The sequence below is a fragment of the Stenotrophomonas geniculata genome (genome assembly GCF_034508895.1).
Classification (GTDB): domain Bacteria; phylum Pseudomonadota; class Gammaproteobacteria; order Xanthomonadales; family Xanthomonadaceae; genus Stenotrophomonas; species Stenotrophomonas geniculata.
Genome location: NZ_CP140571.1, coordinates 389826 through 445763, shown reverse-complemented (window position 1 = coordinate 445763; position 55938 = coordinate 389826). Strand labels below are relative to the sequence as shown.

Genomic DNA, 55938 nt, shown 5'->3' with positions numbered 1-55938 from the left:
GGCGGTGATCGGCCAGGACTCGGCGCCCGGGGCGTTGGTCATCACCAGGTAGAAGTCCTTGGCGCTGGCCCAGTCGGCGCTGGCAGCAGCGGCGGCGAACGAGGCGTCGCTCGGCTGCACGAACTTGCCGGCGGCGTTCTTCATCGCGGTGTACGACAGCTTGTTCTGCAGCGCGTAGGACAGTTCGACGTAGCCGATGCCGCCCTTGATCTGCTTCACGTAGGCAGCAACGCCTTCATTGCCCTTGCCGCCGATGCCGGCCGGCCACTGGACCGAGGTGCCTTCACCGACCGAGGTCTTCCATTCCGGGCTGACCTTGGACAGGTAGTTGACGAAGTTGAAGGTGGTGCCCGAACCATCCGAGCGGTGCACGACGGTGATCTTGGCACTCGGCAGGGTCACGCCTGGGTTCAGTGCGGCGATGGCCGGGTCGTTCCAGGTCTTGATCTTGCCCAGGAAGATGTTGGCCAGCACGGTGCCGTCCAGCTTCAGTGCGCCCGGCGCGATGCCGGCCACGTTGACCACCGGCACCACGCCGCCGATCACCGACGGGAACTGTGCCAGGCCCGAAGCCGCCAGCTCTTCCGGCTTCAGCGGGGCGTCGGAGGAGCCGAAATCAACGGTCTTGGCCTTGATCTGCGCAATGCCGCCGCCGGAACCGATCGACTGGTAGTTGACCTTGTTGCTGGTGGCAGCGTTGTAGTCGGCCGACCACTTCGACATCACCGGGTAGATGAACGAGGCGCCCGCGCCGGTGATTTCAGCGGCGTTGGCGGCGAACACGGACGACGCTGCGAAGACGGCAACGGCAACGCGCGACTTGAAGGCGTGGATCACGGGGTGGCTCCTGGGTTGATTGGGATGCGGGGTTACCCGCCCGGCGCACATTCCATAACGGTTCGATGACAGCGCAGGGACCGTTGTATGACGCAACCGTTACAGCGCTGCCCGGCGCCCGTACAGCAGGGGCGTGAAGGTTCTGAGTGTTGCGGACAACGTGATGACCAATGCGCTGGAGACGGACGTGGCCCGGTTGCGATCACGTTCCATATGTCGCTGATGACCTGCCCGGTGTAGTCGTCAATGCCGTCCCTGCCTGGCGTTCCGCAGTGACGCCGCGTCATCCGCACGAAACCAGCAATGCCGGTGAAGGTCGCGCAGCGACCGGCCCGCGCATGGATGCTGATACGTCACGCCATATGCCGCAAGGAATCCACAAGCATGTGGCCACAAATGAGTCGTACGCATGACCGCACGAAGAAATCTGTGGTTGGTGCTCAATCTGTCATTCGGCTGTCATGGTTTTAACGGAACGTTCGCAAAACGCTTGACCGGCCTGCCGGCGTGGCGTTCTGCCCAAGCCATTCCAACCCTCTGGAGAAATCCAAAATGCGTTCCCATTTGCTCGCCGCCGCGGTCGTTGCAAGCCTCGGTCTGGTTTCCGCCGACGCCTTCGCAGCCCCCGCCAGCTCGGGCGTATCCCAGGCACAGTTGCAGCAGCTGCAGGCACAGATTGCTGCGCTGCAGGCCCAGGTCCAGCAGTTGCAGAACGATTCGCAGGCGCTGCAGGCGCAGTCCGACGCGCAGTCCGAAGTGAACATCACCCAGGCGCAGGCCCTGGAAGGTGCGCAGAAGACCCAGACCAGCGTCGACAAGCTGGCCAAGCTGGTCAATGACAACAAGATCGGCGGTCGCATGTTCTTCGACCTGACCAACATCGACAAGACCAGCAACGGCAAGGACACCGCCGCCAGCGGCACCGGTCTGGACGTCAAGCGCTTCTACCTGACCGTCGATCACAAGTTCAACGACATCTGGTCCGCCAACCTGACCACCGACTTCCAGTACAGCTCGGCCATCGGTAACACCGAACTGTTCGTCAAGAAGGCCTACGTACAGGGCAGCTTCGACCCGGCCTTCAACCTGCGCGTCGGTGCCGCCGACATGCCGTGGATCCCGTACGTCGAGAAGTTCTACGGCATGCGCTATGTCGAGAACACCCTGACCGACCGCCTGAAGTACGGCAACTCGTCCGACTGGGGCCTGCACGGCTTCGGCAACCTGGGCAACAACTTCAACTACGCCGTCTCGGTGGTGTCCGGCGCCGGTTACAAGAACCCGACCCGCAGCAAGGGCATGGACGTGGAAGGCCGCGCGGCCTATACCCCGAACGAGAACTTCGTGGTTGCCGTCGGTGGCTACAGCGGCAAGCTGGGCAAGGAAACCGACATCCAGAGCGCTGAGAACACCTACACCCGCGCCAATGCGATGGTGGCCTACGCCAGCAGCGACTTCCGCGTCGGTGGCGAGTACTTCCAGGCCAAGAACCTCAACAACGTGATGACCGTTGCCACCGACAAGACCAGCGGCTGGTCGGTGTGGGGCAGCGTGCGCGTCACCGACGGCGGCATCAACGTGTTCGGTCGTTACGATGACACCGACGTCAGCAAGACCCTGGACCCGACCCTGAGCGACAAGTACTGGAACGTCGGCGTCGAGTTCCCGGTCATGAAGAACCTCAAGCTGTCGACCGTGTACAAGTACACGCACCTGGCCAACGCCAGCGACAAGAAGAACGACAAGACCAAGGAATTCGGCGTCTGGGGCGACCTGTCGTTCTGATGTCCTGACGCACCCTTGTCTACAAGCAAAGACGGCGGGCCCTGTGCCCGCCGTCTTTGTTTTGTCACACCACGAACGCGGTCACGCCTCGGCCGTGGTCTTTTCCTTGAACCGGCACAGGTCGGCGATCACGCAGCCCGGGCAATCCGGCTTGCGCGCCTTGCACACATAACGCCCGTGCAGGATCAGCCAGTGATGCGCGTCGAGCAGGAACTCGGCCGGAATCACCTTCACCAGTTTGTCTTCCACTTCACGCACGTTCTTGCCTGGCGCCAGGCCGGTGCGGTTGGATACGCGGAAGATATGCGTGTCCACCGCCATCACCGGCTCGCCGAATGCAGTGTTGAGCACCACGTTGGCGGTCTTGCGTCCAACGCCTGGCAGCGCTTCCAGTTCATCGCGATCGCGCGGCACTTCACCGCCGTGCTTCTCCAGCAGGATCGCACAGGTGGCGATCACGTTCTTCGCCTTGGCGTTGAACAGGCCGATGGTGGCGATGTACTGCTTCAGCCCGTCCTCGCCGAGTGCGAGGATCTTCGCCGGCGTGTTGGCGACCGGGAACAGACGGCGCGTGGCCTTGTTGACGCCGACGTCGGTGGCCTGCGCCGACAGCGCGACCGCCACCAGCAGCTCGAACGGCGAGCTGTACTCCAGTTCGGTCTTCGGGTGTGGATTGAGTTCGCGCAGGCGGGTGAACATTTCCACCACGTCGGCGCGCGGCATCGTGCCGCCACGCCGCGCCGGGGCGCGTGCGGTCTTCTTCAGGGTGGCCATTACTGCTCCTTGCCGCTGGCGCGGGCCTTGGCCCGGGCGAGGATGGCGGCGGCTGCGGCGGGCAGGGCGGGTTTCACGTCCGGCGCCGGGGCCGGCGTACGGCGCGCATCGCGCTCGGCTTCGCGCCGTGCCAGCCGCACCGCACGCGCACGGTAGCGTTCGCGTGCGGCCCAGGCCGTATGCAATTGCTGCTGCGCCTGCTGCAGGCGTCGCGGAAGGTCCGGGTGACCGGGCAGCAGCTGTTCGTCGCCGGCGCGGGCGACGTAGTCCATCAGGCCTGCCTGCAGGGCACCATCGAGATCGTCTGCCTGGACCCGGGCGAACAGCTGCGCGGGGTTGGGTCGGGATGCCATGGCGTCAGCGGTTCTGGAAGGCCGGCGGACGGCGCTGCAGGAACGCGCTGGTGCCTTCGCGCATGTCCTCGGTGGCGAACAGCAGGCCGAACTGCGCGCTTTCGTACTCCAGCCCTGCCTCCAGGCTGCATTCGCCACCCACGTGCACGGCATCCAGCAGGCCACGCAGGGCCAGCGGCGCCGAGCGCGCCAACTGGCGGGCGACATCCTGCACACGGTTGTCCAGCGCGTCGGCAGGCACCACCTCGTTGACGATGCCCAGTTCCAGCGCACGCGCGGCGTTGATCGGTGCACCCAGCAGGCACAGCTCCAGGGTGGCGGCGCGGCCGCACAGGCGCAGCAGGCGCTGGCTGCCGCCGAAGCCGGGAATCAGGCCGAGGTTGATCTCCGGCTGCCCGACCTTGGCCGTATCGGCAGCGATGCGCAGGTGGCAGGCCATGGCCAGCTCCAGCCCGCCGCCCAGGGCGAAGCCGTTCACGCGAGCGATCACCGGCTTGGGCATGCGCTCGATCTGGCGCATCAGGGCCTGGCCGAGCAGGGAGAAATCACGTCCCTGAACCGCACTGAGTGTGTTCATCTCGGCGATGTCGGCTCCGGCCACGAACGCCTTCGGACCGGCACCGGTCAGCACCACCACGCGCACGTCCGGGTCGGCAGCGGCGGCGCTGAATGCCTCGGCCAGCGCCTGCAGGGTCGCGGCATTCAAGGCGTTGAGCTTGTCCGGGCGCTGGACGGTCACGGTGCGGATGGCGCCGTCGTCGGCGACAGCGATCAGGGCATCGGCCACGGGAAAACTCCTGAAACGTTAAAAAAAAGTGAGATTGAACTCCGCCAACGCAGACGGGTCTTAGCCTGCATCGTGAGTAGCGGTTACACGTTGTGCCCGTTATCCTAACCCGTCGCCTCAGGGCGGCGCAGAACGTCCCTGAGTTACCACCCCTGGAGAACTGTTTGATGAAGTTGCGTTCTATCGCGGTCGCCGTCGCGGCCCTGGCCCTGACGGGCAATGCCTTCGCCCAGGACGTCTCGTCCGAAAAGGGCAAGCTGAGCTACTACTTCGGTTACGACTACGGCAACAACCTGGCGGAGCTGACCGGTCGTGGTGAGCAGCTGGACATCAACTCGGTGGTGAAGGGTCTGCAGGACGCCTACGCCAAGAAGCAGCCGGCGATCACCGCCGACCAGCTGAAGCCGGCCGTTGAAGCGTTCCAGAAGCGCGAGCAGGGCCGTGCCCAGGCTGCCAAGGCCGAGTACGAAAAGGCTGCTGCCGAAAACAAGACCAAGAGCGATCAGTTCATCGCGGCGAACAAGGCCAAGGCCGGCGTGCAGTCCCTGCCGAGCGGCGTCCAGTACCGCGTGATCGAAGCCGGCAAGGGCGCCAAGCCGACCCAGGCCAGCACCGTGCAGCTGGAAGTGGCCGGTCCGTTCCCGTACGGCCAGCGCCCGACCGAAGCCCGCCCGGCCCAGCAGATTCCGTCGATCAAGGTCAGCGAAGTCGAAATGAAGGCCATGCGCGAGACCCTGCTGCAGATGCCGGCAGGCTCGAAGTGGGAAGTCACCCTGCCGCCGGACCAGGCCTACGGTGCCGACCCGCGCACCCCGTTCCCGCCGAACGTGGCTGTGCAGTTCGAGATCAAGCTGGTCAGCGTCAAGTAAATCGAAGCCGTAAACGAAACGCGCCGGTGATTCCACCGGCGCGTTTTTGTTTGCGCGGAGTGCGACGGTGCCACGCACCGCATCTGCACCCCGCGCAAATTCAGCCCGATCGCGCTACTGTTGCCGGGTGCAAACAATGGAAGAAACGGCGCGTGTTGTCGCAAGTCCCTGCATCGGAGTGTGCACGCTGGATCCGGACCGGCAATGCACCGGCTGCGGGCGGCACATCGATGAAATCGCACGGTGGTCGTCGATGAGCAACGAGGAGCGCAGCCGCATCCTGCATCGCGTGCAACCCCTGCGTGAACAGCTGCAGCAATCACTGCGCGGCTCGCTGGCCGATCACGAACGCTTGATGCGCGCGCTGCATCCACTGGCCGAGCCGCCGGCCGGCGACGGCTGGAACCGCAGCGAACTGAGTGACCTGCTGCCGCCGGGGCCACCTGTGGAAGCCGCCGTACTGGCCGGCATCGTGCCGCGCGCAAATGGCGCACAGGTCATCCTTACCCGTCGCACCGAAACCCTGCGCCAGCATGGTGGCCAGGTCGGCTTCCCCGGCGGGCGCACCGAACCCGATGACCGCGACGCACTGGCGGCCGCGCTGCGCGAGAGCCAGGAAGAAATCGCACTGGCGCCCGGCCAGGTGCAGGCGCTGGGCTATCTCGATCCCTTTGTGACGATCACCGGCTACCGGGTCACGCCGGTGGTGGCCGTCGTCGATCCGGACTTCGTACCGGTGCCGCAGCCCAGCGAAGTGGCCGAGGTGTTCGAGGTGCCGCTGGATTACCTGATGGCCGCAGACAACCTGCGCCAGGTCGAAATCAATCACCGCGGCCGCATCCGCCACGTCCTTGAGTACGGCTGGCCCGGCCAGCGTATCTGGGGCGCGACCGCCGCCATTCTCTACAACCTGCGTCGCCGCCTGGAGCAAGTGCAATGAAGCCGATCGATCCGCCGTGGACCACGCTTGTCGATGTCGCCAGCCTGGCGGCAGCATTGGGTGAGGGCGTACGTGTCGTCGATGCACGTGCCACCGCCAGCACCGCCGTACGCGTGGTCGATGCGCGGTCCTCGCTGGCCGACCCGCAGGCGGGTAGCGGCCAGTATCTGGCGGGGCATGTTCCGGGCGCGGTGTATGCCGACCTCAATCGGGACCTGTCGGATCTGACCCGCAGCGGCCACGGCCGTCATCCACTGCCGGACAGCGATGCCTTCGCCGCGAAGCTCGGCCAGTGGGGTATTGGTCCCGACACCCAGGTGGTGGTCTACGACGGCAGCGACGGCAGCATGGCCGCCTCGCGCCTGTGGTGGCTGCTGCGCCTGATCGGGCACCGCAAGGTGGCAGTGCTCGATGGTGGTATCACCGCCTGGCAGGCCGCAGGGCACCCCTTGGCGACGGGGCAGGATGAGGTGACCGCGCTGCCGGCTTACCCGGGCCGTTTCGACACCACCCAGATTGCCAATGCCGACGAAATCAGCGCACGCCTGAAGCACGCGCCGGGCTGGCTGGTCGACGCACGCGCGGGCGAACGCTTCCGTGGCGAAGCCGAGCCGCTGGACCCGGTCGCCGGCCATGTGCCCGGCGCGGTCAACCGTCCGTTTGCGTTGAACGTTGCCGACGGCCGCCTGCGCGACGCACAGGAACTGCGCGCCGAACTGCAGGGCGTAATCGGCAACCGCGACCCGCAGCAGGTGGTGCTGATGTGCGGCTCCGGCGTGACCGCCTGCCACCTGTTGCTGGCGATGGAAAGCGCGGGCCTGAGCGGCGCACGCATCTATGCCGATTCCTGGAGCGGGTGGGTCAGCGACAGCAGCCGCCCGGTGGCAACCGGCGCCTGAGCGATCCGAGCAAAAAGCAGTCGAGCGCGGAGCCTCTCCAGAGCCGAGCGGCCGGCTCCACGCGCATGGCGATGCGTTCAAATCATCGGCGCCCGCAGGTCATGGAGCGCGGCTCGACTCTACAAAGGCACCCTCCGATCGATCCGACTCCGTGCCGACCAACGGTCGGCACCCACCAACAGCAGCAGAAATCTGTCGAAGGCGGGGTGGGTCCGGTTGCGGGGGTGTCCGCGGCATGGATGCCGCGGCCAAGCCCCCAGGGACGGGTTTACGGCGTCCCCCGCAACCGGACCCACCCCGCCATCCCAGGGATCCTGCTGTTGCCCTTGCTTCGGCCGTTGCCTCTGCGGGTGCAGGGCGCAGCCCTGCCGCTTACCCAACAGGCTGCAGCGGCACCTTCGCCAGCACCCGCGCCCACGGGAACAACGGTCCCGGATCACGCTTGCGCGCCACCGTCAGCGTCGGATCATCGCTGGCCGGCACCTGCTCCAGATCCAGCTGATCGTGCCCGGCAATCCGCCGCAGCGACGGATAGCGCGCCACCAGCGCCAGCAGCAGCGCCTCCAGCGCCGCCAGCTGTGCCTCGGTGTAGGCCTCGTCCATCGCCTGATGGCGGCTGTCGAGCCAGTCCGGGTAGCGCCCGGTGTTGACCAGCTCGATGCCCAGCGTATGCGCGTTCATGCCGCGCACGTGGTGGGCCACCCGTTCCGGTGCGACGTACTGCACCACGCTGCCATCGCGGTCGATGTAGAAGTGGCCGCTGTTGCCGGCGCCGCTGTCATACAGCACGCGCTCGCCGTACTCGCGGGCCATCGCCAGATCGGGCAGCTCGGTGCAGTGGATCACCACCATCTCCAGCGTGGCCGGGTCGCGCAGCGGCAGGCGGTCTTGATAGGGCAGGGGCTGCAACTGCAGGCCGGGAAGGAGCGGGTTGGGCATCCAGCGATGCTAGCATTGCGGCATGAACCTGCCTCCTCTTTCGCCGCCGACCCGCTCCCACGGAGCGCGTGCATGAGCCGCGGCCACTGCATCCTGTCCCACGGTTTCGAGAGCGGCCCGGAAGCGACCAAGGTCACCGCGCTGGCCGACGTGGCGCAACGCCTGGGCTGGACCCATGAACGCCCGGACTACACCGACCTGGACGCGATGAGCGAGGTCAGCCGGGTGGGTGACGTGCGCACCCGGCTGCAGCGCCTGGTGGAACGCGCCGCCATCGCCGCCCAGCAGGGCCCGGTGGTGCTGGCCGGCTCCAGCCTGGGCGCCTACATCTCCGCCATCGCCTCGCTGCAGGTGCCTGTGGCCGGCCTGTTCCTGATGGTGCCGCCGACCACCATGGGCCCGATGCCGGCGCTGGATGCCGCGGCGGTGCCGACCACGGTGGTGCAGGCCTGGCATGACGACGTGGTACCGGCCGCCGGGGTGATTGCCTGGGCGCAGGCGCGTTCGGCGCAGCTGCTGCTGGTCGACGACGGTCACCGCCTGGAGCACCACGTGGAGGCCTCCGCGCAGGCCTTCGAGCGCTTGCTGCGGCAACTGTGAAGCCCGGGCGCACGGTGCGCCCGCCCGCTTTGACTACAATGGCAGCCCCGCCGCCCCTGGCGCGGGCCTGCCGGCCGTGCCTACGGCCCTCCTTTCCGACTGGCCCGGCCCCTGTGCCGCGCCCGACCACCTGCGAACCGATTCCGTGAAATTCTTCGTCTCCTGCGCCAAGGGCCTGGAATACCTGCTTGCCGATGAACTGTCGGCCCTGGGCCTTGCCAAGGCCACTGCCACCATTGCCGGCGTCAACGCCGAGGGCGAACTGGAGCAGGCGCTGCGGATCGTGATGTGGTCGCGCCTGGCCAGCCGCGTGCTGTGGCCGATCGACGAGTTCGAGTGCCCGGACGAGCAGACCCTGTATGACGGCGTGCGTGCGCTGCCGTGGCATGAGCACATCAAGCCGGAGATGACCCTGGCGGTGGACGCACATGTGTCCGGCGACAAGATCACCCACGCCCGCTTTGCCGCCCAGCGGATCAAGGACGCCATCGTCGACCGCATGCGCGATGAGGGGCTGGAACGCCCCTCGGTCAACACCGACCTGCCGGACGTGCGCGTCAACCTGTCACTGCGCAAGGGCCGCGCCTCGCTGTCGATCGACCTCGGCGGCGGCCCGCTGCATCGCCGTGGCTGGCGCGGTGCCGCCCACGAGGCACCGCTGAAGGAAAACCTGGCTGCCGCGCTGCTGCTGCGCGCGCAGTGGCCGCGCCTGCACGCCGCCGGTGGTGGCCTGCTGGACCCGATGTGCGGCAGCGGCACGCTGCTGATCGAGGGCGCGCTGATGGCCGCTGACGTCGCTCCCGGCCTGATGCGCCATGGCAGCCTGCCGCCGAGCCGCTGGCTGGGCTTCGACAAGGCCGCCTGGAAGACCATCCAGAGCGAAGCGCGTGACCGTGAGGCCGCAGGCCTGGCCGCGCTGAAGCCGGTCATCCATGGCAGCGACATCGACCCGACCGCGATCCAGGCGGCACGCGAGAACGCGGAAGTGGCGGGTGTCGCCCACGCGATCCGCTTCACCCGCGCCGACGTCGCCGACCTGGCCGCGCCGGAGCAGGAGATCGGCGCGGTGGTCTGCAACCCGCCGTACGACGAGCGCCTGGCCGCCGATCCGGCGCTGTACCGCGCACTGGGCAACGCCCTGCAGAAGGCCGTGCCGCAGTGGCGTGCCAGCCTGCTGTGCGGCAACGACGAGCTGGCCTTCGCCACCGGTCTGCGTGCGGGCAAGAAGTACCAGATGTTCAACGGTGCGCTGGAATGCGCGCTGATCGTCTGCGACCCGATCGCGGTGCCGGGCCGCGATCCGGCACAGCCACGCGAGCTGAGCGAAGGTGCGCAGATGGTGGCCAACCGCCTGCGCAAGAACCTGAAGAAGTTCAAGAGCTGGCGTGCCCGCGAGGACATCACCTGCTTCCGCGCCTATGACGCCGACCTGCCGGAGTACGCCGCCGCCATCGACGTCTACGAGGAAGACGGCGGCAAGCGCCGTACCTTCCTGCACGTGCAGGAATACGCCGCACCGGCCGCCATTCCGGAGAACGACGTGCGCCGTCGCCGCAACGAACTGCTGGCCGCTGCGCGTGAAGTGTTCGGCGTGCCGCCGGAGCAGGTCTCGATGAAGTCGCGCGAGCGCGGCAAGGGTGGCAGCAAGTACGGCCGCTTCGAGCAGCGAGACGAGTTCATCGTGGTGCGCGAGAACAACGCGCTGCTGCAGGTGAACCTGTTCGACTACCTCGATACCGGCCTGTTCCTCGACCACCGCCCGCTGCGCCGGATGATGGCCGAGCAGGTGCGCGGCAAGCGTTTCCTCAACCTGTTCTGCTACACCGGCGTGGCCAGCGTGCAGGCCGCGGTGGCCGGTGCCGCCAGCACCACCAGCGTCGACCTGTCGGCCACCTACCTGCAGTGGTGCTACGACAACCTGGCGCTGAACGGGCAGGGCGGCAACCAGCACCTGCTGGTGCAGGCCGATGCCATGGCCTGGCTGGAAGGCGACCGGGGCCAGTACGACGTGATCTTCTGCGACCCGCCGACCTTCTCCAACTCCGCGCGTGCCGATGACTTCGATGTGCAGCGCGAGCAGTTGAAGCTGCTGCGCGCAGCCGTGGCGCGGCTGGCACCGGGCGGCGTGCTGTATTTCTCGAACAACTTCCGCCGCTTCAAGCTGGAAGAGAACGCCATCGCCGAATTCGCCCAGTGCCGCGAGATCACCGCGCGCACCATCGGTCCGGATTTCGAGCGCAACGCGCGCATCCACCGCGCGTGGGAACTGAAGCGGTTGGGGTAAGTCCGCCAGTGCCGGCCGATGGCCGGCACCACCCATCTGGCCAGTAGATCCACGCCATGCGTGGATGGCGGTTACAGCAACCCCACCACCAGCCCGACCACCGGCAACGCGATCGCCAGCGGCGCGATCCATTTCGGTCGGTACGGGTAAAGCCCGAACGACAGCGCCACACCGCCCAGGGTCATCGTGCCCAGCCACAGCACCGGGCCCATCGCCCAGCCATGGTCGACCACGCACAACGCGAACGCCACCGTCAGCAGGGCCCAGCCCAGCACCCGCCACTGCGTGCGCCGTGCCGGGGGAGCTGCAGCCTTGCCGTGCAGGTCGTGCTGGTGCTTTTCCATCGCCAGCGACAGGGCGGTGAACGCAGAGAACGACAACGTCAGAGCCAGCAGCATCATGCGCTGGCCTCCGCTTCGGCCGCTTCGACGGATGCCTTCGGCGCTGCTGCGGCAGCCGCGCGCTTCTTCTTCTCGGCCGCACTCAGCGGTGGCGTCCAGCGCTGCATGCGCCAGCCGCACATCGCCAGCATCGCGCCGAAGGCAATCATCGACAGATCAACGCCGGCCAGCACCCAGTCACCGTTGCGCAGGGTGACGCCCAGGTGGGCATGCGTGGTCAGCGCGTTGACCACCGGCACCAGCGCGAACGCGGCGGCGCCCAGGTACAGCTGCCACGCCCACATCATCCGCTTCGGCCAGATGAAAGCGGCCAGCAGCGCGCCGCCCCAAGCGTAGAAGAACACGTTGGCTTCCGCACTCGAGCGCTCGGCGATGGCCAGCGGCAGCAGGCGGTTGCCCCAGAAGTAGGCGGCAAAGGCGATCGGCAGCCCGGCCACGGTGCCGATGTTCAGCGCATCGACCAGGCGCAGGCCGAAGCCGATGCGTCCACTCTTGGCATGCTTGGGACGTTCCTTCACCGCCCACAGCACCACGCCGCTGGCGACCATCAGGCAGCCGACCAGGCCGGACAGGAAGAACAGTGCACGCAGGCCCCAGTCGGCAAAGCGTGCCAGATGCAGGCCGTACAGCACGCCGCGGGTGGCGGTGGCGCCACCGGAGGGCGGTGTTTCTTCCAGCAATGCACCGCTGACCATGTCGTAGCGCACGGCCGGGGTGTCGGTGGACAGGCGCTTGCCATCACGCTGGCGGATGTCGATCACCGCATTGGCCGCGCCCGGGTTGGACACGGTGAAGCCGGCCACTTCCACGCCGTGCCAATGCGCACGCGCGCTGTCCAGCAGTTGCGCGATCGGCAGCGGTGTTGCGCGGCCTTCGGCCGGCGCGGTCACCTCCGGCATGCCGCCGAAGGCTTCGCTGAAGAACTTGTCCTCGTCCTGCGGGTAGGCGACTTTCACGCCCCACGGCAGGTACATGATCATCAGAGTGACGATGCCGGTGTAGGTGATCATCGCGTGGTAGGGCAGGGCCATCACCGCGCTGACGTTGTGGAAATCGAGCCAGGAGCGCAGGCCCTTGTCCTTGCGGAAGGTGAAGAAGTCCTTGAAGATTTTCTTGTGGGTGATGACGCCGGTGATGATCGCCACCAGCATGAACATCGCGCAGAAGCCGACCAGATAGCGTGCCCACAGCACCGGGATGTAGTGCAGGTCGAAGTGCAGGCGGTAGAAGAAATCACCGCCGCGGGTCTCACGGGCCTTCAGTGCCTGGCCGGTGTTGGGGTCGAGCGTGGCATCGCCGAAGCCGCCTCGACGGCCACGGCTGGGGTCGGCCAGTTCCGGGGGCAGTCGCCAGAACATCTGCATGGCCGGGTTGCGCGGCTGCGGCAGGGTGACGAACCAGTTCTCGGCCTGCGCGGCGTTGGCCTGCAGGTAGTCCACCGCGCGCTGCGCGGCGACGTCGATGCTGACGTTGCTGGACGGCAGCTCCGGGCGCATCCAGCGGCTGATTTCTTCGCGGTAGTAGCTGGCCGTGCCGGCCATGAAAATCAGCAGCAGCAACCAGCCGACCAGCAGGCCGGTCCAGGTGTGCAGCCAGGCCATCGACTGGCGGAATCCGTTCTTCATGCCCAGGCCCCCAGCATGCGCGCGATGGCAGTCATCAGCAGGGCGGGAGCGAGAATGCCGACCCACGCACGCAGCGCGCTGCGGGTGGCGAACGCCCACAACGCCGCGCAGGCGGCGACCAGAATGGCCAGCAGCATGCCGGTCAGCACGGTCTGCCCGCGTGCGCCGGGCAGCGCCACCGCGCAGAACACGCTGGTGGCCGAAGCCAGCGCATAGCCGCCGAAGATCGCAGCCAACGAGCGTGACAGCACGTCCCAGCGCGGGTTGGAGAAGAAGGTGCGGGGGCTGGCGGGTGCGGGCGAGCGGTCCACGGCGTTCCTGCAGGTAGGGGAGGGGATGGAACGCGTCCGCGGCCCCCTTGCGCCCTGCGCATGTCGCCCAGCGTGTCCCATCGACGAAGCACCGCCCGCGCAGACGGGCAGCCCAGAGGTCGGGGATGTACACGGGCGATGGGCGCGTCTTCCGCGCCTGTTTGGCTAAGCGTACAACCGATCAGTAAATGATAGGCATTCGCATTTTATGAATCAAGCATGATGAGCGTGAGGAGGGGCGACGCCTAGAACCTGAACACCACGGTTGCCGCATGCAGCAGCAGGCCGATCAGGCCGCCGACCAGGGTGCCGTTGAAGCGGATGAACTGCAGGTCGCGACCCACACTCAGTTCCAGCTGCTCGACCAGGTGTCGCTCGTCCCAGCCCTTCACGGTCTGCGCGATATGCGTGGTCACGCCCTCGCGGAGGCGGCCGGTCAGGCGCTGCGCACCTTCCAGCAGGTGCTGGTTGAGGGCCTCGCGCAGGGCCGGGTCAGCCTGCAGGCTGGCGCCCAGCGACGCGAGGCTGCGCTGCAGGTGGCCGACCAGCGCCGAATCCTCGCGCTGCAGATCGGCGCGCAGGCTGGCATGGATGCGTGCCCACAGGCCCTGTACGTAGTCCTGCAGGGCGGGGTGGTCGATCATGTCCTGCTTGAGCTGCTCGATGCGCTCGGCCAGGGCCGGGTCCTCGCGCAGGCGCTGCACGTAGTTCTGCAGCCAGCTCTCGTAGTCCTGGCGCAGCGGATGCTGCGGCTCGGCCAGCACCTGCTGCAGTTCTTCCAGCACCGCCCGCGCCAGGCGCTCGGCCAGGCTGTCGCCGATCTCGTCGATCGGCTTGACCCAGTTCACCGTGCTCGACAGGGTGGGCCACTCGCGCTGGATGTAACGCACGATCAGCTGCGAAGCACGCTCCTTCACTTCCGGTTGCTCCAGCCAGCGCCCCAGGCGCTGCAGGCCCTCGTCCAGCACGCGCTGGTGGCGCCCATCGGCGGTCAGCAGGGCCAGCAGCTCACCGGCGGTGGCGGCGGCATTCCACTGCCGCAGCTGCTGCACCACAAAGGCGTGCAGCTGGCGGCGTACGGCGGTTTCGTCGAAGAAATCCAGCGCCTGCAGGGCCCAGCCGCGGGCCATGTCGGCCAGCATCCGCGAGCGCGCCGGGTCGGCCAGCCAGCTGCCGAGGCGGCTGGCTGGATCGAACACCTGCAGCTTGGCCAGCAGCACACCTGGCTCCAGGAACTGGTCGCGCACGAACAGCGCCAGGCTGTCGCCGATGCGCTCCTTGCTGCGCGGGATGATCGCGGTGTGCGGAATCGGCAGGCCCATCGGCCGCCGGAACAGCGCGACCACAGCGAACCAGTCGGCCAGCGCGCCCACGGCCGCTGCTTCGCAGAAGGCCGAGACCCAGGCCCAGATGCCGCGCTCGCCCTGCCAGTGGCTGATTGCGAAACCGGCCAGCATCAACAGCAACAGGCCCAGCGCGAGGGCTTTCAGGCGCCGCAGCTGAGCGCGGCGCGGATCGTGGGCAGGCGTCATGCGGAAAGTCTAACCGCAGCTTGGTGACGCCTGTCTGTAGAGCCGAGCCCATGCTCGTCTGCCTTGCGCGTGGAAAGGAGCAGCCGAGCATGGGCTCGGCTCTACAGAAGCGCGTCGAGAGCGCTTAGAGCGCTTCCAGCTGCTTGCGCAGCGCCGCCAGCTGCGCGCGCAGGGTGTCGTTCTCGCGGGTCAGCGCGACCACGCGACGGCGCAGGGCCGGTGCATCCTCGCCCAGCTGTTCCAGTGCCGACAGAACTTCGGCATCGCGGCTGGCCACCTCGTCCTCGCTGGGTTCTTCGAAATCCATCTCGGCTGGTTCAGGCTTCGGTGCGCGCGGCTTGCGCTTGGACTCGCGCACGCGCTTGGCGGCCTGCTTCAGCTCGTCCTTGCCACCGGCGGCGGCAGCGCGCTGCTCGTCTTCCGGCAGGTCGGCCACGGCCGCAGCGGCGCTGATCGAGATCACGCCGGCCTTCACCGCTTCCACCACCTCGGCCGCGGCCTGGGCGTGGATGCGCTCGATCATGCCGACCTGGCTTGTGCTCAGCTTGGCCTCGCGGGCCAGCTCGGCGCGGCTGATCTTCGGCGCCGGTTCCCACGGCGGGCTGTCCTCGCCCGCGTCTACGACGACGTCGGCGGTGCCGTCGCTCTCGCGCTGCAGCTGGGCCTGCTCGACCTGCTTGCGGGCGGCCAGGATGTCGCGCTTGCGCAGCGCCAGCACACCGCGCTGGAAATCGGACACGCTGCGGCGGCCCAGGTGCTGCTCGATCATCCACAGGTGCACGTCTTCCATGCTCTGGAAACGGGTGTTCTGCACGGTGTTGAAGGGCAGGCCGTGCTTCTGGCAGATGCCGAAACGGTTGTGGCCATCGACCAGCACATCACCCCACAGCACCAGCGCATCGCGGCAGCCTTCGGCCAGGATGCTGCGCTCCAGCGCGTCATGTTCGTCCGCGGTCAGCGGGTCGATGTAGGCCTTGAGTTCTTCTTTGACGACGATATCCATGGGCACGGCAGCGAGCAGGAGCGGAACCGCCCATTGTACCCGCTCGCCACCGCTGGCCCGGGCTCAGGCGGTGGCCCGGATCATCTCGCCCAGGGTGCCGGTGATCTGGTCGATCTGTGCCTTGTCCACGATCAGTGGCGGCGACAGCGCGATGATGTCGCCGGTGCAGCGCACCAGCAACCGGCCGTCGTGGAAGCAGCGCCGGAACACCTCGTAGCCACGGCTGCCGGGAGCATCGCGGCGCGGTGCCAGCTCGACCGCGCCGACCAGCCCGAAGTTGCGGATGTCGATCACGTTGGGCAGGCCCTGCAGCGCATGCAGCCGTTCCTGCCAGTACTCGCCCAGCTCGATGGCACGTTCGAACAGGCGCTCCTCGGCATAGACGTCCAGCGTCGCCAGCGCTGCGGCGCAGGCCAGCGGGTGGCCGGAATGGGTATAGCCATGGAACAGCTCGATGGCCTGCGGCGGGGCCTGCATCAGCGTGGTATGCACGGCGTCGCTGGCCAGCACGCCGCCCAGTGGCACCGCGCCGTTGCTGACCGCCTTGGCAAAGGTCAGCAGGTCCGGGGTGACCCCGAAGCGCTCCGCGGCGAACGGCATGCCGACCCGGCCGAAACCGGTGATGACCTCATCGAACACCAGCAGGATGCCGTGGTGGTCGCACAGCTCGCGCAGGCGCTGCAGGTAGCCGGGCGCAGGCAGGATGACCCCGGCGGAGCCGGCGATGGGCTCGACGAAGACGGCGGCAATCGTCGAGGCGTCGTGCAGCGTGATCAGTCTTTCCAGGTCGTCGGCCAGTTCCGCGCCCTGGCGCGGCAGGCCCTTGCTGAACGCATTGCGCGGCAGGTCCAGGGTGTGGCGCAGGTAGTCCACGCCACCCAGTTGCAGGCCGAACGCCCTGCGGTTGTTGGGCAGCCCGCCAAGTGCCATGCCGCCGAAACCGACGCCGTGATAGGCCTTCTCGCGGCTGATGAAGCGGGTGCGCTGGCCCTCGCCACGCTGGCGGTGGTAGGCCAGCACGATCTTCATCGCGGTATCCACCGCCTCGGAGCCGGAGCTGGTGAAGAACACATGGTTGAGCGGGCCCGGAGCCAGTGCGGCCAGTCGCTGCGCCAGCGCGAAGGCCGGCGGCGAGCCCATCTGGAAGGCCGGCGAGTAGTCGAGCGTGCGTGCCTGCTCGGCGATGGCATCGACAATGCGTGGGCGGGCATGGCCGGCGTTGCAGCACCACAGGCCGGCAGTGCCATCGAGGATCTGGCGGCCGTCGACATCCTCATAGTGCATGCCTTCGGCGCGCACCAGCATGCGGGGTGCCGCCTTGTACTGGCGGTTGGCGGTGAACGGCATCCAGTACGCGTCCAGTGACTCGGGGCGCTGGGTGGCCAGGTCGTGCAGGTCGCTTTCGGGACGCTTCATGCCAGCTCCGTCGGGTCCGATGCGACGAATGTAGCGCAGCCGCGTCACGGCGGAGTCGCGGCGGTCCCGGTATAACGAAGGCTCGTTGAATGGTGGAGCTTCCCATGGCTGATTTCCCCGGCCGTAGCCATTGGCAGGCGCTGGCCCTCCAGCTGTCGATGCCGGGCCAGGCCTTCATCGACGGCCGCTATGTCGATGCCGCCAGTGGCGCCCGCTTCGACTGCATCAGCCCGATCGACGGTCGCGTGCTGGGCGCGGTTGCCGACTGCGACGCGCAGGATGTCGAGCGCGCGGTCCTGGCCGCGCGACGCAGCTTCGAGGCGGGCCACTGGTCGCAGGCCACTCCGGCCCATCGCAAGCGCGTGCTGCTGGCGATGGCGGCATTGGTGGAAGCGCACGCCGATGAACTTGCCCTGCTGGAAACCCTGGACATGGGCAAGCCGGTGCGTGACGCGCGCCGTATCGACCTGCCCGGCGTGGTGCGCTGCCTGCGCTGGACCGCTGAAGCGGTGGACAAGCTGTACGGCGAGGTCGCGCCCACCGGCCCGCACGAGCTGGGGCTGGTCACGCGTGAGGCCGCTGGCGTAGTGGCGGCCATCGTGCCATGGAACTTCCCGCTGTTGATGGCGTGCTGGAAGATCGCACCGGCCTTGGCCATGGGCAACTCGGTGGTGCTCAAGCCTTCCGAGCGGTCACCGCTGAGTGCGCTGCGGCTGGCCGCACTGGCCGCCGAGGCGGGCCTGCCGGAGGGCGTACTGAACGTGTTGCCGGGCCACGGTGCGCGCGTCGGTGAACCGTTGGCCCTGCACATGGACGTGGACGTGCTGGCCTTCACCGGTTCCACTGCCACCGGCGCGAAGCTGCTGCAGTATTCAGGGCGATCCAACCTCAAGCGGGTCTGGCTGGAGTGTGGTGGCAAGAGCCCGCATGTGGTGTTTGCCGACGCCCCCGATCTGGACGTCGCCGCCAAGGCGGTGGCACAGGGCATCTTCTTCAACCAGGGCGAAGTCTGTACTGCCGGCTCCCGGCTGCTGGTCCAGCGCTCGATCCGCGAGGATTTCGTGCATCAGGTGATCGCCCATGGCCAGCACATGCAGCCGCAGCATCCGCTGGAGGCCGATGCACCGATGGGCGCGCTGGTGGATGCCGCGCATCTGCACAAGGTGATGGACGATATTGCACGCGCAGAAGGCGAGGGCGCGCGGCTGCTGCTGGGTGGGCGACGGGCCGAGGTCGAGGCCGGCGGCAGCTATGTGCAGCCGACAGTGTTCGACCAGGTGCGCCCGGAGCAGGCCTTGGCGCGTGAGGAAGTATTCGGGCCGGTGCTGGCCGTACTCGGCTTCGACGACGAGGCCGAAGCGGTGCGCCTCGCCAATGACAGTCGCTACGGCCTGGCCGCGGGCCTGTGGACGCGTGATCTCAGCCGCGCCCATCGGGTCGCGCGGCAGTTGCGCGCGGGTAGTGTCTGGGTGAACGGCTGGGATGGTGGCGACATGACCGCCCCGTTTGGTGGGTACAAGCAGTCCGGCAATGGGCGGGACAAGTCACTGCATGCGTTCGACAAGTACAGCGAGATCAAGGCTACCTGGATCCAGTTGTAACGACGCGATTGCTGGGCGGCTGTTCGCTCTTTGTAGAGTCGAGCCTTGCTCGACTGCCGTTCGCCCCTCTGTAGCGCCGAGCCATGCTCGGCTGCATCTCGGCAAGAGCAGTCGAGCATGGCTCGACTCTACAAAGGCGTGCCCGCTACCGGCAGCGGGTGCTCACCTGCAGCACGGCCGCACGCAGCATGCCGCGGTCGGCTTCTTCGACGGCGTTCTGGAAATAGTCCATGTCCTGCTTGCCCAGCTCGCACGGGTCGACGATGTACCCCGGTGGCCACAACCCCAGCAGCTGCGCCACGCCATGCACGATCTGCTCGGGGGTCATCTGCCGACGGATCCGGAAGTAATTGCGGCGCGGCCCGAACGCGGGATGGACCTCGCGCCGACCGATCAGGCGTGGCGCCACGCCCGCCGCGCTGATACCGTCACCGCCATCGATGCTGCCCGCAGGCAGGTCCAGCATCAGTGGCGCCGGTGCAGGCGGTTCCTCGGACGCGGGCGTGCTGACATCCGTGGGTGCCGACGGGGTCGGGCGTGGCGCTGTCGAGGGGGCCGGACGCGCCGCCGATGTGGTGGGGGGCGCCGGATGTGGTTGAACCGCCGCGGGTTGCTCCAGCGGTATCCAGCGCAATGAAATCCTGGCACCTTCGTCGCTGCGCAGCGTCATCCTGCCACTGCCCAGCAGCCACACTGCCATCAACCCATGCACCAGCAGCACCGCCAGCCATGCCGCCATGCGCGGCAGCTTCGGCGAATCGGACCACGACAGCGCGACTGCAGTCATCGGCAAAGCATCCATGCAGGGACCGGTGGCGCAGACTAGCGGGCGGCCCGAAAAATTCCGTTGGCATCGGTGTCGGCTGAAACCATCGCCCCGTGTGGCCATCGGCGCGTGGCAGAATCGGGCGATCCGCCGTTACCCGTGTTGCCGATGTCGACGATCACCGCTGCCGCGCCACCCGTGAATTCCCCCAGTCGAGTCCTGCTGGCCAGCCTGATCGGCACCACCATCGAGTTCTTCGATTTCTACATCTACGCCACGGCTGCAGTGCTGGTGTTTCCGCACCTGTTCTTCCCGGACAGCAGCGAACAGGCGGCGCTGCTGCAGTCACTGGCAACGTTTGCGGTCGCGTTCATCGCGCGCCCGGTGGGCTCGGCGGTGTTCGGCCACTTCGGTGACCGCATCGGCCGCAAGGCCACACTGGTGGCCGCGCTGCTGACCATGGGCCTGTCCACGGTGCTGATCGGCCTGCTGCCCACCCATGCCCAGATCGGCCTGTGGGCCCCGGCGCTGCTGGCGCTGTGCCGCTTCGGCCAGGGTCTGGGCCTGGGCGGGGAATGGGGCGGGGCGGTGCTGCTGGCCACCGAGAACGCACCGCCGGGCAAGCGCGCCTGGTACGGCATGTTCCCGCAGCTGGGCGCACCGCTCGGCTTTCTGCTGTCGGCCGGCATCTTCCTCGTGCTTGGCCGCTGCCTGAGCCAGGACGACTTCCTGCAATGGGGCTGGCGTATTCCGTTCGTGGCCAGCGCGCTGCTGGTCGGCCTTGGCCTGTGGGTGCGCCTGAACATCCACGAGACACCCGATTTCAAGAAGGCACTGGAGCGCAAGGCGCCGGTGCGGCTGCCGATGTGGACGGTGCTGCGTGACCATCCGGTGCCGATGCTGCTGGGCACCCTGGGCGCGTTCGCCACCTTCGTGCTGTTCTACCTGATGACGGTGTTCAGTCTCGGCCATGGCACTGCAGTGTTGGGCTACAGCCGCGAGCAGTTCCTGCTGATGCAGATGGCCGGCATGCTGTTCTTCGCGCTGGGCATCCCGCTGTCGGCGCGCTATGGCGACCGTTGGGGCACGCGGCGCACGATGATCGTTGCCAGCGTACTGATCGTCGGCTTCGGTGTGCTGTTTGCACCGCTGTTCCAGCCGCACAGCCCGTGGCTGGTCACTGGCTTCCTGTGCTTGGGCCTGTTCCTGATGGGCCTGACCTACGGCCCCTGCGGCACTTTCCTGGCCGAGATCTACCCGGTGGAGGTGCGCTATACCGGCGCGTCGCTGTCATTCAACCTGGCCGGCATCCTCGGCGCGGCGCCAGCGCCGTACCTGGCCACCTGGCTGGCCGAACGCTTCGGCCTGGTCGCGGTGGGCTACTACCTGTGCCTGACCGCGGTGGCGACCCTGTGCGCGCTGGTGGCACTGCACCGGCGCGCGCTGCGGCTCAACCAAAGAAGCGCTTGAGCGTGCGCCCCAGCCAACCGCCGCCCTGGTGTTCGCGGGCGAACTGGTTCAGGTGCGCCTTGACCTGTTCGGCATAGGCCTGGTCATCACCGCGGATGTGGTTGAACAGCCAGCGCGAGAGCATGGTGCGCAGTTCATCGCTGATGTCCTCGCCGGCCTGGAAGCGCATGCGGTATTCCGATACCCGCTTGATGAAGACCTCATGCACGCGCTTGTGCGCGGCACAGAACGGATAGCCCGCTTCCTCCATCAGCTCTTCCTCGAACGCGAAGTGCGACATGGTGTAGTCCACCACCTCATCGATCACTTCACCCACCGCCGCACGCTGCATGCTGGCCTGGGCCACGTGCAGGTGGTTGAGCATCTCGATGATGCGGCGGTGTTGTTGGTCGATCACATCGATGCCGATGTTCAGATCGTCCTGCCAGACCAGTAGTGCCATCCCCGGCTCCCCTTCATGCGTATGTCGGGGCCGACTGTAGAACTGCCGCGCGGGTGCGGCGTTGATCTGGATCAAAGCGGGCCGGTCAGGGCAGGGCAGGCTCGCGTGGGCGCAGCGGGCTGGCCACCGTGGTGCAGCTGACCCGGTTGCGGCCACCGGCCTTGGCCAGGTACAGCTGGCGGTCGGCCTCGGAGATCAACCGGTGCAGTGCATCACGCTGCGGGCGCAGGCAGCACAGGCCGATGCTCACGGTCATGCGCAGGGTGGCGGTGCCGATGTCCACTTCCAGCGCGGCGATGCGCTGGCGCAGTTCCTCGAAGTACAGCAGCGCCTCGTCCTGTTCCATGTCCGGCACCAGCAGGCAGAACTCCTCGCCACCGAAACGTGCGATCAGGTCCTGGCTGCGCGCATGTGCGGCCACCGCGCCGGCCACCGCACGCAGTGCATCGTCGCCGGCTTCATGGCCATGGGTGTCATTGATGTGCTTGAAGTGGTCGATGTCGATCATCGCCACCGCCACGCACTGGCCATGCAGCTGCAGCTGCGGCAGCTGGCGCTGGCTCTGCTCCAGGAAGCAGCGGCGGTTGGGCAGGCCGGTCAGGAAGTCGCGGGTGGCCAGATCCTGCAGGGTGCCGATCAGTTCCAGCTGGTCCACGTTCTGCGAGACACGGCAGAAGAATTCCTCGCGCGAAAAGGGTTTTCGCAGGAAATCGTTGGCGCCGTTCTTCAGGAAACGCGGGATCAATGAGGCATCGGTATTGCCGGAGATGCCGATCACCGCCACCTTGTCGCGCGAGCGCAGGGTGCGCAGGCGACGGGTGAACTCCACGCCCTGCATGCCGGGCATTTCCTGGTCGACCACCGCCAGGCGGATCGCCGGGTGCGCCTCGATCGCAGCCAGGCCCTCGTTGCCGTCGGCGGCTTCATGCACCTCATGGCCGTACATGCGCAGCAGGGCCGCAGCATAGCCACGCGCGGACGGCGAATCGTCCACCACCAGCGCGGCGATGCGGCGGTTGCGTTCCAGCCGCTGCACCAGCCACACCAGGTAGTCGATGCTGCCGGGGGTGTTCTTCAGCACGTAGTCGATGATCTGCTGCTGCAGCACGCGCTTGCGCAGGTCCTCGTCGTACACGCCGCTGACCACCACCGTTGGCAGGTCGCGCTTCAGGAAGAACTCGACCACCGCATCACGGTCGCCGTCGGCCAGCACCAGCCCGGTCAGCACCAGGAACCAGCCGGCACCTTCGCTGAGCAGGCGATCGGCCTCGGCGAGGGTGGAAGCGATCACCACCGGCAGTTCCAGGCGCTGTTCGATGGCTTCGCGCAGCATGCTGGTGAATGCACGGGAGTTTTCGACCAGCAGGATCCGCTGGGGCAGCGGATCGGCCAGGTCGCCATCGACGGCGGCCTGCGGCAGGACGGGCATGATGCGGTGGCTCACGAAGGAGGGCTCGGCACGGATAGCGGCGGTTTCGGGTGTAACTTTAGCCGGAGCCCTCGCTTGTGGACATATCTGCCCTGCGCGGTTCGGAGCAGTGCATCGGTTATCTTTGGGACGATAGAGTCAGGTTCGAAGGCTCCCTTCATGGCGCTCACAGTGCGGCATGGTTATGCTGGGTCGCACCACCCCTACTGGTGTCTTGGACACGACTGCGTCGAACGAAGGAACCCTTCAAGCGAGGTCGAACGCCATCCAGTAGTGGGGTGGCGAAACGGAATTGCCTGGAGTTGCCTTTCCAACCATCCATGGGGGTGAGCGTGAGATTTTCTGAATTGCGAGTGTTGCTTCCGGCCGCATTCCTTCTATCTGCATCCGCTTTCAGCGCGTCGGCATGTTGTCCGAGCGATGACAATGGAGTCGCAATGGCCAAGAGCGGTTTGGGCGAATCGTTGCCGCTCGCGGCGGACCTGAGCCTCAATCCGAACTGGCGTGTCTACGGATTCGAACGCGAGGGAATCAACTACTATCAGGTCAATGACCTCTCTGGTCAGGTTGTGCTCATTGTCGCCAATGTTGAGGCCACATTCTGGACATTGCCCGCCGGAAAGCGCCCAGCCAAGGTGTCGTTGCCAGCGCACCGGTTGACCCTCCCAGCGAAGGCACTCCGGCACGTAGTGTTCCGCAATGCGGAGTTTTCGCTGGTGGTGCATGGTGGTGGCGTGGACGCGATTTGGGTTATCGAGTCTGCGGGTACGCCTCGCTGAATCCCGCCGTAGAGACAAGGGGCGGAGGCGGAAAAGCAGGAGTCGGGTATGGCCGACTCCTGCAGGTTTTGGATGCCAGGATGCAGCAGGTGCCGATTCTCTATGCAATGTCAGTGCGGGCGATCCAAGCGGCGTGAGTGCTGCCATGTGAAACGCCGGTGGCAGGCTCCAGCAGCAGTACACGAACTCGATTTCCAGAGCAATCCACGCGACCTCCATAGGCAACTGCACGCGAGCTCAAGCGCTCTACCGCCAGCTTTGTTGTTTCGAGCATCAATTGACGATCGCGATCAAGCAGGGCAACGCTGAGCAGGATTCCCTGCTGGTCGCGCAGCCTGCCAGAACGCGCGCTAATCTGAATTTGCCCCTGTTCATTTTTGAGGAGCAGAGCCACGGCCTCTGTAAGCGTGCGGTAGGCTGCGAGCTGCAGCGCAATGCTTAACTGACAGGGATCTCCGGCTAGACGCGGAGGCACGATGCGATGCGTCTGATCCCAGCTTTCACGGATGCCACTGACCTGAAGGGCCAGATACAGCCCAACCTGCTCGACTTCAGTTGGATACACCAAGCTGGTCAGTTCGCGGAACTGGCGTGAATGCGCATTGGACGTAGTCAGAAGGTCCATGGCAGGCGAGTCATGTCCGTGCATTTTCAGCAGGTCGGCAGTCTGATTGAGGGAAGCCTCGATACCGTTGGCAATCCTTCTGAGATCCAAAGCGCGCTCCCTGAGATCCATCTCTCCGGCCATGTGTGCAGTGCGGGAGAGCTTGGCGGTCTGGCTGCCGTCCAAATCCCTCCGCACACGCTGGTGATAGTGCTGTGAGATCCGGGATCCCAGTGCCAATAGTGCCGTTCCCGCGACGGCAACTAGCTGTTGTGTCATGAAGGTTCGTTCATCGAATGAGCCGGGAAGTCCCGATGTTGGAGTCGTCATTGCGATGAGAATGTTCAGGAGCGGAACGCCGATTGCCGCGCCCTGCCAGCCGTGAACGCAGGTCAGCACGATTGCCGGCAAGGTCATCGCCAGCTGCAGGGTTGTCTTGCTGGTGTCGGATAGGCCAGGGGCAAACGCTGTGAACAGCCCAAGACCAAGCATCAATGCGAGGGACGTAAGTGTCGGTGAAGAGCGCCAGAATCGCGACTCGGAAGCTAGGTTCCGCCTTGTCCACAACAGGGTGATCGGCGCCACTGTGAGAATTGCTATGTAGTCACCGAGGACAAATCGCATTGCCCTTGTGGCCAATGGAATACTGGAAGGGCTTTCCGACAGCAGATGAGCGAGCCCCAGTTTCAATGCTGTGGCGACCAGTGCGGCAGATACGGCGATCGATAGCAGCCATCCTTCCGAAGCCGCTGTTCTGGCCTTGCGGTGTGCTCCAACTACCAGCGCGACGGCAGGCATCAGGAAGGCCGACCCCAGGATTACCCAAGCCAGTCCGTATTTTTCTATTAGCGGGTATCGCAACTGAGCGAAGTACGCATACTCGCCAAGGAGCAAGTAGGGCCAGAGGCGAGGGGGGCATAGCAGCAGCGCCGCTACCCGGATGCCCGCAGGCAAGTAGAACTGGTCAAGAGAGATCTGTCGGGCTCCCCAGCACATCACGGCATAAAGCGCAGCGATGGCCAGTCCATGCGGCCGTACCCGAAAACTCAGATCAATTCCTTTTTTCCACCAATTCAATCCCAAGCCTCCCTTGCTCGATACATGGCAGCAGGCCCATCGATGATTGGACGCCCCATGGGGCGACAGTATCGGCAGAAGCAACAGTGCGCAATCGTGAGGTATCGACGAGCATTGATCGGTCTAATGGGCGCGCCAACAAACATCACTTTCGAGAAGTGATCAATGTCTCGTTTTTTTGCAGTATCAGATTGCTGCCTGTGGGTCGTTTGGGTCGATTGGGCGAGTGGTTGCCTGAAACAAGGTGGAACGAGCTGTGTGGGGGAGATCTTCCTGTGCTTCCAGCAATACCATGCGGAGCCTGTTGCCAATAATGTCCATGTGGCCACCGTGGGCAATGACCCGGCCAAGAAATTGCTCGTTTGCCAGTTCCTTGGTTCGGCTTCCCAATGCCTCGTGCTGGTCCAGCAGGGCCACGCAGATGAACACGCCAAGTCTCCCCCTGAATTTCCCACAGCGGATACGGACCGAAATCTGTCCGGATTCGCACTTCAGCAGGAGTGATACCGCATCCACCACAAGTCGGTATGCCGCAAGCTGCAGGCCAACCCCCAGTGGGCAGGGATCACCCATCAACCTGGGTTGCCCGATTCGATGCGTGGCGTTCCATGCCTCACGCACTCCACCCGCCTGCAAGGCCACGTACAAGCCCAGCCGTTCCAGGGCGGCGGGATAGATCATGCTGGCCTGGGCCCGGAACAGGCGTGAATGCACCTCCGAGGTATGCCGCAGGCTGTCGGCCACGGCGTGATGACCCTGCGCATGCAGCCAGTTCACCATTTCGTTCAGCGACAGGTCCATGCCATCGCCCAGCTGGCGCAGATGGGCCGCGCGCTCACGCAGGTCCATCTCGCTGGCCAGATGTGAATTCCGAGCAAGCTGCAGGGCCGCTCTGCCATCTTCCTCGCGCAACCGGTGCTGGTTCTGGAAGTGGGTGATGCGCGCGCCGAGCAACAGCAGGGCGATGCTGGCGATGGCCATGGCCTGCTGGGTGGCGAAGGTAGCCGGGTCGAATGCCGTCGGATGGTCGGCGGGGGTGCTGAGGCCAAGAATCATGTTAACGGCGGCGACACCGATGGCCGCACCGCGCCATCCCAGCAGGCATGTCAGAGCGATCGCGGGAATAGGCAGGATCAACAACAACTGCAGCGAGCCAGGGGCGGTGATCGAGGCAGGTACCGGCGTCGCCTGCAGGCCAATGACCAGCATGGCTCCGAGGGCTCCGACGGTGGCCGCAACAGACCGGATCGTCCATTGTTCCTCGGCGCGGCGGATCCACAGCAGTGCCAGAGGCGCCAGGATCAGGATGCCGGTGAAGTCGCCCAGCGCATAGCGCAGCACGTTGGTGAGAAATGTCTCTTCATGCAACGGTTCCCAGATCAGGTACGAGATGCCCAGGTTGAGCAGACTGATGACCGTCGCGGCGCATACCGCAATTGAGATCACGCCGAGGATCGTGGTGCGCGCAAGCAGCTTCCGGTGCAGGCGCACGATCAGCATCACGGCAGGCATCAGGAACACCGAGGCCAGGATCACCCAGGTCAAGTTGTATTTGCTGATCAGGGGGATGCGCAGATGCGCAAAGTAGGCGTATTCACCAATCAGCAGGTAGGGCCAAAGACGGGGCGGGCACAACAGCAATGCGGCCACCCGTACGCCGGCAGGCAGGAAGAACTGGTCCAGTGACAGCTTGCGCGCACCCCAGCAGGCGAGGGCATAGACGAGTGCCAGCGCCAGCCCCTCGGGGCTGACCCGTATCCTCACCAGCAGGCCGTCTTTCCACCACTGCATCCACGTGCTCCCCAGCTCCTGCACCGATTATGTGGCTGGGGAGGGTCCCGCTACCACAACGCATCCCGCAGCTTGTACCACGACATCGCCGCCACCAGCAGTGGCGTGCGCAGCAGCCGGCCACCAGGGAAGGGGGCATGCCGCAGGCGCTGGAACACGTCCAGGCGCTCACTCTGGCCTGCAATGGCGGCGGCGATCACCTCGCCGGCCAGCCCGGCGGCGGCCACCCCATGGCCGGAGAACCCCTGCGCGAAGTACAGGTTGCCGTCCAGCCGGCCCCAATGCGGGGCGCGGTTGCGGGTAATGTCCACATAACCGCCCCAGACCTGCTCCAGTGGCACGTCGGCCAGCTGCGGGAACACCTGGTGCATGCGCCGCTGCATCACCCCGCGCAGGCCGGGTGGGGGCAGTGCTGAATAGCTGGCACGGCCACCAAACAGCAGGCGATGGTCGTGGCTGAGACGGAAGTAATCCAGTGCCCAGGCGGTGTCGGCCACGGCCATGTTGTTGCCGATCAGGGCACGGGCGCGCTCGGCACCCAGCGGAGCGCTGGCGCCGATATAGGTGCCGACCGGCATGATCCGCCGTTCCAGCTCGGGCAGCAGGCCCTGCAACCAGGCGTTGCCGGCCACCACCAGATGCGCAGCGCGCACGCTTCCCTGCGCGGTATGCAGGGTAGGCTGCGGTCCGCGCTGCACGCGGGTCACTGCGGAGTTCTCATGGATCACCGCGCCGGCCGCACGCGCCGCATCGGCCAGTCCGCGGGCATAGGCCAGGGGCTGCAGATGCGCGCTGAGTGGATCGAACATCGCGGCGCGGTAGCGTGGGCTGTCCAGCTGTGCGCGCAGGGCATCATGGTCCCACCACTGCATGGGGTAGTCGTAGTGGCGTTGCAGATGCTCGCAGTTGGCCTGAAGGTCGCGTTCATGGCGTTCGCGGATGGCGACGCTGGCGTGGCCTTCCACCCAATGACAGTCAATGCCGTGGCGATCGATGCGTGCGCGCATCGCCTGCACCGCGTCGCGTGACCAGTCGAACAGGTGGCGCGCATCATCACGACCGAGCTGACGCTCCAGTTCGTCCACCTCGCAGCCATAGCCGACCAGCGCCTGGCCACCATTGCGGCCGGACGCGCCCCAACCGATCCGCTGCGCCTCCAGCACCACCACGCGCTGGCCACGTGAGGCCAGTTCCAGGGCCGCGGTCAGGCCGGTGTAGCCCGCACCAAGCACTGCGACATCGGCCTGAACCTCGCCCTGCAGCGGGGGCAGCGCGGGTGGTTCGGGCAGGCTGGCGGCATACCAGCTTGGCGGGAACGCGGCACTCACCGCAGGCCTCGCGGGCGCAGTGCGGGAGAGGAGAGCGGGGGAGGACGATCAGCATTCACCCAAGTAGTTTCGCCGATGCGTGAGGGCTGTGGTGTGACGGCACCGACTTGCCGCCTTCGCCGGGCGACGGGTAACGTGTCGGCACGTCAAGGAGTTTTTCCATGCGCCGCCTGCCCTGGGTGGGCCTGCCCACCGACAGTACCGTGCTCGGCCATCACCGCTTCGCGGTGGCCGGCGAGAAGTACGTGCGCGCGCTGGCCGAGGCCGCCGAAGTGACCCCGGTGGTACTGCCGAGCCTGCAGCCTCCTTTGCCGGCTGGCGACTGGCTGCAGGGGCTCGATGGCCTGCTGCTGACCGGTGCGGTCAGCAACATCGAACCGCAGCACTACGAGGGCGGCCGCAGCTGGCCGGGCAATCCGCATGACCCGGCGCGTGATGCCAATGCCTTCGCACTGCTGCGCGAGGCGCTGGCGCTGGACCTGCCAGTACTGGCGATCTGCCGCGGCTTCCAGGAACTGAACGTCGCGCTGGGTGGCAGCCTGCATCCGCAGGTGCATGCGGTGCCGGGCCTTGCTGACCATCGCGAAGACCCGCAGGCGCCGGTGGAGGTGCAGTACGGACCGGCCCACGCGGTTACCCTGGTTGCCGATGGCTGGCTGGCGCAGTGGCACGGCAGTGACCGGGCGCAGGTCAATTCGGTGCACGGGCAGGGCATTGCCCGCCTCTCGCAGGGCCTGCAGGTCGAGGCCGTGGCTGATGATGGACTGGTCGAGGCGGCGCGCAGCCTGCGCCATCGTTTCGTGCTCGGCGTACAGTGGCACCCGGAGTGGCGTGTCATGCAGGCGCCGTTCTATCACGCTATTTTCCGTGCGTTCGGCCAAGCTTGCCGGCAGCACCAACAGAACCGACTGGATTCCCGATGAGTTCCCGAACGCGCCCGCGCAAGACGGCCACGCCCCCCGCACCGCAGGAAAGCAGCCTGCTGCGCTGGCTGAAGGAACGGCGCATCACCGAGGTCGAGTGCCTGGTGCCGGACATCACCGGCAACGCGCGCGGCAAGATCATTCCCGCCGACAAGTTCTCGCACGACTACGGTACGCGGCTGCCCGAAGGCATCTTCGCTACCACCGTCACCGGCGAGTTCCCTGATGACTACTACGAGCTGACCTCGCCGTCGGACTCGGACATGATGCTGCGCCCCGATCCGGACACGGTGCGCATGGTGCCGTGGGCGGCCGATGCCACCGCGCAGGTCATCCACGATTGCTACACGAAGAACGGTGAGCCACACGAACTGGCACCGCGCAATGTGTTGCGCCGCGTGCTGGCAGCCTACGCCGAGCTGGGCCTGCGCCCGGTGGTGGCGCCGGAGCTGGAGTTCTTCCTGGTGCAGAAGAACACCGACCCGGACTTCCCGCTGCTGCCACCGGCCGGCCGCTCCGGGCGCCCGGAAACCGCGCGGCAGTCGTACTCGATCGACGCGGTCAACGAATTCGACCCGATCCTCGACCTGATGTACGACTACGCCGATGCGATGAAGCTGGACGTGGACACGCTGATCCACGAATCCGGCGCAGCGCAGCTGGAGGTGAACTTCACCCACGCCAATGCGATGGACCTGGCCGACCAGGTGTTCCTGTTCAAGCGCACCATGCGCGAGGCAGCGATGCGCCACGGGGTGTATGCCACCTTCCTGGCCAAGCCGATGGAGAACGAGCCGGGCAGCGCCATGCACATCCACCAGAGCCTGGTGCGGGTGAGCGATGGCAGCAATGTGTTCGCCGGCGAGACCCATGCCGAAGGCGAGTTCAGCCCGGTGTTCGGCCACTACCTGGGCGGCCTGCAGAAGTACGTGCCGCAGGCAATGGCGTTCTTCGCGCCGAATGTGAATTCCTATCGGCGACTGGTGTTCGGCGAGGTCTCGCCGAGCAACGTGCACTGGGGCTATGACAACCGCACCTGCGGGCTGCGCGTGCCGCTGGACACGCCTGAGAACATGCGCGTGGAAAGCCGCTTCGCCGGCTCCGACGCCAACCCCTACCTGGCGATGGCCGCGACCCTGGCCTGCGGCCTGCTGGGCATCCGTGAGCGGCTGGCACCGGACGCACCGGTCACCGGCAGTGCCAAGGAACTGGGCTACAACCTGCCGCGCTCGCTGGGCGAAGCGCTGGACGGGCTGGAGCAGTGCAGCGAGCTGCAGGCGCTGCTGGGCGAGCGCTTCTGCCGCGCCTACATCTCGGTCAAGCGCAAGGAATACGAGACCTTCTTCCGCGTCATCAGCTCGTGGGAGCGCGAGTTCCTGCTGCTGAACGTCTGAGCATCTGGAATAGAAAAATCCGCCGCCGGGGGGTAGGCTGGCACCCGTTGCCGGCCCCGCCGGCCCCCCTTTCCGCATTCTGGAGCACCCGATGAAGCTGCGTATCCTCACGCTCGGCCTGGCCTCCGCCATGCTCGCCGCCTGCAGCGGTGGCAACGGCGGCGCGCAGGACAGCCAGGTCCTGAACGTCTACAACTACAGCGATTACATCGCCGAGGACACCATCCCGACCTTCGAGAAGGAGAGCGGCATCAAGGTGACCTACGATGTGTTCGACAGTGATGAGATGGTCGAGACCAAGCTGCTGGCCGGCAACAGTGGCTACGACGTGGTGGTGCCGACGCTGAACTTCTTCGGCCGCCAGATCCAGGCCGGCGTGTTCCTGCCGCTGGACAAGAGCAAGATCCCGAACTTGGCCAACCTCGATCCGGCGGTGATGAAGCGCATCGCCACCCAGGACCCGGGCAACCAGTACGGCGTGCCGTACATGATCGGTACGACCGGCATCGGCTACAACGTGGACATGCTGAAGCAGCGCTTCGGCGGCAGCACCGACATCGCCAACAGCTGGGACCTGGTGTTCAAGCCGGAGAACATCAGCAAGATGAAGGACTGCGGCGTGACCATCCTGGACACGCCGGCGGACATGATTCCGATCGCGCTGCATTACCTGGGCCTGGACCCGCACAGCGGTGACCCGGCCGAGCTGCAGAAGGCGGCCGACCTGCTGAAGTCGATCCGCCCGTACGTGCAGAATTTCCACTCCTCGCAGTACGTGGGTTCGCTGGCCAACGGTGGTACCTGCCTGGTGGTCGGCTGGTCGGGTGACATCATCCAGGCCCGCGACCGCGCCGAGGAAGCCAGTAATGGCGTGCACGTGGCCTACTCGATCCCGAAGGAAGGCGCTCCGCAGTGGTTCGACATGCTGGCGATCCCGAAGGATGCCAAGCACCCGGAAGCCGCGTACGCGTTCATCAACTATCTGCTGCAGCCGAAGGTTGCCGCGGCCAACACCAACTTCATCCACTACGCCAACCCGGTGCCGACTGCGACCCCGCTGGTGGATGAGGCGATCCGTACCGACCCGACCATCTACCCGCCGGCCGATGTGGCCGAGAAGATGTTCACGTACTCGATCAACACGCCGGAGACCGACAAGCTCTACACCCGGTTGTGGACCGAGGTGAAGACCGGCCGTTAAGCCGGTCTGGCGCCGTCGGGTCATGCCCGGCGGCTCCCTTGCCCTGCGCCGGAACCGGTACTCCCGCTTCGGCCCAGGTGCCGCAGGATGGCCGGCAGCAGGTCGCGTGCATCACGGCCGCCGTTGCACAGGAACGATGAACTCATCCGCTGCAGGTTGTGCATGCCGATGAAGAACAGCCCCGGCTGCGGGGAAACGCCGAAGTCGCCAAGCGGATAGCCGTGTGCATCCAGCGCGCCCTGCACGTCGAGCCAGGGCCATTCGGCGACGAAGCCGGTGGCCAGCACCACCGAACGAATGCCTGCGGCCTGCAGATCCAGCGCGCATGGCGACGGTTCCGGCTCCCAGTGCAGATAGACCTCTTCGGGAATGTAACGGGCATCGTCGGTGCGCGGTTCGGGCCGCGTGGCGTAGTACGCGCTGGCCAGCGAATCGAGATAGGCATACTCGGCCCGAGTGGCCTCGATCGCGGTGCGCAGCTGCGGGCGGACATCGGCAAAGCGGGCGGTGTTTCCACTGAATTCCTGCAACCGGCCCAGCAACCTGATACCTGCGCGGTGCATCGCCAGCAGGCTGATCGAGCTGCCCCGGCCGCCGCTTCCCTTGCCCGAGATCAGCGGAAACTCCGCGGTGCGGGCCCTGCGCAGCGCATCCGGTTCTCCGGCCAGTACGGCGGCCGCTTCACTCACATGCTGGTGGATGCGCCCGGCCATGTCCCACCAGGTCATCGAGTCCTTCCCGCGCAGCCGGCGGGTGTGCGAGTGACGCTGGGCCAGTGACCAGTACACGCTGCGACCGCTGTCGCGCAGGTCCTGGGCGATCTGCGCGCCGGACTGGCCGCCGCCGATAACCAACACCGCGCCCTCGGGTAGCAGGCCGGGACTGCGGTAGTCGCTGGAGTGCAGCACGGTGAGGCCTGGTGCGGGCGCGAAGGGCACCCGGGGCATCCGCGCGCGACGGTATTCACCGGTGGCGACCACCACTGCGCGGGCACGGATCGGCCCCTGGCTGCTGTCGATGGCATAGCCACTGGACTCGGGCCCGACCCGTTGGACCACGCATCCCTCGTTGATCGGCAAGGAGCGCTCGTGGGCATACTCGCGGAGGTGCCGGATCACCTCCGGGGCCCCCATGAAGCCTTCCGGGTCATCGCCGGCATAGGCATGACCGTGCAGGGCCATCGTCGCGTTGGCGGTGTTGGTCTGGAACGACTCCCAGCGCCGTTGCCAGCTGGCGCCCACGGTTTCGGCCTCCAGCACGCGATGCTCGACGCCGGCCTCCTGCAGGAGCGCGCTGAGCGACAACCCGGCCTGGCCGGCGCCGATGATGACCAGTGGCAGCCTTGCGGGCAGGGAGCCCGGCAGGCGGGGCGGGAAGGGGGAGGGGGAGGGGCTGTCCGGGGGAATCACCAGTGTGGGTCCATGCAAGGCCTTGATCCGAGGCATTGCGCGGGGAATGTCCTTGGCTTTCAACGGATCCCGTTCTGAAAAATGTTGCAGATCGGGCTGCCGCCCGTGGTGTCTGGTCGGGACGGCCGCCCGGGCGTCGAAGAGAGCCCGAGCCTTCCGGCGGACAGGCCAGCATGGCGGGGGAAAACCGACACCCCTCGAGGCCCCGAGGCCGCTCACCGGCCGGTTCCACCTGCTGCCGTCATATCCCCTGCGGCCCCCGGCCGGTAGAATGGCGGCCGCTGTCCACCGCCCGCTCCCGGAGCCCCCATGCCCGTTGAAGCCCAGCCGGTAGCCGCCGTCGTCGACACGACCGGTGCGCCCGGCTATCTCTCCATTCGTGATTTGCGCAAGGAATTCGACGGTTTCGTCGCCGTCGACGACGTCAATCTGGACGTGCGCAAGGGCGAGATCTTCGCCCTGCTCGGTGGCTCCGGCAGTGGCAAATCGACCCTGCTGCGCTGCCTCGGCGGCTTCGAGACGCCCACCAAAGGCAGCATCACCCTCGATGGCCAGCGCCTGGACGCGCTGCCGCCGTACCAGCGGCCGGTCAACATGATGTTCCAGTCCTACGCCCTGTTCCCGCACATGACGGTCGAGCAGAACATCGCCTTCGGCCTGAAACAGGATGGCTTGGGCAAGGACGCGATCAGCAAGCGCGTCGGCGAGATGCTCGATCTGGTGCAGATGGGCCACCTGGGCAAGCGCAAGCCGCACCAGCTCTCCGGCGGCCAGCAGCAGCGCGTGGCGCTGGCGCGGTCGCTGGCCAAGGGGCCGAAGCTGCTGCTGCTGGACGAGCCGATGGGCGCGCTGGACAAGAAGCTGCGCTCGCAGATGCAGCTGGAACTGGTCAGCATCATCGAATCGTCGGGGGTGACCTGCGTGATGGTCACCCACGACCAGGAAGAAGCGATGACCATGGCCACCCGCATCGCGGTGATGGATGCCGGCTGGATCCAGCAGGTCGGCAAGCCGGACGAGGTCTACGAGCAGCCGGCCAACCGCTTTGTCGCCGAGTTCATCGGTTCGGTCAACCTGTTCGACGGGGTGATCGACGAGGACCTGCCCGAGTACGTCACCGTGCGCTCGCCGCTGTTCCCGGCGCCGATCTACATCGCCCATGGCATCACCGGCTATGAAGGGCAGCCGGTCGCGTTCGCGCTGCGCCCGGAGAAGGTGATGATCGGCAAGGACGAGCCGGAAGGGCACACCAACAAGGCCCAGGGTGTGATCGAGGACATCGCCTACTTCGGCAGCCATTCGGTCTACCACGTGCGCCTGCCCAGCGGCGCCAAGGTACTGGCCAACTTCGCCAACTCGCAGCGCTGGGCCAGCGATGGCCTGACCTGGGGCGACAGTGTGTGGGTGCACTGGCGCGACAACGACGGCGTGGTGCTGACCTCATGAGCACGGCCGGCCTGAAGCGCTGGCTGCCGGGGCTGCGTGCCACGGTGATCGGCATTCCGTACCTGTGGCTGCTGCTGTTCTTCGCAGTGCCGTTCCTGATCGTGCTGATGATCAGCTTCTCGCTCAGCCGGGTCGGCTCGCCGCCGTACACCTGGCTGCTGCAGTACGTGGATGGCGGCTTCTCGCTGAAGCTGAACCTGGAAAACTACCTGGCGCTGTTCCGCGATTCGATCTATGCGCAGGCCTTCCTGAGCTCGATCAAGATCGCGGCGATCTCCACCTTCCTGACCCTGCTGATCGGCTACCCGATGGCCTATGCCATCGCCCGCCTGTCACCGGCCGCACGCAACGTGGCGATGATGCTGGTGGTGTTGCCGTCGTGGACCTCGTTCCTGATCCGCGTGTACGCGTGGAAGGCGATCCTGGACCGCAACGGCCTGCTCGACCAGTTCCTGCAGTTCACCGGCCTGCAGTCGCTGATGACCAGCCTCGGCCTGCCCAAGCTGCAGCTGATCGATACGCCGACTGCCGCCTACATCGGCATCGTCTACTGCTACCTGCCGTTCATGGTGCTGCCGTTGTACGCCAACCTGGTCAAGCATGACCACCGGCTGCTGGAAGCGGCCTACGACCTGGGTGCCAAGCCGTGGCAGGCGTTCCTGCGCATCACCCTGCCGTTGTCGAGGGCGGGCATCATCGCTGGCTGCATGCTGGTGATGATTCCGGCGATCGGTGAATTCGTGATCCCGGAAATGCTGGGCGGCTCGGAGACGCTGATGGTCGGCCGCCAGCTGTGGAACGAGTTCTTCAACAACCGTAACTGGCCGGGCGCCTCGGCGATGGCGGTGGCAATGATCCTGTTGCTGCTGGTCCCGATCCTGCTGTTCAACCGTTCCCAGCAGCGCCTGCTGGAAGGGAAGCAGGCATGAGCCCGCGTACCGCCAAGGGCCTGGGGCTGGGCGTGCTGCTGCTCGGCTTCGCTTTCCTGTACCTGCCGATCCTGCTGTTGATGTTCTATTCGTTCAACAGCTCGCGGCTGGCGATGGTCTGGGCCGGGTTCTCCACCCGCGCCTACAGTGACCTGTTCGCCGACCGCGCGCTGATGGATGCGATGTGGACCAGCCTGGTGGTCGCGTTCTGGACCGCCTGCACGGCTACCGTGCTGGGCACGCTGGCGGCGATGGTGATGACCCGCTTCAAGCGCTTCCGTGGCAAGCCACTGTTCGGTGCACTGGTGACCGCACCGCTGGTGATGCCGGATGTGATCCTGGGCTTCTCGCTGATGGCGCTGCTGGCCTCGATGGGCGCGATTCCCGGTTTTCCCGCACGCGGCCTGACCACGATCTGGATCGCGCACGTCACCTTCACCCTGTGCTTCGTCACCGTGGTGGTGTCCTCGCGCCTGCAGGAAATGGACCTGTCGCTGGAAGAAGCGGCGATGGATCTGGGTGCCAGCCGGCTGACCGTGTTCGGCCGCATCACCCTGCCGATCATCGCGCCGGCGCTGGTGGCGGGCTGGCTGCTGGCCTTCACCCTGTCGCTGGATGACGTGGTCGTGGCCAGCTTCGTCGCCACGCCGGGCTCGACCACGCTGCCGATGAAGGTGTTCGCTTCGGTGCGCATGGGCATCAGCCCGAAGATCAACGCACTGGCCACGCTGCTGGTGTCGGCGGTGTCGATCGCTGCTGTGATCGGCTGGTACATCAATGCGCGTGCGGAGAAGCGGCGCCAGCGCGATCTGCAGCTGGCGCGGCAGGACAACGGCTGATCCGGCAACACCCGGCTCACGGCCGGCGGCGCACAATGGGGGTCTTCCAGATGGAGATCCCCCATGACCGTCGAGATCATCAACCCGGCCACCGGCCAGGTGACCTACCGCCATGAACTGATGGGTGCAGCCGACATCGAGCAGCGCCTGCAGGCCGCTGCCGATGCCTTCCCCGGCTGGGCTGATCACTCGCTCCAGGACCGCGGCGCCATCCTGCGCCAGATCGCCGCGCAGCTGCGCGCCCGTCGCGATGACCTGCAGCAGGCGATGACCCACGAGATGGGCAAGCTCAAGGCCGAGGCGCTGGCCGAGGTCGACAAGTGCGCTGCCGCCTGCGAGTACTACGCCGACCACGCGGCCGACTACCTGAAGCCGCAGCTGATCGACACCGAAGCCCAGCGCAGCTATGTGCGCTATGAGCCGATCGGCTGCGTATTCGCGGTGATGCCGTGGAATTTCCCGATCTGGCAGGTATTCCGTTTCCTGGCCCCGGCGTTCATGGCCGGCAACGTCGCCCTGCTCAAGCACGCCAGCAACGTGCCGCAGTGCGCCGACCTGATCCTGGCGGTGTGCCGTGACGGCGGCCTGCCCGATGGCGTGTTCGATGTACTGCACATCGACAACGACCAGGCCGCCGAGGTGCTGCGCGACGCGCGGGTGAAGGCGGTGACGCTGACCGGCAGCGAGCGGGCAGGGCGCTCGATCGCTTCCAATGCCGGCAGCCAGCTGAAGAAGTCGGTGATGGAGCTCGGCGGCAGCGATGCCTTCGTGGTGCTCGATGATGCCGACCTCGACAAGACCGTGGCCGCGGCAGTGAAGTCACGCTTCGACAACAGCGGCCAGACCTGCATCGCGGCCAAGCGCTTCATCGTGGTCGATGCGGTGGCCGATGAATTCACCCGTCGCTTCGTGGAAGCGGCGGGCGAGCGCCAGTATGGCGACCCTGACGAGCGCGGCACCACGCTGGCGCCGATGGCGCGCGCCGACCTGCGCGACGAACTACACAAGCAGGTGCAGGCCAGCGTCGCCAAGGGCGCGCGCGTGCTGATCGGTGGCGAGCCGATTGCCGGCACGCATGCCGGCTATCCAGCCACCGTGCTCGACCAGGTGGGTCCTGGCATGCCGGCCTACGATGAGGAACTGTTCGGGCCGGTGGCGGCGGTGATCCGGGTCAAGGATGAAGCTGAGGCGCTGCGCGTGGCCAACGACACTCGTTTCGGCCTGGGCGGCAGCGTGTGGACGCGCGACGCGGTGCGCGGCGAAGGCTTTGCCCAGCGGATGGAATGCGGCGCCGCGTTCGTCAACGCCATCGTCAAGAGCGATGCGCGGTTGCCGTTCGGTGGCAGCAAGCAGTCCGGTTTCGGTCGCGAACTGGCCGACCATGGCATCCATGAGTTCATGAACATCAAGACCGTCTACGTGGCTTGATGGATCATGCAATGCGCCACGACCAACGGTCGTGGCCTACCGGTCTGGTGGGTATCGACCGTTGGTCGATACGATCTACAGCCACTTGGCGCGCTTGAACAGCCGGTACAGCCCCACGCACACGCCGCCCACGCCAACGATCATCAGCGGGTAGGACCACGGTTCGCTCAGCTCGGGCATGTGGCTGAAGTTCATGCCGTACCAGCTGGTGATCAGCGTCGGCGCCGCCAGCAGCGCCGCCCATGCACCCAGCCGCTTGACCGTCTCGCCCTGCGCCAGCGTCACCAGCGACAGGTTCACGCTCAGTGCGGTGCCCAGCATCTCGCGAAGGGTGTCGATCACATCGCTGATGCGTACCGCGTGGTCGTGCACGTCGCGGATGTACAGCTTCACCTCGTCGGGGATCAGTTCGCCCTGATAGCGACGCAGCTGTGCCAGCACGTCCTGCAGCGGCGCCACCGCCATGCGCATCTTGTTCAGTTCGCGCTTGAGCTCGTACAGCCGCACCACGGTGCTGCGCTTGTAGGTGTCGGCGAAGATGTCCTTTTCGAGCAGGTCCAGGGTGTCGCGGAAGCGGTGCACGATGGGCAGGTAGTTGTCGACCACGAAGTCGGTCACCGCATACAGGCAGTACGACGGGCCCATTTTCAGCAGCTGGGGCTCGCGCTCGACCCGCGCGCGTACCGGGGCGTAGGACAGCGAAGCGCCATGGCGCACCGTCACCAGGAAACGCGGGCCGAGGAAGGCGTGGGTTTCGCCGTACTGGATGCGCTCGTCGACCATCTGCGCGGTCGTCACCACCACGAACATCGAATTGCCGTAGGTCTCGACCTTGGGCCGCTGGTGCGCATTGCGCGCATCCTCGATGGCCAGGTCGTGCAGGCAGAACTCTTCCTGCAATTTCAACAGCACATCGTCATTGGGGTCGTACAGGCCGACCCAGACGAAGCCATTGCCACCGGCAATGACATCGCTGATGGCGTCCAGGGTGATGTCGTGGCGTTTGCCCTCGTCATCGTAGTGGACGCAGTTGATGACGCAGGCGGGGTTGGCCGAGGCGGGCGCGGCAGCGGAGGCGGGCAATGACATGCCCGCCATCGTGCGTCAGGGCTGTGTTTTGGACAAGTGAGGAGTACGCCCCAGCACCCATGCCAGCGTGACGTGGACGGGCAGCAGCAGCACGATCCACTGCACGTTGTACTGCGCCTGCAGGCTCAGCCAGTGCAGCACCAGCGCGGCCACCGCCTGTACCGCCAGCAGCCACAGTACGATCCTGAACATGCGGCCCGGCACGCGCCGGCGCAGCAGGCTGATCGCCCCGGGCAGCAGCAGCACCGCCAGCGGCGAAAGCAACAGCAGGTTGCGATTGGCCCACGCGGCGTAGTGGATGCTGAAGCCCCACAGGAACACCAGCACGCCGCCGAACAGGGCACACAGCAGCCAGAACGGCAGCGCCAGCCCGGCCAGCAGGCGCGGACGGCGGCGCAGCGCCAGCACGCCGGCGGCAATCACCAGGCCGCACAGCAGCCACGGCCACCAGCGGCGCGCGGATTCCTTCGGCTCCGGATCGATACGGTGCGGCAGCAGTTGCTGTTCGGACTTCACCAGCGGACGGCCATCGCTGTTACGTGCCTGGCGCAGCGCATCGGCCAGGCGCATCGGTACGAAGGCTTCCTGCCAGCGCGACAGCGGCTGGTCGGCGAACGGCCCCAGGCCTACATCGAAGCCCAGCCACATCCAGGGTGCCGGCGAGGCCAGGCGCACCGATTCACTGCGGTAGGTGTTGCCGCGTGAGCGCCCCGACAGCTGCGACTGCAGGCCGCCGCCGAGTGCCTTGTCCACCGTGTCGCGCACCATCGTGGCGCAGTTGGCGGTGTAGTAGTCGTAGTGGTAACGCGCGTTTTCCGGCTTGGCCCGTTCGGCCAGATCGGCAGCGAGCGCACGTGCCTGGTCGGGGCGCAGGTCCAGCCACTGCACGCTGGCGCCACGGCCGGTCTCGTCGTAGTAGGACAGATCCTGCTGCAGCGGTAGCGCCACCAGGTAATACATCATGTCGCCGCGTGCGAAGCGGCTGATGAAATCGTCCTCGGACGGGTCGAAGTAGCCGAAGTTGTACGAGGTCGCCTCACCGCTGACCGGATCAAGCACCACGATGGCGTCGTGGCCGAAGCGTTCGAAGAACACCGTGCCCGGCTGCATGGTGACCACGCCGATGCGCGGGGCGGGGGCTTCAGTACTGGCGAGCGCCGTAGCGGCAGGCGGGGCCGCCGCCGGCTGCGCGAACGCGGCCAGCGGCAGGGCCATGGCCAGCACGCACAGTGCCAGCCACACCATGAGGATCAGGCCGCGGCGCTTCAAGCGTCGTCCTGCGCGTCCGGCGGCAGCACGGTCACGTGGAAGGCCTGTACCCGGCGCGCGTCGGCGCGGGCCACGCGGAACATGAAACGGTCCAGCGCCAGCTCGTCACCGACTTCCGGCAGATGGCCCACGGCCTCGGTGACCAGGCCACCGATGGTGTCGTAGTCCTCGTCGGAGAACGTCGCGCCGAATCGCTCGTTGAAGTCGCCGATCGGGGTCAGCGCGTCGACCACGTACTGGCCGTCGGACTGGATCGCGATCTGCGCCGAGGGATCTTCAGCTTCGTCATGCTCGTCGTCGATCTCGCCGACGATCTGTTCCAGCACGTCCTCGATGGTGACCAGGCCGGCGACACCGCCGTACTCGTCCACCACGATGGCCATGTGGTTGCGCGACAGGCGGAACTCCTTCAGCAGCACATTGAGCTTCTTCGCCTCCGGGATCAGCACCGCTGGGCGCAGCAGCTCGCGCACGTTGGCCGGGCCGTTGTCGGCAACCACGCCGCGCAGCAGGTCCTTGGCCAGCAGGATGCCAAGGATGTCGTCCTTGTTCTCGCCGTGCACCGGGAAGCGTGAATGACCGGATTCGACCACCTGCTTCATCAGTTCCAGGAAGGGCGCCTCAACCGGCAGCGAGACCATCTGCGAGCGCGAAATCATCACGTCGCCCACGGTCAGCTCGGCGACCGAAATGGCGCCTTCCATCATCTTCAGGGTATCGGCGGCGATCAGACCCTCTTCCTGCGCGGTGTGCAGGACAGCGACCAGCTCGTCGCGGGTATGGGGTTCGCCGGAGAAGGCGGAGGTCAGGCGTTCAAGCCAGCCGCGCTTCTTTTCACTGTGCTCCGCAGGGGAGCTACTACTGTCGTCTTCTGACATCTCTGGAAAAAAGGCACCCGGCAGGCCGGGCGTTGGCCCAAGTCTAGCAGGATGTGACGGCCTGTCAGTGACTGCCGGTGGCCGGGGCAGGGGCGGCCGGGGCCGGCTCCTCCTCGGGCAGGTCCAGGCTGTAGGTGCAGCCGGCCAGGGTCTTGCCCGGGTGGGAGGCCACGGTGGAGACGCTGAGGATGATCGACTCGATCTGGGCCTCGCCGGTTTTCGGGTCGGTCACGTCGCGGCTGACCAGCTCGCGGCCGGCCATGAACTTGCCGTCCTGGTCGTAGCCGGTCTCCAGCGCCAGGCGCTTGGCCAGCGGGCGTGGGTCGGCCTGGTCGAGCACCGCCATGATGCTGGCGCCGGCCACGGCCACCCGCTCGGTGCTCATGCCGAACACGCTGATCGGTTGGGCCAGGCGGAACTCACTCATGAACTGGTTGCCCTGTGGCAGCGGCTGCAGGCCCTGGGCCACGGCCTTCAGCGGGTCGGCCAGCAACGGCGCCAGCGCGGCCTGATCGGCCACGCCCTGGCGGCATTCGATCAGCGCCGGCAGGTCCAGGCTGGAAGCGAAGGCGGCTGGGACCGCAAGGGCACACAGCAAAGGCAGGCAGCAGCGCAGTGACACGGGCGGTTTCCGCAGGCGAAGGGCCGCCATCATAGCTCCGGTGAGCGCCTGAACAGCCCGGTGAGAAGGCGCAGGAATCCCGTCATCGCCCGCCGCGCGACCATCAGTGAGAGGGTCAGCACGACCGCAAGCATGGCGATCTGCATCGATTGCCCCGCGATGCGCGCCACCGCCGGCCACAGGCCCGGGCTGGTCAGCCAGGGCATCAGTTCCGATGCGGCTGTCCTGGCCACTTTCATGTAGATCACGGCCAGCACGAACAGCACCAGCAACGAGGTGCGGCTGGCATGGAAGAACGGGAGTGCGTTGACCGGCCTGCCAAGCCGCTGCTGCAGCAGCGTTCGCCACAGCACCGGCAGGGTCAGGGCACCGACCAGTATCAGCACCATCGACGTTTCCCACAGCCCGGGCAGGTGGGCGGGTTCCGCTCTACCCGTGAGGTGGGGGCCGATCATGCCGGTCGCCAGCCCGGCCAGCAGGCACAAAGGCGAGAGCAGGGCGAGGCTGCGCAGCAGCCAGTGCCTGCCGGCGGGTTCACGAGCGCTGAGGCGACGCACGGTGTACGCGCCCAGCATCAGCAGGCCGGCGAACAGGCCCGCGCTCATCGCAAACGTCGTGAAGCTGTTTCCCGGAGTCATCCTTGATCCCCTTGTAGTCGTGGCGACGGGCGGTGGCCCGCTCAGCGCTCGCCCGCGTATGGGTCGTCGATGCCCAGCTCGGCCAGGATCTCCCGTTCCAGCTGCTCCATCGCCTCGGCTTCCTTGTCGTCCTCGTGGTCCCAGCCGAGCAGGTGCAGCACGCCGTGCACGGTCAGGTGCGCGTAGTGGGCATTGAGCGCCTTGCCCTGTTCGTCGGCCTCGCGTGCCACGACCGGTGCACAGATCACCAGGTCACCGAGCAGCGGGAACTTGACGCCCTTGGGCAGGCCTTCGGGTACTTCGGCCGGGAAGCTGAGCACGTTGGTGGCGTAGTCCTTGCCGCGGTAGTGGCGGTTCAACGACTGTCCTTCCTTGGCATCGACCACGCGGATGGCCAGATCGGCCTCGCGGATGCGGCCCTTCAACGCGGCGGCCACCCACTTGCGGAAGCTCACTGCCGCCGGCAGGCCTGCACGCGGCAGGGCATAACTGACGGCGACGTCCAGTCGCACGGGACCACGGGTCATGGAGTTGCTCCAGGTTGGATCTGATGCAGGTCGCGGCGGTCGTAGGCGCTGACAATGCGTGCGACCAGCGGGTGGCGGACCACGTCACGGGATTCGAAGAAGGTGAAGCTCACGCCATCGACCTCACGCAGCACGTCGATGGCGTCGCGCAGGCCGGACTTCACATGCTTGGGCAGGTCGGTCTGGGTCAGGTCACCGGTGACCACCGCAGTGGAGCCGTAACCCAGGCGGGTCAGGAACATCTTCATCTGCTCGATGGTGGTGTTCTGTGCTTCGTCCAGGATCACGAACGCATCGTTGAGCGTGCGGCCGCGCATGTAGGCCAGCGGTGCGATCTCGATGACGTTCTTCTCCAGCAGCTTGACCACCTTCTCCACGCCCATCATCTCGTACAGGGCGTCGTACAGCGGTCGCAGGTACGGATCGACCTTCTGGCTCAGGTCGCCGGGCAGGAAGCCCAGCTTCTCGCCGGCCTCCACCGCCGGGCGCACCAGGATCAGGCGCTGCACCCGCGATTCATTCAGTGCTTCGACCGCGCTGGCCACGGCCAGGAAGGTCTTGCCGGTACCGGCCGGGCCGATGCCGAAGTTGATGTCGTGGGTGGCGATCTGGTGCAGGTAGCGGCCCTGGTTTGCGCCGCGGCCGCGCACCGTGCCGCGCTTGACCTTGATCGCCACGTCCTGCGCTTCATAGGAGCGCTCGGCGATCTGCTCGACATTGGCCTGCGCCAGGCGCAGGTGGATGGCGTGGTTGTCGAAGGTGGTTTCGCCGGCTTCGGCGTACAGCGCTTCAACCAGCTTCTGCGCCTCGACGATGGCTTCTTTGGGCCCGCTGATGCGGAACACGAAGCCACGATTTGCGATCTCCACGCCGAGCTTCAGCTCGATCTGGCGCAGGTGCCCGTCGAAGGGGCCGCACAGGTTGGCCAGTCGCTCGTTGTCTTCCGGCGACAGGGTGAAGTCTCGATGATCGATGCTTTTCATTGCTTGGGGTGGGGCCGACGCCTTCCACCGCAGTGTATTCAGGGAGGACAAGGGTAGCGCGCGTGCGGGGCACACGGCCAGCAGACGGTCGATACAGCGTTTTCCACACCCGGTGTGGACGGGGCACGCGGAAACCTGTGGATAGACCTCTGCGATGCTTGTGCCACAAGGCCCATGAGGTCCTGGTGAAAAAAGCGTCATGGCCGTTCGTCGCTGCGGCAGCACTGCCACGGGTGGCCTGTACGGGGTCATTCATCGTGATGGCAGTGCAGGTTTCGTTGCCGGGCGAGCAACAAAGCCACGTCCCTGCGGATTTCCACAGCGGTTGTGGAATGATGCCGAATCAACCTGTGGATAGGTGGTGCGGAGCCTTGCAGCAAAAGGCTTGCCCACGTGTGGTGAAAAAACCGTCAGGGCTGATCGGAATCATTGAGGGTGCACGGGGCACATGGCACCGTGTCGCCGTCGCAGGAGGGGATGGCATGGGCATCGGCAACGGGATGCGTGGAATCGGACTGGCGGGCATCGGCCTGCTGGCGGGGTGTGGGCAGTCAACGCCGACTGCGCTGGGCACGCTGGAATGGGACCGGATCACGGTGCCGGCGCCGGCGGCCGAAGTCATCGCCACGGTGGAGGTGCGCGAGGGGCAGCAGGTCAAGGCCGGGGCCGTGCTGATGCAGCTGGACCCGGCGCGGGGAGACGCGCAGTTCGCCGCGGCTCAGGCTGATGCGGCGCGTGCGCAGGCCCAGCTGGAAGAACTGCAGATCGGCCCACGCCAGGAGCAGATCGCGCAGGCCCAGGCGCAACTGGCCGCGTTGCGCGCACAGGCTGCCGAAGCAACTGCCTATTACCGACGTGTCCAGCCGTTGGCACAGCAGCGCCTGATTGCCGCCGCTGAACTGGATCGTGCACGCGCCGCTGCCGGCAATGCCGAGGCCAGCGCGCGTGCTGCCGAGCAGGCCTGGCTGGAGCGGGTGCACGGCAGCCGTGTGCAGGATATCGCCCAGGGCCAGGCGGCCGCGGATGCCGCACAGGCACAGCAGGTGGTGCAGGGCGTCAACCTGCAGAAGCTGCAACTGCGCGCACCGCGCGACGGCGTGGTCGATGCCTTGCCTTACCGGCAGGGGGACCAGGCGCCGGTCGGCGCGCCGCTGGCGGTGATGCTGGTCGGCGAGCGCCCCTATGCACGCGTCTACCTGCCGCAACCGCTGCGCCTGCAGGTCAAGGTCGGACAGGCCGCGCAGATACAGCTGGATGGAGGCAGCACGGTGCTGACGGGGCGCGTGCGTGCGATCCGCAGTGAGCCGTCGTTCACGCCGTACTACGCACTGACCGGTGATGACGTCGAGCGCCTGAGCTATCTGGCCGAGATCGAAGTGGACGGGAACAGCGACATGCAGAAGCTGCCAGCGGGCCTTCCGGTACAGGTGCGCTTCTGAACACCGGTGCGGACATCGCGGTGCACGCGCAGGGCCTGACCCGCCGCTTCGGCGATCTGCTGGCCGTGGACAATGTCGACCTGACCGTGCCGCGTGGCCAGGTCTATGGCTTCCTGGGGCCGAACGGGTCGGGCAAGTCGACCACCATCCGCATGCTGTGCGGCCTGCTGGAACCGAGTGCCGGGCAGATCGAGGTGCTGGGCCTGGCGGTTCCCGAGCAGGCCGAAGCACTGCGCCGGCGCATCGGCTACATGACCCAGCGCTTCTCGTTGTATGAAGATCTTTCGGTACGCGAGAACCTGGAATTCCTCGCCGCCATCCAGGATCTGCCACGCGCGCAGGCCCGGCGGCGGGTCGACGAACTGCTGCAGCAGTATCGTCTTCTGGACAGGCAGCCGCAGCTGGCCGGCACCCTCAGTGGTGGCCAGAAGCAGCGCCTGGCGCTGGCCGGCGCCGTCGTGCACGCTCCGGAGCTGCTGTTCCTGGACGAGCCGACCAGCGCAGTCGATCCGGAATCGCGCCGCGATTTCTGGGAGGCCCTGTTCGAACTGGCCGATGCGGGCACCACCGTGCTGGTCTCGACCCACTACATGGACGAGGCCGAGCGCTGCCACCGCCTGGCGATCCTTGATCGTGGCGCGCTGGTGGCCGACGGCACCCCGGCCGAGCTGTGCGCACGGCTGGAAGGGCGCACGCTGCAGGTCACCGCGTCGCAGCCGCGCCTGGCCAGCCGCGCACTGGCCGATCTGCCCGGCGTGCTCAGCGTGGCGCAGATCGGCACCCATCTGCGCGTGCTGTGCAATGAGGGAGCGGCGGACATCGCAGTGCTGGGCCGTGCGCTGGCCCTTGCTGACCCGCAGGCCAGCATCGAGAAGGTGGCACCGAACCTGGAAGACGTGTTCGTGGCCGCCACCCGTGGTCGTGGCCGGGAGCCGGCGGAATGAACCTGCGCAGGCTGTGGGCGATCATGCTCAAGGAACTGCGGCAGCTACGGCGCGACCGCATCACGCTGGCGATGATCGTCGGCATTCCGGTGATGCAGCTGCTGCTGTTCGGCTATGCGATCAATCTCAACCTGCGTCACCTCGACGCCGGTGTCGCCGATCAGGCCAACAGTGCCGCCTCGCGCGCGCTGGTGCAGGACATGGTCGCCACCGGCGTGATCACGCCGCGCAGCGAGGCGTACACGCCCGACCAGCTGATGCAGGCGCTGCGCCGTGGCGAGATCAGTGTCGGCATCGTGGTGCCGGCCGACTTCGAGCGTCGCCGCTTCGACGGTCGCGAAGCAGTGCAGGTGCTGGTCGATGGCAGCGACACCGTGGTGCAGAGCGCAGCGATCCAGCTGGCGCAGGTGCCGCTGGACACGCGTCCGACCAGCAACACGCGTCCCCTGCGCGAAGGCAGCATCGCCAGTGGTCCTATCAGCGTGACCAGCTTCTACAACCCGCAGCGGCGCTCGGCGGTGAACATCGTGCCGGGCCTGATCGGGGTGATCCTGACCATGACCCTGGTGATGTTCACGGCCGTGGCGGTGGTGCGCGAACGCGAGCGCGGCAACATGGAGCTGCTGATCGCCACGCCGGTGTCGCGCAGCGAACTGATGGTGGGCAAGGTGCTGCCTTATGCAGCGATTGGCCTGCTGCAGACCACGCTGGTGCTGGTGCTGGGCACCTGGCTGTTCCAGGTGCCGATCCGCGGCAGCCTGCTGGACATCTACCTGGCCGCAGTACTGCTGGTGCTGGCCAACCTTGCACTGGGCCTGCTGATTTCCACGCGCGCGCGCTCGCAGTTCCAGGCGATGCAGATGACGTTGTTCCTGTTCCTGCCGTCGATCCTGCTGTCGGGCTTCATGTTCCCGTTTGCGGGCATGCCGCGGCCGGTGCAATGGCTGGCGGAAGTGCTGCCGCTGACCCACTTCCTGCGGCTGGTGCGCGGCATCATGCTGCGCGGCGCCTCGCTGTGGGAGCTGTGGCACGACGCGCTGGCGCTGCTGGCCTTCATCGTGGTGATGATGACGCTGGCGATCCTGCGCTTCCGCAAGCGATTGGATTAAGGCCTGTCATTCGGTAGTGCCGGCCGCTGGCCGGCATCATTTCCGGTGGGTGCCGACCGTTGGTCGGCACACCCAGACCTTACTCCGCCACCACCCGCGCGCGCAGCGAATTGGTCAGCGCTTCGGTGATCACCACATCCACGAACTGGCCGATCAGCCGTGCCGGCGCCGGGAAGTTCACCGAGCGCATGTTCTCGGTCTTGCCGGTCAGCTCGTTCGGATTCTTGCGCGACGGACCTTCCACCAGCACGGTCTGCACCGTGCCCACCATCTTCTGGGAGATGCTGGCCGCGTGCGCATTGATGCGCTCCTGCAGGCGCGACAGGCGCGCGTGCTTCTCCGCATCGCTGATCGTGTCCTCCAGGTCGGCCGCTGGCGTGCCCGGGCGGCGCGAATAGATGAAGGAGAAGCTGTGGTCGAAGCCGATGTCTTCGATCAGCTTCATGGTCTTCTCGAAATCGGCATCGGTCTCGCCGGGGAAGCCGACGATGAAGTCCGAGCTGATCGAGATGTCCGGGCGCACCGCGCGCAGCTTGCGGATCTTCGACTTGAATTCCAGTGCGGTGTAGCCGCGCTTCATCGCCGACAGCACGCGGTCGCTGCCGGCCTGCACCGGCAGGTGCAGGAAGTTGGCCAGCTGCGGTACGTCGCGGAACGCATCGACCAGCGAATCGCTGAACTCCAGCGGGTGCGAGGTGGTGAAGCGGATGCGGCCAACGCCATCGATCTCGGCGATGGTGCGGATCAGCAGGCCCAGGTCGGCGAACTCACCATCGCCATACGGGCCACGGTAGGCGTTGACGTTCTGGCCGAGCAGGTTGATCTCGCGCACGCCCTGCGCGGCCAGCTGGGCCACTTCCACCACCACGTCCTCGAACGGGCGGCTGACCTCCGTGCCGCGGGTGTAGGGCACCACGCAGAACGAGCAGTACTTCGAGCAGCCTTCCATGATCGACACGAACGCCGAGGCGCCATCGGCACGTGGCTCCGGCAGGCGGTCGAACTTCTCGATCTCGGGGAAGCTGATGTCCACCTGCGGGCGCTTCTGTTCGCGCCGCGCGCGGATCAGTTCCGGCAGGCGGTGCAGGGTCTGCGGTCCGAACACCAGGTCGACGAACGGCGCGCGCTTGATGATCGCTTCGCCTTCCTGCGAGGCGACGCAGCCGCCGACGCCGATGATGACCTCGCGGCCCTTGTTCTTCAGGCCCTTCCACACGCCCAGCTGGCTGAATACCTTCTCCTGCGCCTTCTCGCGGATGGAGCAGGTGTTGACCAGGATGACGTCAGCGTCGTCCGGGGTATCGGTCAGTTCCAGGCCATCGCTGGCGGCAAGCACGTCGGCCATCTTGGCCGAGTCGTACTCGTTCATCTGGCAACCGTGGGTCTTGATGTACAGCTTGCCCTTGACCTGGTCGGGCTTGCGCGGACCAGCGGGCAGGGCAACGAGCGGGGTACCGCCCGGCGTGGCGGGCGGAAAGACGTCTGGCGTCCCGGTCATGGCGCTTAATCCATTCGGGTGGCGGGAAAGCGGGCAATTCTACCTGCATCCCGCGCCAGCCGCCGCGTTCATGCGGCCAAGCCCAAGCCCGGCGTGGTCATCACTGTAGAGCCGAGCCCACGCTCGGCTGCCTTGTGCAAGGCGGAGGAGCAGCCGAGCGTGGGCTCGGCTCTACAAGGGGGCGCTGATTACGCCGCCACCAGCTCCGCATCGATCCGCCGCGACCGGTCGAAGGCGGTCATCGCGCTCATCCGGGCGATGTAGTCGGCCGTTGCCGGCGCCGGCTGTACGAGGCCAAAGGCGGTGGTCCAGGCCAGCGCATTGCCCCACAGCACATCGGCGGCGCTCATCGTCTCGCCGAGCAGGTACGGGCCCTGCGCCAGCTGGGCCTCGACCACCTGCAGCACGGTCTCGGCGTCGTTGTACGGCGACATCAGGCGCGGCGGCGGCTCGCGATGCATCGCCTTGTCGATCATCGCCGGCTCGAAACAGGCGCCATAGAAGGCCATCCAGCGCAGGTAGGGCCCGCGCAGGGCGTCGCCGATCGGCGGGGCCAGCCCGGCTTCCGGATACAGGTCGGCCAGGTACAGATAAATGGCCACCTGTTCGGTTACCAGTGCGCCGTTGTGGACGATGGCCGGCACCTTGCCCATCGGGTTGATGGCCAGGTAGGCCGGGGCCAGGTTGGCGCCGGCCTTCAGGTCCAGCACCTGCATGCGGTAGTCGGCACCCAGCGCTTCGAGCAGGGCCACGGCGCCGCTCGAGCGGGAACGGGCGGCGTGGTACAGGGTGATCCGGCGTGAATTCATGGCATTGCTCCTTGCGGTGGGTGGTGAACTGGAGGCCATCCTGGGGCACTATTGCGGACGACTTCTGTCCTCGATCCTTCATGCGCCATACCGCCCACCGACTGCTGCGCCTGATCGCCCTGTTGCAGGCCCGCCGCCAGTGGTCCGGGGCCGAGCTCGCCGAGCGCATGGGGGTGGACCGACGCAGCATCCGCCGCGATATCGAGCGCCTGCGCGAGCTGGGCTACCCGGTGCAGGCCTCGGCCGGGGTAGGGGGCGGCTATCAGCTGGGGGCCGGGGCACCGGTACTGCCGATGCTGCTGGACGAGGAGGAGGCAACCACCCTGGCCATCGCCCTGCGCGCGGCCTCGGCCACCGTCGCCGGCATCGACGACACCGCGCGTGGCCTGCTGTCCAAGCTCGACCCGCTGGTGCCGACCCGTCGCCGCCAGCAGGCCGGCGAGGTGCATGCAGCGACGGCCACCCTGTCCGATCTTCCGTCCACCGACGCACGCCTGCTCGGACGGCTGGCCCAGTACTGCCGGCAGGCGTCACGGCTGGCCTTCGAATACCGCAGCGCGCAGGAGGCTGTTACCCAGCGCGAAGTTGAGGCACAGCACCTGGTCAATTACGGCCGGCGCTGGTACCTGTTGGCCTGGGATCTGGGCCGGCAGGACTGGCGCACCCTGCGTGTGGACCGGATGGGCGCGGTGCGCGAATGCACCGAGCCCGGCCTGCATCGGCGCACGCCGGCACCCCCGGACGTGATGGTGCGGCAGGCGGTCAGCCAGGCCCCGTTCGCGTTGCAGGCCATCGTCCGCCTGGCCGGCAGCCGCGCCGAGCTGGAAGGCCGCATTCCTCCCTGGTGCGGGGTGCTGGAGGCGGATGGTGCCGAGCACTGCCTGCTGCGCATGGGGGCCGAGAGCCGGGGCATGATGCTGGCGCAGATCCTCAGCCTGGACCGCGTGCCGGTGGCGCTGTGGACCACGCCGCCGGGCCTGCGCGACGAACTGGCCCAGCGCCTGGCCGGGCTGGGCCAGGTGCTGGCCGTGCCGCCGGTCACAGGCTGAGCCACATCGCTTGGCAAGCCCCGGCGAAGCTGGGACACTCGCCGCCATGAAGGGGATACTGGGGACAACGGCGATCATCATCGCTGCGCTGACCGCTGCGCCGGCCAGCGCTGGCACCCTGTACAAGTGCCAGGGCCCTGACGGCGTCACCAGTTATGTAAGCAAGCGGGTGGCAGGTGCGCGCTGCAGCACCATCAGCTACAGCCGCGACACCCGTCCTGCGCCGCGCCCGGTGGTGGCCGCATCCAGGCCGGCGCCGACCACGGTGGCCAGCATCGAACGCAACCCGGTTGCCGTTGCCGCCAGCGCCGCAGCGCCGGCAACGGTTGCGCCGGCACCTGCATCCGCGCCCGCAGCTGCTCCGGCACAGCCGGCCGCCTCGCGTGCCGGGCGCATGGTCAGCGGTCAGGTCTATTCCTTCATGAAGGACGGCGTGCGCCACTACACCAGTGCGCGCCCGACCCAGGTCGCCAACCTCGGCCCGGTGCGGACCATCCGCTACAGCTTCATGGAGCGCTGCTACGCGTGCGGGGTCAATCCACGCGTGGACTTCGGCAGCGTGCGCCTGAACACCTCGGCCTTCCAGACCGAGATCACCTCGGCCGCGCGCGAGTTCGGCGTGGAAGAGGCGGTGGTGCGGGCCATCATCCATGCCGAGTCGGCCTACAACCCGACCGCGCTCAGTCGTGCCGGTGCGCAGGGCCTGATGCAGCTGATGCCGCCAACCGCCGCGCGCTTCGGGGTCAGTGACTCCTACGATGCCGGGCAGAACATCCGCGGCGGCGTGCAGTATCTTGCGTGGTTGCTGAAGCGCTTCAATGGCGACCTGACCCTTGCCGCAGCCGGCTACAACGCTGGCGAAGGCGCGGTCGACCGCCATGGCGGCGTACCGCCCTACAGCGAAACCCAGTACTACGTGCGCCGGGTCGGGCAGCTGGCCGAGCGTTACCGCACCGCCCTGAGCCACCAGTAGGGACCGCAGACTGGTGGGTGCCGACTGTCAGTCGGCACACCGTTGAACAGGTAGGTGCCGACTGTTGGTCGGCACTCCTTGCAAAGAGCGTTGTGTGGCGCGCGACGGTTCCGCTACACTCAACCGTGATTCAATGCGGCTCTGGCCCCCACCGGATCCGCTGGCAGCCTTAAAGCTACCTAATCAATATCGGAGTGCCGGATGGCCAACGATGGGGTACACGATCCAGTCAACACCGGACGTCGGCGTTTTCTTTCTGCCACCACAGCCGTGGTGGGCGCCGTCGGCGTCGGATTCACCGCAGTTCCTTTCATCAAATCCTGGAACCCCAGTGCCCGCGCCAAGCTTGCCGGCGCACCGGTGGTGGCCGACATCAGCGCCCTGCAGGAAGGCCAACGCCTGATCGTGGAATGGCGTGGCCAGCCGATCTGGATCGTCAAGCGGTCCAAGGCGATCCTCGATGCGCTGCACGGGCTGGACGGCCGTCTCAAGGACCCCGAGTCCGGCGAGAAGGACCAGCAGCCGGAGTACGTGCTGAAGCAGAACCCCGAGCTGCGCTCGATCAAGCCGGATATTTCCGTGCTGGTCGGCCTGTGCACGCACCTGGGCTGCTCGCCGGAAATGGTCGCCGAGATCCGGCCTGAGCCCTACGACCCGCAGTGGAAGGGCGGCTACTTCTGCCCCTGCCACAAGTCGCGCTTCGACATGTCCGGTCGTGTCTTCAAGGACGTGCCGGCGCCGATCAACCTGAAGGTGCCCGCGCACCACTACCAGGACGACAACACCATCATCATCGGTGTCGATCCGCAGGGGGCTGCCTGATGGCCAATATCCTCAGCCGTACCGCCAGTGGCGTGGCCGACTGGGTCAATGCCCGCGCACCGGGCCTGATGCCGGTGTACCGCAAGCACGTCAGCGAGTACTACGCGCCGAAGAACTTCAACATCTGGTACTACTTCGGTTCGCTGGCGCTGCTGGTGCTAGTCAACCAGATCGTCACCGGCATCTTCCTGACGATGCACTACAAGACCAACGCCGCCGAGGCGTTCGGCTCCATTGAATACATCATGCGTGATGTGGAGTGGGGCTGGCTGATCCGCTACATGCACTCCACCGGGGCCTCGCTGTTCTTCATCGTGGTCTACCTGCACATGTTCCGCGGCCTGCTGTACGGCAGCTACCAGAAGCCGCGCGAGCTGGTGTGGATCCTGGGCATGCTGATCTACCTGGTGCTGATGGCCGAAGCGTTCATGGGCTACGTGCTGCCGTGGGGCCAGATGTCGTTCTGGGGCGCCAAGGTGATCATCTCGCTGTTCGGTGCGATACCGGTGATCGGCAACGGCCTGACCGAGTGGATCATGGGCGACTACCTGCCCAGTGACGCCACGCTCAACCGCTTCTTCGCACTGCACGTCATCGCCCTGCCGCTGGTGCTGTTGCTGCTGGTGGTGCTGCACCTGGGCGCGCTGCACGAAGTGGGGTCGAACAACCCGGACGGCGTGGAGATCAAGAAGGGGCCGAAGGGCAACCGCTGGTCGCCGAACGCTCCGGCCGACGGTATTCCGTTCCACCCGTACTACACGCTCAAGGATGGTGTCGGCGCCGGCTTCCTGCTGATCATCGCCGCCTTCATCATCTTCTTCGCGCCTGGTTTCGGCGGCCTGTTCCTGGAGCACGACAACTTCACCGAGGCCAACCGCCTGGTCACCCCGGAGCACATCAAGCCGGTCTGGTACTACACGCCCTACTACGCGATGTTGCGCGTGGTGCCGAACAAGCTGGGCGGCGTCCTGGTGATGTTCTCGGCCATTGCGATCCTGTTCCTGGTGCCGTGGCTGGACAAGGCCAGGGTGAAGTCGGTGCGCTACCGCGGCTGGATCTCGAAGGTGATGCTGGGCGTGCTGGCGGTGTGCTTCGTCTGGCTGGGCGTGATTGGTTCCGGCCCGGGCACCGACGTGCACGAGACCTACATCGGGCGGGTGCTGACCTTCCTGTACTTCGCGTTCTTCATCACCATGCCGCTATGGACACGGTTGGACAGGACCAAGCCGGTACCGGAGAGGGTGACCACCCATGACTGATCGCTGGATGGTCCGGCTGGCCCTGACGGCCGCCCTGATGCTGGGCAGTTTCCTGGCCTCCGCCGCCGAAGGCGGCACCAAGCTGCTGCAGGCCGGCAACGACCTCGGTGACCGCGCCTCGCTGCAGCGCGGCGCGCAGCTGTACATGAACTACTGCTCCGGCTGCCACGCGCTGAAGTACCTGCGCTATTCGCGGATGGCGCAGGACCTGGGCCTGACCGAAGAGGAGGTGATGAACAACCTCAACTTCACCGGCTCGGCGATCGGCGATCCGATCCCGGTGGCGATGTCCAAGGAGAATGCCGAGAAGTGGTTCGGCAAGATGCCGCCGGACCTCAGCCTGATCTCGCGCGTGCGAGGCAGTGACTGGGTCTACACCTATCTCAAGTCGTTCTACCTGGACAGCAGCCGGCCGCTGGGCTGGAACAACGCGCTGTTCGCCAACGCGTCCATGCCCAACCCGCTGTGGGAAATGCAGGGCCTGCAGCATGCCGTGCATGGCAAGCCCGAAGCGCCGGGCATGGACCCGCCGGTGACCGGCCTGAAGATTGAAACGCCGGGTTCGGTCGATGCCGGGCAGTACGACCAGGCCGTGCGGGACATCACCAACTTCCTCGAATATGCCGGCGAACCGGCCGCGCTCAAGCGCCAGCAGCTGGGCGTGTGGGTGATCCTGTTCCTGGCCCTGCTGACCTTCCTGCTGTATCTGTTGAAGAAGGAATACTGGAAGGACGTTCACTGAATCTGCCGCCGGCCATCGCACGGGCCTATTGGCTTTTGTGATGGTCGGTTGCACACTCGGGGAGGAGTCGATCGCTGGCACGGTGCCGGCGGCGCCGATGCGGCAGGCGGTCTCCTGTCGTGGGAGAGCCTTTGATGGCGGCGAGCGTACGCATGCGCAATACACTGACGCTGTTTTCCTCGAACGACGATGTACTGTGCCACCGCGTACGCCTGGTCCTGGCGGCCAAGGGTGTGACCTTCGACTTCGTTCCGGTCGATCCACAGAATCCGCCTGAAGACCTGATCGACCTCAATCCGTACCACTCGGTGCCGACGCTGGTCGAACGCGAACTGGTGCTTTACGCCGCGTCGGTGGTCAGCGAGTACCTGGACGAGCGCTACCCGCATCCGCCGCTGATGCCGGTCGACCCGCTGTCGCGTGCGCGCATCCGCCTGGCCATGCTGCGCATCGAGCACGACTGGGTGCCGCAGGTGCAGGCCATCCAGCTGGGCAACAAGACCCAGGCCGAGGCCGGCCGCAAGCGCCTGAAGGAGTTGCTGACCGCCTCGCTGCCGCTGTTCAAGGCCAGCAAGTTCTTCCTCAACCCGGAAATGAGCCTGGCCGACTGCGCGATGGCGCCGATCATCTGGCGCCTGCAGTCGCTGGACGTACCGCTGCCGAAGGACGGCAAGGCGATCGAAGACTACGGCAACCGCATCTTCCGCCATCCCGGTTTCGTCCGCAGTCTGACCGACCAGGAAAAGAAGCTGCGCGATCTGCCGGTCTGATCCGGGCATGCGTTACCCGTCTGCACGCCGACCGGCGTGCAGGCGATCCGCCCCGGCAGGGCGCCGGGCGCGTACACTTCACGCATGACCGAAGACTTCTTCCACATGACCAGCCACCGCCCGTACCTGCTGCGGGCGCTGGTGGAATGGATCAACGACAACCAGCTGACCCCGCACATCCTGGTCGACGCCGGCGTTCCCGGCGTGCAGGTCCCGCCTTCGGCGGTCAAGGATGGCCGGGTCGTGCTCAACATCGCCGAACGTGCCGTCGTGCGGCTGATGATCGACAACGAGATGGTGAGCTTCT

53 protein-coding genes (2 of these 53 running past the window's edge) are annotated in these 55938 nt (G+C 66.5%); 26 read left to right on the top strand and 27 right to left on the bottom strand.

The annotated features are described in order from the left end of the window. Positions 1–837 carry the 5' portion of a phosphate ABC transporter substrate-binding protein PstS gene (gene pstS, locus RI032_RS02205; protein ID WP_057504342.1) on the bottom strand. The gene continues 180 nt to the left of window position 1, outside the view, so 837 of the gene's 1017 nt are visible here — the first part of the coding sequence; the start codon lies at positions 835–837; the stop codon falls past the left edge of the window. A gap of 552 nt (positions 838–1389) precedes the next feature. Here pstS and RI032_RS02200 point away from each other — a divergent pair. Beyond that, positions 1390–2622, top strand: coding sequence for a porin (locus RI032_RS02200; RefSeq protein WP_054171361.1), 1233 nt, complete (start codon positions 1390–1392; stop codon positions 2620–2622). 81 nt (positions 2623–2703) lie between these two features. On the opposite strand, the gene nth is transcribed toward RI032_RS02200, so the two are convergent. Genes nth through RI032_RS02185 form a run of 3 tightly spaced genes read right to left on the bottom strand, consistent with a single transcriptional unit; the run spans position 2704 to position 4536 of the window. Beyond that, positions 2704–3396, bottom strand: coding sequence for an endonuclease III (gene nth / locus RI032_RS02195; RefSeq protein ID WP_049436514.1), 693 nt, complete (start codon positions 3394–3396; stop codon positions 2704–2706). Next, positions 3396–3749: a hypothetical protein gene (locus RI032_RS02190; protein WP_043402629.1), complete on the bottom strand. Its 354-nt coding sequence runs from the start codon at positions 3747–3749 to the stop codon at positions 3396–3398. The genes nth and RI032_RS02190 overlap by 1 nt, the downstream gene beginning before the upstream one ends. Positions 3750–3753: 4 nt before the next feature. Beyond that, the gene (locus RI032_RS02185) at positions 3754–4536 is read right to left on the bottom strand and encodes an enoyl-CoA hydratase/isomerase family protein (protein ID WP_043402633.1); all 783 of its coding nucleotides are present in this window, start codon (positions 4534–4536) and stop codon (positions 3754–3756) included. A gap of 167 nt (positions 4537–4703) precedes the next feature. Between RI032_RS02185 and RI032_RS02180 the strand changes: the two genes are divergently transcribed. The 3 genes from RI032_RS02180 (at position 4704) to RI032_RS02170 (ending at position 7244) form a co-directional block, all read left to right on the top strand. Beyond that, entirely contained in the window at positions 4704–5405 is a 702-nt protein-coding gene (locus RI032_RS02180) for an FKBP-type peptidyl-prolyl cis-trans isomerase N-terminal domain-containing protein (RefSeq protein WP_032127896.1), read from the top strand. 136 nt (positions 5406–5541) lie between these two features. Next, positions 5542–6345: a CoA pyrophosphatase gene (locus tag RI032_RS02175; protein WP_134958521.1), complete on the top strand. Its 804-nt coding sequence runs from the start codon at positions 5542–5544 to the stop codon at positions 6343–6345. After that, positions 6342–7244: a sulfurtransferase gene (locus RI032_RS02170; RefSeq protein WP_260364298.1), complete on the top strand. Its 903-nt coding sequence runs from the start codon at positions 6342–6344 to the stop codon at positions 7242–7244. Before RI032_RS02175 ends, RI032_RS02170 begins: the two co-directional genes overlap by 4 nt. 372 nt (positions 7245–7616) lie before the next feature. Here RI032_RS02170 and RI032_RS02165 read toward each other — a convergent pair whose 3' ends face one another. After that, positions 7617–8183, bottom strand: coding sequence for an N-acetylmuramoyl-L-alanine amidase (locus RI032_RS02165; RefSeq protein WP_322547789.1), 567 nt, complete (start codon positions 8181–8183; stop codon positions 7617–7619). A 72-nt stretch (positions 8184–8255) separates the two neighbouring features. On the opposite strand from RI032_RS02165, the gene RI032_RS02160 reads away from it, so the two are divergent. Further along, entirely contained in the window at positions 8256–8783 is a 528-nt protein-coding gene (locus RI032_RS02160) for an alpha/beta hydrolase (protein ID WP_057502293.1), read from the top strand. A 145-nt stretch (positions 8784–8928) separates the two neighbouring features. Beyond that, the gene (gene rlmKL / locus RI032_RS02155) at positions 8929–11067 is read left to right on the top strand and encodes a bifunctional 23S rRNA (guanine(2069)-N(7))-methyltransferase RlmK/23S rRNA (guanine(2445)-N(2))-methyltransferase RlmL (protein WP_312250468.1); all 2139 of its coding nucleotides are present in this window, start codon (positions 8929–8931) and stop codon (positions 11065–11067) included. 71 nt (positions 11068–11138) lie between these two features. On the opposite strand, the gene RI032_RS02150 is transcribed toward rlmKL, so the two are convergent. The 6 genes from RI032_RS02150 to aptA all read right to left on the bottom strand — a co-directional run bounded on the left by RI032_RS02150 (position 11139) and on the right by aptA (position 17355). Then, entirely contained in the window at positions 11139–11468 is a 330-nt protein-coding gene (locus tag RI032_RS02150) for a DUF3325 domain-containing protein (RefSeq protein WP_053442762.1), read from the bottom strand. Next, positions 11465–13093: a PepSY-associated TM helix domain-containing protein gene (locus tag RI032_RS02145; RefSeq protein WP_049482895.1), complete on the bottom strand. Its 1629-nt coding sequence runs from the start codon at positions 13091–13093 to the stop codon at positions 11465–11467. Before RI032_RS02145 ends, RI032_RS02150 begins: the two co-directional genes overlap by 4 nt. Further along, positions 13090–13404 (bottom strand): DUF3649 domain-containing protein, encoded by a 315-nt coding sequence (locus RI032_RS02140; protein WP_322547788.1) that lies wholly within the window; start codon positions 13402–13404, stop codon positions 13090–13092. Before RI032_RS02140 ends, RI032_RS02145 begins: the two co-directional genes overlap by 4 nt. Before the next feature lie 245 nt (positions 13405–13649). Further along, positions 13650–14936 carry a DUF445 domain-containing protein gene (locus RI032_RS02135; protein WP_049412529.1) on the bottom strand — a complete coding sequence of 429 codons (1287 nt, stop codon included), beginning with the start codon at positions 14934–14936 and terminating at the stop codon, positions 13650–13652. Positions 14937–15060: 124 nt separating this feature from the next. Beyond that, the gene (locus RI032_RS02130; RefSeq protein ID WP_010486183.1) at positions 15061–15939 is read right to left on the bottom strand and encodes a ParB N-terminal domain-containing protein; all 879 of its coding nucleotides are present in this window, start codon (positions 15937–15939) and stop codon (positions 15061–15063) included. Between the two features lie 63 nt (positions 15940–16002). Beyond that, the gene (gene aptA, locus RI032_RS02125; protein WP_322547787.1) at positions 16003–17355 is read right to left on the bottom strand and encodes an omega-aminotransferase AptA; all 1353 of its coding nucleotides are present in this window, start codon (positions 17353–17355) and stop codon (positions 16003–16005) included. Positions 17356–17459: 104 nt separating this feature from the next. Between aptA and RI032_RS02120 the strand changes: the two genes are divergently transcribed. After that, complete coding sequence (locus RI032_RS02120; RefSeq protein WP_322547786.1) at positions 17460–18956, top strand: aldehyde dehydrogenase; 1497 nt, start codon at positions 17460–17462, stop codon at positions 18954–18956. A gap of 145 nt (positions 18957–19101) precedes the next feature. Here RI032_RS02120 and RI032_RS02115 read toward each other — a convergent pair whose 3' ends face one another. Continuing rightward, positions 19102–19743: a hypothetical protein gene (locus tag RI032_RS02115; protein ID WP_322547785.1), complete on the bottom strand. Its 642-nt coding sequence runs from the start codon at positions 19741–19743 to the stop codon at positions 19102–19104. A 147-nt stretch (positions 19744–19890) separates the two neighbouring features. On the opposite strand from RI032_RS02115, the gene RI032_RS02110 reads away from it, so the two are divergent. Further along, positions 19891–21192, top strand: coding sequence for an MFS transporter (locus RI032_RS02110; RefSeq protein WP_010486179.1), 1302 nt, complete (start codon positions 19891–19893; stop codon positions 21190–21192). Here the strand turns inward: RI032_RS02110 and RI032_RS02105 are convergent. Both RI032_RS02105 and RI032_RS02100 read right to left on the bottom strand, forming a co-directional pair. Beyond that, positions 21173–21634: a bacteriohemerythrin gene (locus RI032_RS02105; protein ID WP_004151683.1), complete on the bottom strand. Its 462-nt coding sequence runs from the start codon at positions 21632–21634 to the stop codon at positions 21173–21175. The genes RI032_RS02110 and RI032_RS02105 overlap by 20 nt on opposite strands. A gap of 85 nt (positions 21635–21719) precedes the next feature. Then, positions 21720–23063, bottom strand: a complete 1344-nt coding sequence (locus RI032_RS02100; protein ID WP_134958535.1) for a diguanylate cyclase — start codon at positions 23061–23063, stop codon at positions 21720–21722. A 437-nt stretch (positions 23064–23500) separates the two neighbouring features. On the opposite strand from RI032_RS02100, the gene RI032_RS02095 reads away from it, so the two are divergent. Then, positions 23501–23842, top strand: a complete 342-nt coding sequence (locus tag RI032_RS02095) for a hypothetical protein (RefSeq protein ID WP_254113673.1) — start codon at positions 23501–23503, stop codon at positions 23840–23842. A gap of 100 nt (positions 23843–23942) precedes the next feature. Here RI032_RS02095 and RI032_RS02090 read toward each other — a convergent pair whose 3' ends face one another. The 3 genes from RI032_RS02090 to RI032_RS02080 all read right to left on the bottom strand — a co-directional run bounded on the left by RI032_RS02090 (position 23943) and on the right by RI032_RS02080 (position 28642). Continuing rightward, complete coding sequence (locus RI032_RS02090; protein ID WP_322547784.1) at positions 23943–25523, bottom strand: MASE1 domain-containing protein; 1581 nt, start codon at positions 25521–25523, stop codon at positions 23943–23945. Between the two features lie 186 nt (positions 25524–25709). Then, positions 25710–27314, bottom strand: coding sequence for an MASE1 domain-containing protein (locus RI032_RS02085; RefSeq protein ID WP_312250462.1), 1605 nt, complete (start codon positions 27312–27314; stop codon positions 25710–25712). A gap of 50 nt (positions 27315–27364) precedes the next feature. Then, positions 27365–28642, bottom strand: coding sequence for an NAD(P)/FAD-dependent oxidoreductase (locus RI032_RS02080; protein ID WP_425603824.1), 1278 nt, complete (start codon positions 28640–28642; stop codon positions 27365–27367). A 161-nt stretch (positions 28643–28803) separates the two neighbouring features. Here RI032_RS02080 and RI032_RS02075 point away from each other — a divergent pair, with 161 nt between their 5' ends. From RI032_RS02075 to RI032_RS02065, 3 genes are all read left to right on the top strand, one after another. Further along, a complete protein-coding gene (locus RI032_RS02075) occupies positions 28804–29565 on the top strand; it encodes a gamma-glutamyl-gamma-aminobutyrate hydrolase family protein (RefSeq protein ID WP_313216960.1) in 762 nt (253 codons plus the stop codon). After that, the gene (locus RI032_RS02070; RefSeq protein ID WP_197654437.1) at positions 29562–30959 is read left to right on the top strand and encodes a glutamine synthetase family protein; all 1398 of its coding nucleotides are present in this window, start codon (positions 29562–29564) and stop codon (positions 30957–30959) included. The genes RI032_RS02075 and RI032_RS02070 overlap by 4 nt, the downstream gene beginning before the upstream one ends. A 91-nt stretch (positions 30960–31050) precedes the next feature. After that, positions 31051–32160 carry a polyamine ABC transporter substrate-binding protein gene (locus tag RI032_RS02065; protein WP_010486170.1) on the top strand — a complete coding sequence of 370 codons (1110 nt, stop codon included), beginning with the start codon at positions 31051–31053 and terminating at the stop codon, positions 32158–32160. A gap of 20 nt (positions 32161–32180) precedes the next feature. Here the strand turns inward: RI032_RS02065 and RI032_RS02060 are convergent, their stop codons facing one another. Beyond that, positions 32181–33605, bottom strand: coding sequence for a flavin-containing monooxygenase (locus RI032_RS02060; RefSeq protein ID WP_322547783.1), 1425 nt, complete (start codon positions 33603–33605; stop codon positions 32181–32183). A 273-nt stretch (positions 33606–33878) separates the two neighbouring features. Here RI032_RS02060 and RI032_RS02055 point away from each other — a divergent pair, with 273 nt between their 5' ends. The 4 genes from RI032_RS02055 to RI032_RS02040 all read left to right on the top strand — a co-directional run bounded on the left by RI032_RS02055 (position 33879) and on the right by RI032_RS02040 (position 38211). Then, entirely contained in the window at positions 33879–35015 is a 1137-nt protein-coding gene (locus RI032_RS02055; RefSeq protein ID WP_010486163.1) for an ABC transporter ATP-binding protein, read from the top strand. Next, the gene (locus RI032_RS02050; RefSeq protein WP_322547782.1) at positions 35012–35944 is read left to right on the top strand and encodes an ABC transporter permease subunit; all 933 of its coding nucleotides are present in this window, start codon (positions 35012–35014) and stop codon (positions 35942–35944) included. Before RI032_RS02055 ends, RI032_RS02050 begins: the two co-directional genes overlap by 4 nt. Next, complete coding sequence (locus RI032_RS02045) at positions 35941–36783, top strand: ABC transporter permease subunit (protein ID WP_004151945.1); 843 nt, start codon at positions 35941–35943, stop codon at positions 36781–36783. Before RI032_RS02050 ends, RI032_RS02045 begins: the two co-directional genes overlap by 4 nt. A 63-nt stretch (positions 36784–36846) precedes the next feature. Continuing rightward, positions 36847–38211 carry an NAD-dependent succinate-semialdehyde dehydrogenase gene (locus RI032_RS02040; protein ID WP_019337143.1) on the top strand — a complete coding sequence of 455 codons (1365 nt, stop codon included), beginning with the start codon at positions 36847–36849 and terminating at the stop codon, positions 38209–38211. Between the two features lie 75 nt (positions 38212–38286). On the opposite strand, the gene RI032_RS02035 is transcribed toward RI032_RS02040, so the two are convergent. The 7 genes from RI032_RS02035 to RI032_RS02005 form a co-directional block, all read right to left on the bottom strand. Then, positions 38287–39309, bottom strand: coding sequence for a magnesium and cobalt transport protein CorA (locus tag RI032_RS02035; protein WP_019337144.1), 1023 nt, complete (start codon positions 39307–39309; stop codon positions 38287–38289). 6 nt (positions 39310–39315) lie between these two features. Continuing rightward, the gene (locus RI032_RS02030; protein WP_322547781.1) at positions 39316–40569 is read right to left on the bottom strand and encodes a lipoprotein N-acyltransferase Lnb domain-containing protein; all 1254 of its coding nucleotides are present in this window, start codon (positions 40567–40569) and stop codon (positions 39316–39318) included. Further along, positions 40566–41447, bottom strand: coding sequence for a CorC family transporter (locus RI032_RS02025; RefSeq protein WP_005408827.1), 882 nt, complete (start codon positions 41445–41447; stop codon positions 40566–40568). The genes RI032_RS02030 and RI032_RS02025 overlap by 4 nt, the downstream gene beginning before the upstream one ends. A gap of 64 nt (positions 41448–41511) precedes the next feature. Next, positions 41512–42099: a hypothetical protein gene (locus tag RI032_RS02020; protein ID WP_019337146.1), complete on the bottom strand. Its 588-nt coding sequence runs from the start codon at positions 42097–42099 to the stop codon at positions 41512–41514. Continuing rightward, positions 42099–42707 carry a hypothetical protein gene (locus RI032_RS02015; protein ID WP_049412551.1) on the bottom strand — a complete coding sequence of 203 codons (609 nt, stop codon included), beginning with the start codon at positions 42705–42707 and terminating at the stop codon, positions 42099–42101. Before RI032_RS02015 ends, RI032_RS02020 begins: the two co-directional genes overlap by 1 nt. A 41-nt stretch (positions 42708–42748) precedes the next feature. Beyond that, the gene (gene ybeY / locus RI032_RS02010; RefSeq protein WP_005408831.1) at positions 42749–43234 is read right to left on the bottom strand and encodes an rRNA maturation RNase YbeY; all 486 of its coding nucleotides are present in this window, start codon (positions 43232–43234) and stop codon (positions 42749–42751) included. After that, positions 43231–44217, bottom strand: a complete 987-nt coding sequence (locus RI032_RS02005; RefSeq protein ID WP_322547780.1) for a PhoH family protein — start codon at positions 44215–44217, stop codon at positions 43231–43233. Before RI032_RS02005 ends, ybeY begins: the two co-directional genes overlap by 4 nt. Before the next feature lie 482 nt (positions 44218–44699). On the opposite strand from RI032_RS02005, the gene RI032_RS02000 reads away from it, so the two are divergent. The 3 genes from RI032_RS02000 to RI032_RS01990 are packed head-to-tail and all read left to right on the top strand — an operon-like array spanning position 44700 to position 47709. Then, positions 44700–45656 (top strand): HlyD family secretion protein, encoded by a 957-nt coding sequence (locus RI032_RS02000; protein WP_322547779.1) that lies wholly within the window; start codon positions 44700–44702, stop codon positions 45654–45656. A gap of 20 nt (positions 45657–45676) precedes the next feature. Then, positions 45677–46600, top strand: a complete 924-nt coding sequence (locus RI032_RS01995) for an ABC transporter ATP-binding protein (RefSeq protein WP_322547778.1) — start codon at positions 45677–45679, stop codon at positions 46598–46600. Next, on the top strand, positions 46597–47709 hold the full coding sequence (locus tag RI032_RS01990) for an ABC transporter permease (protein WP_049412557.1): 1113 nt from the start codon (positions 46597–46599) through the stop codon (positions 47707–47709). The genes RI032_RS01995 and RI032_RS01990 overlap by 4 nt, the downstream gene beginning before the upstream one ends. 79 nt (positions 47710–47788) lie before the next feature. On the opposite strand, the gene miaB is transcribed toward RI032_RS01990, so the two are convergent. Both miaB and RI032_RS01980 read right to left on the bottom strand, forming a co-directional pair. Next, a complete protein-coding gene (miaB, locus tag RI032_RS01985) occupies positions 47789–49207 on the bottom strand; it encodes a tRNA (N6-isopentenyl adenosine(37)-C2)-methylthiotransferase MiaB (RefSeq protein WP_010486129.1) in 1419 nt (472 codons plus the stop codon). A 188-nt stretch (positions 49208–49395) separates the two neighbouring features. Then, complete coding sequence (locus tag RI032_RS01980; protein ID WP_010486127.1) at positions 49396–50016, bottom strand: glutathione S-transferase family protein; 621 nt, start codon at positions 50014–50016, stop codon at positions 49396–49398. A gap of 80 nt (positions 50017–50096) precedes the next feature. Here RI032_RS01980 and RI032_RS01975 point away from each other — a divergent pair, with 80 nt between their 5' ends. From RI032_RS01975 to RI032_RS01945, 7 genes are all read left to right on the top strand, one after another. Next, on the top strand, positions 50097–51065 hold the full coding sequence (locus tag RI032_RS01975; RefSeq protein WP_010486125.1) for a helix-turn-helix transcriptional regulator: 969 nt from the start codon (positions 50097–50099) through the stop codon (positions 51063–51065). A 46-nt stretch (positions 51066–51111) separates the two neighbouring features. Further along, the gene (locus RI032_RS01970; RefSeq protein WP_019337152.1) at positions 51112–52038 is read left to right on the top strand and encodes a lytic transglycosylase domain-containing protein; all 927 of its coding nucleotides are present in this window, start codon (positions 51112–51114) and stop codon (positions 52036–52038) included. A gap of 201 nt (positions 52039–52239) precedes the next feature. Continuing rightward, positions 52240–52860, top strand: a complete 621-nt coding sequence (gene petA, locus RI032_RS01965; protein WP_010486121.1) for a ubiquinol-cytochrome c reductase iron-sulfur subunit — start codon at positions 52240–52242, stop codon at positions 52858–52860. Next, the gene (locus RI032_RS01960; RefSeq protein ID WP_019337153.1) at positions 52860–54119 is read left to right on the top strand and encodes a cytochrome b; all 1260 of its coding nucleotides are present in this window, start codon (positions 52860–52862) and stop codon (positions 54117–54119) included. Before petA ends, RI032_RS01960 begins: the two co-directional genes overlap by 1 nt. Continuing rightward, the gene (locus RI032_RS01955; protein ID WP_043400455.1) at positions 54112–54861 is read left to right on the top strand and encodes a cytochrome c1; all 750 of its coding nucleotides are present in this window, start codon (positions 54112–54114) and stop codon (positions 54859–54861) included. Before RI032_RS01960 ends, RI032_RS01955 begins: the two co-directional genes overlap by 8 nt. Positions 54862–54995: 134 nt before the next feature. Then, a complete protein-coding gene (locus RI032_RS01950) occupies positions 54996–55631 on the top strand; it encodes a glutathione S-transferase N-terminal domain-containing protein (protein WP_005408842.1) in 636 nt (211 codons plus the stop codon). 84 nt (positions 55632–55715) lie between these two features. Continuing rightward, positions 55716–55938: the 5' portion of a ClpXP protease specificity-enhancing factor gene (locus tag RI032_RS01945; RefSeq protein ID WP_005412806.1), read on the top strand. The gene runs 230 nt beyond the window's last position; the window shows 223 of its 453 coding nt (coding positions 1–223); it begins with the start codon at positions 55716–55718; the stop codon falls past the right edge of the window.

Excerpts from the sequence above, each read along its gene's own strand:
- ybeY (WP_005408831.1), bottom strand. The coding sequence starts at position 43,234 with ATGACCCGTGGTCCCGTGCGACTGGACGTCGCCGTCAGTTATGCCCTG.
- RI032_RS02050 (WP_322547782.1), top strand. The coding sequence starts at position 35,012 with ATGAGCACGGCCGGCCTGAAGCGCTGGCTGCCGGGGCTGCGTGCCACG.
- RI032_RS02075 (WP_313216960.1), top strand. The coding sequence starts at position 28,804 with ATGCGCCGCCTGCCCTGGGTGGGCCTGCCCACCGACAGTACCGTGCTC.
- RI032_RS02180 (WP_032127896.1), top strand. The coding sequence starts at position 4,704 with ATGAAGTTGCGTTCTATCGCGGTCGCCGTCGCGGCCCTGGCCCTGACG.
- RI032_RS01990 (WP_049412557.1), top strand. The coding sequence starts at position 46,597 with ATGAACCTGCGCAGGCTGTGGGCGATCATGCTCAAGGAACTGCGGCAG.
- RI032_RS02085 (WP_312250462.1), bottom strand. The coding sequence starts at position 27,314 with ATGCAGTGGTGGAAAGACGGCCTGCTGGTGAGGATACGGGTCAGCCCC.
- RI032_RS02160 (WP_057502293.1), top strand. The coding sequence starts at position 8,256 with ATGAGCCGCGGCCACTGCATCCTGTCCCACGGTTTCGAGAGCGGCCCG.
- RI032_RS02015 (WP_049412551.1), bottom strand. The coding sequence starts at position 42,707 with ATGACTCCGGGAAACAGCTTCACGACGTTTGCGATGAGCGCGGGCCTG.
- RI032_RS02065 (WP_010486170.1), top strand. The coding sequence starts at position 31,051 with ATGAAGCTGCGTATCCTCACGCTCGGCCTGGCCTCCGCCATGCTCGCC.
- RI032_RS02095 (WP_254113673.1), top strand. The coding sequence starts at position 23,501 with ATGGCCAAGAGCGGTTTGGGCGAATCGTTGCCGCTCGCGGCGGACCTG.
- RI032_RS02070 (WP_197654437.1), top strand. The coding sequence starts at position 29,562 with ATGAGTTCCCGAACGCGCCCGCGCAAGACGGCCACGCCCCCCGCACCG.
- RI032_RS02135 (WP_049412529.1), bottom strand. The coding sequence starts at position 14,936 with ATGACGCCTGCCCACGATCCGCGCCGCGCTCAGCTGCGGCGCCTGAAA.
- RI032_RS02145 (WP_049482895.1), bottom strand. The coding sequence starts at position 13,093 with ATGAAGAACGGATTCCGCCAGTCGATGGCCTGGCTGCACACCTGGACC.
- RI032_RS02170 (WP_260364298.1), top strand. The coding sequence starts at position 6,342 with ATGAAGCCGATCGATCCGCCGTGGACCACGCTTGTCGATGTCGCCAGC.
- RI032_RS02100 (WP_134958535.1), bottom strand. The coding sequence starts at position 23,063 with ATGCCCGTCCTGCCGCAGGCCGCCGTCGATGGCGACCTGGCCGATCCG.
- RI032_RS01970 (WP_019337152.1), top strand. The coding sequence starts at position 51,112 with ATGAAGGGGATACTGGGGACAACGGCGATCATCATCGCTGCGCTGACC.
- nth (WP_049436514.1), bottom strand. The coding sequence starts at position 3,396 with ATGGCCACCCTGAAGAAGACCGCACGCGCCCCGGCGCGGCGTGGCGGC.
- RI032_RS02115 (WP_322547785.1), bottom strand. The coding sequence starts at position 19,743 with ATGACTGCAGTCGCGCTGTCGTGGTCCGATTCGCCGAAGCTGCCGCGC.
- RI032_RS01960 (WP_019337153.1), top strand. The coding sequence starts at position 52,860 with ATGGCCAATATCCTCAGCCGTACCGCCAGTGGCGTGGCCGACTGGGTC.
- aptA (WP_322547787.1), bottom strand. The coding sequence starts at position 17,355 with ATGAAGCGTCCCGAAAGCGACCTGCACGACCTGGCCACCCAGCGCCCC.
- RI032_RS02190 (WP_043402629.1), bottom strand. The coding sequence starts at position 3,749 with ATGGCATCCCGACCCAACCCCGCGCAGCTGTTCGCCCGGGTCCAGGCA.
- RI032_RS01950 (WP_005408842.1), top strand. The coding sequence starts at position 54,996 with ATGGCGGCGAGCGTACGCATGCGCAATACACTGACGCTGTTTTCCTCG.
- RI032_RS02005 (WP_322547780.1), bottom strand. The coding sequence starts at position 44,217 with ATGAAAAGCATCGATCATCGAGACTTCACCCTGTCGCCGGAAGACAAC.
- RI032_RS02165 (WP_322547789.1), bottom strand. The coding sequence starts at position 8,183 with ATGCCCAACCCGCTCCTTCCCGGCCTGCAGTTGCAGCCCCTGCCCTAT.
- RI032_RS02035 (WP_019337144.1), bottom strand. The coding sequence starts at position 39,309 with ATGGCGGGCATGTCATTGCCCGCCTCCGCTGCCGCGCCCGCCTCGGCC.
- RI032_RS02020 (WP_019337146.1), bottom strand. The coding sequence starts at position 42,099 with ATGGCGGCCCTTCGCCTGCGGAAACCGCCCGTGTCACTGCGCTGCTGC.
- miaB (WP_010486129.1), bottom strand. The coding sequence starts at position 49,207 with ATGACCGGGACGCCAGACGTCTTTCCGCCCGCCACGCCGGGCGGTACC.
- RI032_RS02055 (WP_010486163.1), top strand. The coding sequence starts at position 33,879 with ATGCCCGTTGAAGCCCAGCCGGTAGCCGCCGTCGTCGACACGACCGGT.
- RI032_RS02040 (WP_019337143.1), top strand. The coding sequence starts at position 36,847 with ATGACCGTCGAGATCATCAACCCGGCCACCGGCCAGGTGACCTACCGC.
- RI032_RS01980 (WP_010486127.1), bottom strand. The coding sequence starts at position 50,016 with ATGAATTCACGCCGGATCACCCTGTACCACGCCGCCCGTTCCCGCTCG.
- RI032_RS01955 (WP_043400455.1), top strand. The coding sequence starts at position 54,112 with ATGACTGATCGCTGGATGGTCCGGCTGGCCCTGACGGCCGCCCTGATG.
- RI032_RS02130 (WP_010486183.1), bottom strand. The coding sequence starts at position 15,939 with ATGGATATCGTCGTCAAAGAAGAACTCAAGGCCTACATCGACCCGCTG.
- RI032_RS02150 (WP_053442762.1), bottom strand. The coding sequence starts at position 11,468 with ATGATGCTGCTGGCTCTGACGTTGTCGTTCTCTGCGTTCACCGCCCTG.
- petA (WP_010486121.1), top strand. The coding sequence starts at position 52,240 with ATGGCCAACGATGGGGTACACGATCCAGTCAACACCGGACGTCGGCGT.
- RI032_RS02175 (WP_134958521.1), top strand. The coding sequence starts at position 5,542 with ATGGAAGAAACGGCGCGTGTTGTCGCAAGTCCCTGCATCGGAGTGTGC.
- RI032_RS02200 (WP_054171361.1), top strand. The coding sequence starts at position 1,390 with ATGCGTTCCCATTTGCTCGCCGCCGCGGTCGTTGCAAGCCTCGGTCTG.
- RI032_RS01975 (WP_010486125.1), top strand. The coding sequence starts at position 50,097 with ATGCGCCATACCGCCCACCGACTGCTGCGCCTGATCGCCCTGTTGCAG.
- RI032_RS02120 (WP_322547786.1), top strand. The coding sequence starts at position 17,460 with ATGGCTGATTTCCCCGGCCGTAGCCATTGGCAGGCGCTGGCCCTCCAG.
- RI032_RS02025 (WP_005408827.1), bottom strand. The coding sequence starts at position 41,447 with ATGTCAGAAGACGACAGTAGTAGCTCCCCTGCGGAGCACAGTGAAAAG.
- RI032_RS02110 (WP_010486179.1), top strand. The coding sequence starts at position 19,891 with ATGTCGACGATCACCGCTGCCGCGCCACCCGTGAATTCCCCCAGTCGA.
- RI032_RS02060 (WP_322547783.1), bottom strand. The coding sequence starts at position 33,605 with ATGCCTCGGATCAAGGCCTTGCATGGACCCACACTGGTGATTCCCCCG.
- RI032_RS02105 (WP_004151683.1), bottom strand. The coding sequence starts at position 21,634 with ATGGCACTACTGGTCTGGCAGGACGATCTGAACATCGGCATCGATGTG.
- RI032_RS02000 (WP_322547779.1), top strand. The coding sequence starts at position 44,700 with ATGGGCATCGGCAACGGGATGCGTGGAATCGGACTGGCGGGCATCGGC.
- RI032_RS02045 (WP_004151945.1), top strand. The coding sequence starts at position 35,941 with ATGAGCCCGCGTACCGCCAAGGGCCTGGGGCTGGGCGTGCTGCTGCTC.